This window comes from Antrihabitans cavernicola (assembly GCF_008297975.1).
Lineage (GTDB): Bacteria > Actinomycetota > Actinomycetes > Mycobacteriales > Mycobacteriaceae > Antrihabitans > Antrihabitans cavernicola.
In genome coordinates, this window is record NZ_VLNY01000008.1 from 170,358 (window position 1) to 227,766 (window position 57,409).

Sequence of the window (57,409 nt, forward strand, 5' to 3'; positions counted from 1 at the left end):
AACGATCGAAATCAACTGGAGCTCTTCACCGCTCTGCTGCTGAGCCTGCCCGGGTCACCGATGCTCTACTACGGTGACGAGATCGGGATGGGCGACAACATCTGGCTCGGTGACCGCGATTCGGTCCGCACGCCGATGCAGTGGACGCCGGACCGCAACGCGGGCTTCTCCCGCGCCGATCCGGGACGGATGTACCTGCCGGTCATCATGGATCCGACGTACGGGTACCAGTCGGTGAATGTGGAAGCGCAGATGAATTCCACCAATACTCTGCTGCACTGGACGCGACGAATGATCCAGGTACGCAAGCAACATCCGGCGTTCGGGCTCGGCACGTTCACCGAATTGGGCAGCAGCAACCCGGCCGTTCTGTCCTACCTGCGTGAGCTGGCGCCGTCGAGTGCGGAGCGTAGATACAGCGACGTCATTCTGTGCGTCAACAATCTCTCGCGTTTTCCACAGGCCGTCATCCTCGATCTCGCAGTGTTCGAGGGCCGGATTCCGGTGGAGCTCACGGGGTCCGTGCCGTTCCCCAAGATCGGCGACGACGGATATATGATCACGCTGCCGGGCCACGGGTTCTATTGGTTTGCGCTGCAACCCGATCCGACGGCCGACGGTACCCCGACGGTGCATCCGGTCAGCAGCGAGGCCGAAGCGGCGGTGCAACCATGACACTCCCCGTGTCACCCGATGACGTATTGGCCCAGCAGTTGGTGCAGTGGCTGCCGAGCAGGCGGTGGTACGCGGCGAAGAACTCCGCCGTCGACGGCGTGCGGATTCTGCTGCGCGAGACGCTGTCCGCGGACGATGCGTTGATCGTCGAGCATGTCGTGATCGCCGTCGATTCCGCAGCAACGGATACCCAGCTGTATCAGGTGCCGCTCGGATACCGGCCCGGCCTGCCCGACCACCTGCTCGCGTGGGCGTTGCCCGAAGCGCCGACGCCGACGTTGCCCGCCTACGACGGTCTACGCGATCCCGATGTGATCGCCTGCTACACCAAAGGTTTCGCGGGTACCGCGTCCGCAGGCGCGCTGCAGTTCGACCTGACCGCAGATTACGTCGTCGAACCGGGCCTGCACGCCCGCGTGCTGGAAGCAGAGCAGTCCAACACGTCTGTGGTGTTGGGGGAGAGCCTGCTGCTCAAGGTCTTTCGGCGAATCGAGCCAGGTATCAACCCGGATGTCGAGCTTCATCGCGCGTTGGGTGAGGTGGGATGCGAGTTCGTCGCACCGCTGCGCGGGTGGATCGATGCGGTGGTCGAAGGCAGCCAGACCACGGTGGCGATGTTGCAGGACTACGCCGCGAACTCGGCCGACGGCTGGAGCATGGCGCTGACCAGCGTTCGAGATCTGTTCGCCGAAGCCGACTTACATGCCGACGAACTGGGCACCGACTTCGCGGGCGAGTCCGAACGCCTCGGGATTGCGGTGGCGAAGGTGCATGCGGACCTCGCGCGGCTACCGGGTGCCTCGCTCCGACCGATGGGTTCGGGTGCCGTTGCGGGCATGCTCGAGCGGCTCGACCTTGCGGTCGCGGCGATCCCGGAACTTGCCGCCTATCGAGACGGTGCTCGGGCCCTCTTCGAAGCCGCCACGGACGCGGGACCTACTCCCGTGCAACGAATTCACGGCGACCTGCATCTGGGTCAGGTGTTGCGGACACCGGAGCGCTGGTTGCTGATCGACTTCGAAGGTGAGCCGGTGAAGTCGATTGCCGAACGGCAACAGCCGGACAGTCCGCTCCGCGATGTTGCGGGCATGCTGCGATCCTTCGACTACGCCGGTCATCACGCGTTGGGCGACGCGGGACCGAGCAACACCTCGCAGCGGATGTTTCGAGCTACCGAGTGGACCGAGCGCAATTGCAGCGCCTTCTGCGATGGTTACGGATCCATCGCAGGGTTCGATCCGCGCGATCACGCCGCCGTATTGCTGGCCTACGAGCTCGACAAGGCCGTCTACGAGGCCATCTACGAGGCCCGCCACCGACCGCAGTGGCTGCCGCTGCCGATGCGGGCAATCGCGAGATTGGCGGGGTAGGTCACCAGCGATCGAGACCCTCGTTATGGTCATCGAGAGCGCGCGAGCAGGTATCAGCTCCCAACGAATTCAATCGAGGAGAACCAAGTGAGTAATGACAACGCCAGGGTCGCCGTCGTATCCGGTGCGGCACGCGGCATCGGCGCAGCGATCGCAACCCGGCTCGCCGCAGACGGCTTCAAGGTCGGCGTGCTCGACCTCGACGAAAGTGCTTGTGCCGAAACGGTGGACGCCATCAAGGCAGCAGGCGGCGAGGCTGTCGCGATCGGTGCCGACGTGTCGGACGAGGCCTCGGTCGAGGCGGGTATCGCCAAGTTGGCCGACGCCCTCGGTGGCCCGACGGTCGTCGTCAACAACGCGGGCATCACGCGGGACAACATGCTGTTCAAGATGCCCGTCGCCGAATGGGATGCCGTGATGAACGTGCACCTGCGCGGCGCCTTCCTGCTCACCAAGACGGCGCAGAAGTACATGGTCGAGGCCAAGTGGGGTCGCATCGTCAACATGTCCAGCGTGTCGGCGCTCGGCAACCGCGGCCAGGCCAACTACTCGGCAGCCAAGGCGGGATTGCAGGGATTCACCAAGACTCTCGCGATCGAGTTGGGCAAGTTCGGCGTCACCGCCAACGCCATCGGCCCTGGCTTCATCGTGACCGATATGACCGAAGCCACCGCCGCCCGCGTCGGCGTCCCGTTCGAAGATTTCAAGGCCGCAGCCGCAGCTCAGACCCCGGTGGCCCGCGTCGGCTATCCCGAAGACATTGCGCACACCGTGTCGTTCCTTGCCAGTGAAGGCGCCGGTTTCGTCTCCGGTCAGGTCATCTATGTAGCCGGTGGTCCGCGCGACTGATAGTCCACGGGTGTGGGGAGGTCGGGCTAGGGTTGCCCAATGCGCAAACTCAGCCTGACACTCCTTGCCGCGGCCGCCGCCGCTCTGCTCGCCAGTCCCGCCGTCGCTTCGGCAGACCCGGCACCGGCGGACGGCCCGGGTGTCGCCCAGGTCCGCGCGTATGTGGCGGCCTTGATCAGCCACAACGCAGACGCGGTTCGTTTCGCGCCGGACACCGTCCGCGTCGAGAACGGTGCCACCACGGCGACAACGGGTGCGCAGATCGCCGACGACATTCGCAACAGCCCGGTGTACAAGACCTTCCAGGGCTACCGCGATCTGACGATCACGCAGAACGGCGACAAGGTGACCGGCCGCTGGCTCCTCGACGCCGGCCTCGGCCCCGTCAAGGTCGTGACGGTTGCGGTCAACGAGACCTTCGACGTTCCGGACGGCGTCATCCACCACCTCGACGCGCAGATCAGCCCCGCCGGGTCCTAAATCTTGCTGTGATCGGTCACGGCCGTTCGCGGTCCGAACTTGGGTTTGACGGCCTGACCGCTCACCTCGAGCAGCCTGATCGCTCGATAGCGGTGCGGCCGTAGCGGTTCCAGGTACTCGACCATCGCGTCGTCGTCGAACGGCTCCCCTGCCAGCGTCCAGCCGACGATTGCCGCGAGGTGGTAATCGCCGACCGACAGCGCGTCGGAGTCACCGAGTGCGCGTTGCCCCACTTCGGCGGCGGTCCACTCGCCGATTCCGGGAACCAGGCGGAGACGTTGTTGCGCTTGCTCGCGCGTCATGTCGACAGCTTCTTCCAGCCGATCGGCCATGCGCGCGGCCAAGACGATGGTCTTGGATCGTTGCGGATCGACGTTGGCGCGGTGGAACACCCATGACGGAATGTGGCGCCAGGCGTCCGCTGTCGGCGGTATGTACATGCCTGCCGGTGCGGGCCCGGGTGCGGGTTCGCCGTAGCGCCTGACCAGTTCGCGCCACGATCGCCGCGCCGCGATGCCGTGCACCTTCTGTTCGAGAATCGCGGGAATCAGCGATTCCAGCACCCGACCGGTGCGGAGCATGCGCAAGTCCGGAAAGCGGCGATGGGCTTCGGCGATCTTCGGGTGGTCAGGGCGAAAATCGCTCGAGTCTTCATCGAGGCAGAGCATTCGCGGCAGCTGATCGGCGAACTCCGCAGCGCCGGAACCCCAAGCACGTGAATGTATTTCGTTCCTGCCGTGCTGTGTAAGGCGGTAGGTGACGGCGCCGGAGTCCATGCGAGATGCCCGCCAGAGTGCGCCGTCCGAGGTCCGCTGGTGGCAGGGGTCGCCCCGGCCGCGCTGCAGCGGTCCGAGTGTCAGCGCCAAGTTCACCGGCACTTCGGTGATCAGGCGACGCTGCGCGTTAGCGACTGTTTCGTGAGCAATCTCTGCACTCTAGCCGCGCCAACCGACAGCCTTTGACGCGCGAGCGCCCTTCCGCAATACTTAGGTCTGTGCCTACCTATCGTGTCGAACTCGACGCGCTGCTCCGCGCTCTCGCGGATCCGACGCGTCGAGCCGTCGTCGAGCGGTTGGGGAAATCTCCAGCTGTTGTGTCGGAGTTGGCGGCACCGTTCTCGATGGCATTGCCGTCGTTCTTGCAGCACCTACGCGTGCTCGAAGATGCGGGAATCGTTACGTCATACAAGCTCGGCCGGGTGCGCACTGTGAGCCTGCGGCCAGGCGCCCTCGATGTTCTGCACCTGTGGCTGGGTGAGCAACGCACCCCCGCAGAAGGCCAAGCCGACAGGCTCGGCATCCACCTGTCCCGCACCATCCCGAAGGGAACCTGAAATGACCCAAGTTCGACTCGACATGTTCGTCTCGCTCGACGGTTACAGCTCGACAACCGACCAAACCCCCGACAACCCGATGGGTGAGGATTGGGGTCGCCTGACCGCAGCCTTCGGCGCCACCCGCACGTTCCGCAAGAACGTGTTGGGCGATACCAGCGGTGCGGGCACGACCGGTCTGGACGACGCTCACGCTGCATCGCACTCCGAGGGCATCGGTGCCGAGATCATGGGCGCGACGATGTTCGGGCTGCACGCCTTCCCCGACGATCCGGACTGGAAGGGCTGGTGGGGTGACGAGCCGCCGTTCGGCACCCCGGTCTACGTCCTCACCCACACCGCGCCGCGTCCGCCGATCGAGATGGCGGGTGGCACCACCTTCCACTTCCGTAGTGCCGCAATCGAAGACGTGCTCGCGGAGGCGACCGAGGCGGCAGGTGGCTTGGACGTGCGCGTCGGGGGTGGACTGGGCACGGCGCGTGCATTCCTGCAGGCAGGTCTTGTCGACCGGTTGCACCTGATGATCGCGCCGATCATGCTCGGCCGCGGAACGCGACTGTGGGACGACCTGCCCAGCCTCGACGCCACCCACAAAGTGACCACAGAAGTTGCCGACAGCGGCACCATCCACGTCACCTTCACGCGATAGGACCAGTACATGTCGTTCGAACGCCGTCTTGCGCGCGCCGAGTTCACGCTGACCCGCGACTACCCCGCTCCCGTCGAGCGCGTCTGGGATGCGTTCGCCGACGAGCAGCAGAAGCTTGCCTGGTGGGGCGCTGGCGATGCCATCGAAGCCGGCGAGTGGGTCTTCGACTTCCGCGTCGGCGGGCGCGACGTCGCCGAGGGCAAGTTTCACGACGGGCCGGTCTCCCGGTACGTAGCGACCTACACCGACATCGTCGAACACAACCGCATAGTCACGACGTACGACATGTGGCTCGACGGCTCTCACATGTCGACGTCGGTGGCGTCCTTGGAGTTCGAACCGGTCGATGCGGGCACTCGATTCACGCACACCGAGCATGGTGTTTTCTTCGACCAGTTCTGGGCCGACGGGCAGAACCGCAAGGACGGCACCTCAGGTCTGCTCGACGCGTTGGGTGTTTACGTCGCCTGACGTGTGCACATCGGGTTCACAAACGCCGCAGGCGCTCACCGACCACACGGGTCTGCTCCTGCTTGAAACGACGGCCGCTCGGTTGCACCTCGACTGCCTCCAGGCCGGGAAGTGTGCTGATCGGGCCGCTGGTCACCAGGTGATAGATCGACTCGAGATCGCGGCAGAGCACCGAGCAGATCATGTTCTGCGGGCCGCTGATCGCGGCGGCGAAGCCCACCTCCGGTATGTCCGCCAGCGCATGGCCGGCCTTGTCGACAGCGCCGGCACGGATCGTCAACCAGATCATCGCTCTACCGCGCAGGCCGACGATCTCCGGCAGAATTTCGGTCTCCAGGCGTAGCAGTCTGCTGGCCCTCAGCTCGTCGATGCGGCGGGTGACACGGGCTGGAGACCAGCCGATCTGCGACGCGATAACCGTCGCGGTCGCGCGCCCGTCGGCAACGAGGGCAGCGAGCAACGGTCGATCGTCCGCGCGCAACGTCGTCGCATCGGCAGGCACAGTGAACCGGGGACGCAGCGCAGTCGTCTGCTCGGCCGTGAGCGGATCGGGAAAGTCGTCCCAGTCGGCGCGATCCTCGCTCCAGAATTTGTACAACATCACCTGGGCGGAGAGATCGAGCACTTCACGGGTGCGGGGAAGCCGATCGAGCAGTGCATCCTCACCGGCATCATCGACCGGAATTCGAACGACGCACATCACTTCGGTGCCGCCCGCCATCAGATTCACCCACGACACGTCCGGGCGGGCAGCGAGCGCGTCGGCAACGGCGGTCGCCATCCCCAGTCGGCATTTCAGTCGGACCATCCAGTTGCGCATCGTCTGCAGGTCGGTTCCGACGCCGATGACGTTGATCGCCCCGATGTCACGCAGTCGGCGGAATCGGCGGGCGGCAGTCTGCTCGCTGACGCCGAGTACCTCGGCGACCCGGCTGAACGGCGCACGACCATCGACGACCAACGCATGGAGGATTTGACGATCCAGACGGTCCAAGTCGATGGATAACGGTCCCACGGTTCGGGTCATTGTCGGATTCTAGGTGAATTCTAGCCAGTGCTGGCAGATTTCTGTTCGACGCTAAATTCTCGTAGTGGAACTCACTGCAAACCGAAAGGAGTCTGACGTGCGTAAATGGGCACCCCTCATCGCCATCAGCCTCGGAACACTGATGTTGCTGGTCGACGTCACGATCGTCAACGTCGCCCTACCAGCCATGGCCGACGACCTGAAAGCACCGTTCTCGACGCTGCAGTGGGTCATCGACGTCTACGCTCTTGCGCTCGCCGCTCTGGTTCTTGCCGCGGGCACCGTGGCCGATCGGATCGGTCATCGCACCGCCTACCTGGGCGGGCTCGGCCTGTTCGCCATGGCATCGGCCGCCAGCGGATTGGCCGACACCGCAACGCTGTTGGTGATCGCGCGCGGAGTTCAGGGTCTGGGTGGCGCCATCATGTTCGCCACCACCTTCGCTCTGCTCAACAGCTCCTACACCGGTAAAGACCGTGGCGCCGCGTACGGCGTCTGGGGTGCTGTCAGCGGTATGGCTGCGGCGATCGGTCCGATCGCGGGCGGCCTTCTCGTGGAGCATCTCTCGTGGCGCTGGATCTTCTTCGTCAACCTGCCGATCAGCGTGCTGGCGATCGTCATGGTGGTCGGGTACATCAGCGTGGGTGATCGTCGCGCGGACCAGAGACTCGACGTTGCAGGCATGCTGAGCTTCACACTCAGTGCCTCCGCACTGACCTTCGGTCTGATTCGCGGTGCCGAAGACGGCTGGACATCGTCGACGGTGCTCGCGAGCTTCGTGGTCGCGGCAGCCGCGCTGATTGCGTTCGTGTCGATAGAACTTCGCATCGCCCAGCCGCTGCTCGACCTACGGTTGCTGCGGCACCGCCCGTTCGTCGGGTCGATGCTGGCCGGTGGAATTCTCACACTCACCGCCTTCGCGAACCTTGCCTACGTTGCGATTTGGCTGCAGAACGTGCAAGGCCTCAGCCCCGTCGAAGCCGGCTTGGTCAGCTCACCGCTTGCGGTGGCCGCGTTCGTGGTGAGTGCCGTGACCGGGCGGGTCGTGCATGGTCGGGCGCCGCACCTGGTGATCGGCGGTGGCGTGCTGCTGGTGGGTATCGGTGAGCTGATCGTGTGGCTCCAGCTGGGCGATACCTCGGGTTGGGGTGCTTTGATGGCCGGACTGATCGTGGTCGGCCTCGGTGTGGGCCTGGCAACCCCGATGCTGTCGTCGACGGCGATGGGTGCCGTCGATCCGCGTCGCGGTGGTATGGCTGCCGGTGCCGTCAACACCTCGCGCCAGCTCGGCTTCGCCATCGGAATCGCCGCCCTCGGTGCGGTGTTCACCGCACATGTCGGGCAGCAGCTGCACCAGTATCCGATCACCGATGCGACGAGGGCTGCCGCGGCCGACGGATTGTCGATGACCTTCTTGGTCGCAGGCATCATCGGAGTGGTTGCCGGACTGGCGATCACCGCCTTGATCCGACAACCACTCGCGAAAGAGGCTGAACTGCAACCTGTTCAGGTCTAGTGCCAGTCGCTGATCTTGACGTCTCGCGGATCCGGTGCGCCGGAACCGGTCTCGATCAGCGACTTCAGGCTCATCAGGAACGTGGCCCACTTCGTGCTGCAGTGGTACATGAACTCGACTTCCTCGCGCCAGCCGCGATGCGCGAAGAGAATGATCGCGAAATCGTCGCTCTGCTTGAGCTCCCAAGAGATCTCGGTCCCGATCCATTCCTCGGGGCCGTCGACGACCTCCCAGACCACCTTTTTGCCCGGGTCGAGTTCGGTCACCTTCATATCGAATCCGCCTGGCCCGAAACGGAACTCGATGACCCCGCCTTCGTCGGCGTTGCCCGCGGTGTTGGATGCCCACCAACCGGCAAGGCCGTCGATGGTGGTGAGTGCCGTGTATACCTCGTCGACGGAGGAGATGACGCCGACCCGGTGCAGGATGTCTACCATTCTATTTCCCTTCTCGCTTCTTCTTGTTCTGCTGGATTTGTTCTGCGATGCGTTTGATGCGTTGGAGCCTGCCGTCCCAGGCGTTTCCGACAGCGTTGAGCTGTGCGACGGCGCGTGCGAGCTGGTCGTCGTCGACGCGGTAGAGGCGTTCCCTACCGGCCGGTGTCACGTGAACCAAACCGACACGGTCCAGTACTCCGAGATGTTTTGCGACGGCTTGTCGGGTGACCGGTAGCTGCTCGCTCAGGGTTGTCGCCGTTCCGCCGCCGGTGGCGAGGAGCAGATCGACCATTCGACGTCGGGTTGGGTCGCCGATCGCGGACCACAGATCGTCGTCGACCGGGCTGGTCATCGCCGTGCACTCACTTGTCCCGCGTACTCGACCAGGCGCGGCAGGAACCGGTCCCAGCCCTCGACGTGGGAGTTGTACTGCTCTTCGAGAACTGCTACTTCCCAACCCATTTCGCGGAATCCGGTCTCGGTCATCCGGACCGTTGTACCTTCGCCGGTCGCAGTGAGCTCGAAGACGACGAGCATCGAATTGCCGACGGCAGCGGTCTCGCCAATCGGCTGTGTCCACCGGAAGGAGAACAATCGCGGTGGCTGCGCATCGACGACGGTGATCGCGACTGCCTGGCCGCCGGCATCGCAGTCGCCCCACTTCAGTTCGCCGGACGCGCCGGGAACCGGGGATTCCAGGCCCGCCACGTCGTCGGGCCACCACTCCTTGAGATGTTCGGGGCTGCTGACGACCTCGAAGACCACGTCGGGTGTGGCGTCGACGTACATCGTGCGTTCGATCTTTCCGTACTCCATGTCCGCTCCTTCGTGATGTGCAACGTTTGGTTGCTCATAAAGGTAGCGGCAGATTCCGAGATGCGCAACCTTTGGTTGCGGATTAGTTTTCGGCTAGTCGATCAGGTGCCGGAGGTAGCGATCCGGATCGGCGAGAAAGTCTCTGGTCAGCCGAACCGGTAGGGCGTCGTCGTAGACCACCAGATCGATGGTGCCGTCCTCGAGGATCTCGTAGATCGTTGCGCCTGGCAGCGCCAACAGGATGGGCGAATGTGTGGCGACGAGTATCTGGCAACCGCGCTTCGCGAGATGGGCGAGGTGAGCGATGACGGCCATGCAGCCGTTCGGCGACAGCGCGGCTTCCGGCTCGTCGAGTAGATACAGACCGTTGGGCGAGAACCGATGTTTCAGCAGGTCGACGAACGATTCGCCGTGCGAGCGTTCGTGTGCCGATACCCCGCCGAGCGTGGCCACCTGTTCGGGGCCGAGCCGTTCGGTTTCGGTGGCGACGTTGTAGTAGGACTCCGCGCGCAAGAAGAACCGGCTACGGGGCTTGGTGACGCCCCAGGTGAGCGAAAGGTGTTCGCCGAGTTGCGATTCGGTGGAACGGGTCTCGAATCGATAGTTCTGGCTGCCGCCCTCCGGATTCAATCCGGCAGCAACGGCGATCGCCTCGATCAGCGTCGACTTGCCGCTACCGTTCTCGCCGACCAGAAACGTCACGCCCGGCGGAATCCGAAGGGAACCTGCGCCTTCGACGATGCGACGCACCACCGGTAGGTCGAAGGGGTATTCGTCTGCGTCGGCTCCCTTCCCGAAGCGCACCTCGCGAATGAACTGGGCTCGGGTCGTCATCAGTCGTCGAGAAACCAGCCGCGCCGCATGCCGGGAGGCAGGCCGGGCTCGATGTAGTACTCGCTGCCGAACATCACCGTGAACACCTCGGGCGGCATCGCCATGAACATGCCGATATCGGTCACCTGGCTCGCATGCGCCTGCATGGCCGCGCGGCGTTGCTCGATGAACGCGGAAACGTCCACCTCCCACGTGATCTCGGACTCCAAGCTCCCGATGGGGTTGCCGTCGTCAGCGGGACCGTCGGGATCGAATTCTTCGCGTTGCTCGAACGGTGCGAGGCTGATCATCCGGCGCATGGCATCGCGATTCATCGTCGCCTCCAACACGCGCGGGCGACGATTGGCCTTCTCCGCCGCGCGATGGAGTACCTGGTGCACCTTGATGTGGTCGGGATGGCCGTAGCCGCCGTGCCAGTCGTAGCCGGTGACGATGTCGGCGTCTTCCTCGTCCAGAATCGCGACCAGTCGATCCGCGGCCTCGTCGAGATCGGCGTTGAGGAACGATGCGGGATCCGAATTCTGCTCCCACCCCGTCATGCCGGAGTCGACGTAGTCCAGCCACGCGATGCGATGGGTGCCTAGCGCTTTCGCGGATGCCGCGGCTTCCTTTCGGCGACGATCGACCAGTGTTTCGCCCGGTGCGAGGTCGTCGGGTACCTCGCCGTGATCGCCGTTGGTGCCGTACACCACCACGACGCGGTGGCCCTCCGAGCTGGCACGCGCCATCGAGCCGGAGGTCTGCGAACTCTCGTCGTCGGGATGAGCGTGGAAGAAGACGATGGTGGTCACGGCTCTATCTTGCACCGCCGATACTTGGACTCGAGATCAGGTTCACGTATAAGTAGGCAATGGGGACTGACTGGCAACCGCCTTCGATGGCGAAGAGCGCGCTCCTGCGTGACCCGCCCGTCACCGAGCGCGGCGCGCGCACCCGAGCTGCCCTGGTGACCGCTGCACGCACGGTATTCGAGCGCGACGGCTACCTCGATGCTCGCCTCGTCGACATCACGGCGGAAGCCAGCTGTTCCACCGGGACGTTCTACACCTACTTCGCCAGCAAGGAAGAGATCTTCGCCGCGGTGCTCGAGGTGGCGCAGGAGGACATGCTGCATCCGGGGATGGGGCGCGTCGCCCCCACCGACGATCCGTACGCCGTGGTCGAAGCCAGCAACCGAGCGTATTTCGAGGCCTACCAACGCAATGCGCGCCTGATGGGGTTGCTCGAGCAGGTCGCGAGTATCGATCCCGACTTCCGCGAACTGCGCAGGCTGCGGGGCGCGGCGTTCATCGAGCGCAATGCCCGCGCCATCGCAGATCTGCAGCAACGCGGGCAAGCGGATCCCGAATTGGATCCGCTGCTCGCGTCGCGTGCGTTGTCCAGCATGGTGAGCAGGCTCGGCTACACCATGTTCGTGCTTGGCTTCGGAGACGACGAACCGACACCGATCGACGACGTCGTCTACACCGCAACGCGCCTGTGGGCCAACGCGTTGCGGTTCCCGCTCAGCTGACTTGCAGCACCAGCTTGCCGGTGTTCTTACCTTCGAAGAGCATCAGCAGGGTGTCGCCGAACTTGTCGATACCGCCGGTGGCGACCTGTTCTCGGGCGACCAGTTTGCCGTCGGCAACCCATTCGCCGAGCTTGGCTGCGGCCTCGCCGTAGCGGCCTGCGAAGTCGAAGACGATGAAGCCTGCCATCGATGCGCGATTGATCAGCAGCGAAAGGTAGTTCTGCGGTCCGGGCGTCGGCTCGGTGGCGTTGTATCCGGAGATGGCGCCGCACAACACAACTCGTGCACCGAGGCGGAGGCGGGCGAGGGCGGCGTCGAGAATCTCGCCGCCGACGTTGTCGAAGTAGACGTCGATGCCCTTCGGTGCGTGCTGACGCAGGGCCTTGGCGACCGACTCCGACTTGTAGTCGATCGCGACATCGAAGCCCAGTTCGTCGGTGAGCCACGCGCACTTCTCCGCGCCGCCCGCGATCCCGATCACGGTGCAGCCGTGCTGTTTAGCGATCTGGCCGACCAGGCTGCCCACCGCGCCTGCGGCACCGGAGACGACGACCGTGTCGCCGTCCTTCAGCTTGCCGACATCGAGCAGCCCGAAGTAGGCGGTGAAGCCAGGGAAGCCGAGCGCGCCTAGCCACGTCGGGAGCGGCGCGATCGATTCATCGACACGCACAACGTCTTTGGCGTCGGCAACGGCGTATTCGGTGGCGCCGAAGTTGCCGGAAACCGCGTCGCCGACCGCGAAGTCGGGGCTGTTGGATGCACTCACGTGACCCACCGCGTGCGCGCGCATGACCGCGTCGATCTGGACCGGTGGCACGTAGCTGCGGACGTCGTTGAGCCACCCGCGCATCGCCGGATCGAGCGAGACGTAGGCAACCTTGACGGTCACCTGGCCGTCCGCGGGCTCCGGTACGTCAGCGTCGACGTAGTTCCAGGTGGATGCGTCGGGAAGCCCGACGGGGCGGGCTGCGAGTCGGACCTGACGATTGCGGGTCATGCGGAAGCGCCCTCTGCGACAACGGCGACGGACTCGGCGGCGAGCACGGGCTTGGGTGAGCCTTCACGCTCGAGGACCTGAGCGGTGGTCACCTGGTAGCCGTTTGGCGTCTCGGTCACCGATTTGACGGTGGCGCGCATGCGAAGTCGGGATCCGACCGGGACGGGCGCGGGAAAACGCACCTTGTTGTAGCCGTAGTTCAGCGCATGGGCGAAGCTGCCGAACCCGATCAGCTTGGCCGAGAAGGCCGGACCCAACGACAGTGTGAGCAGGCCGTGGGCAATGGTCGTGCCGAAGGGACCCTTGGCGGCGCGCTCCGGGTCGACGTGGATCCACTGGTGGTCGCCGGTGGCGTCGGCGAAGGCGTCGATGCGTTCCTGGGTGACCTCGAGCCAGTCGGTCGGGCCGAGTTCCTGGTCGATCAGGGCTTTCAGCTCGTCGATCGTCGTCGGGCTTGCGGGTTGTGGTGCAGTCTCGGTCATCGGACCTCTCGAATCTCGGCGATGGTGGGCGTCCTAAGTCATCGATACTTGAAGTTGACGCCGGATTCAAGTATAGCTAGAGCGAGGCGCGGGTCACATTGTTCTCTCTACGAGGAGTTCTTTCATGCAGTTCGAGCACAGCGAGCGCAGCAAGAAGTATCAGGCAGACTTGCTGGCCTTCATGGACGAGCACGTCTACCCGGCGGAAGCCGTGTACGAGCAGCAAATGCGGGACTCCGGCGATCCACATTTTCAGCCGCCGATCCTGGAAGAACTCAAGGTCGAGGCCCGCAAGCGCGGCCTGTGGAATCTGTTCCACCCGCACGCCGAGTGGGGTCCCGGACTGAGCAACTCGGACTACGCGCCGCTCGCCGAGATCATGGGTCGCAGCCACCTGGCGTCCGAGGCGTGCAACTGCAGCGCGCCCGATACCGGCAACATGGAGGTGTTCACCCTCTTCGGTACCGATGAGCACAAGGAGAAGTACCTGAAGCCGTTGCTGGACGGCACAATTCGGTCCGCATTCGCCATGACCGAGCCCGAGGTCGCCAGCTCCGACGCCACCAACGTGCAGCTCCGGATGGACCGTGATGGCGACGAATACGTGCTCAACGGTCGAAAGTGGTTCGCGTCCAACGCGTTGCACAAGAACTGCACGGTTCTCATCGTGATGGGCAAGACCGACTTCGATGCCGCGACGCACCGGCAGCAGTCGATGATGGTGGTACCGATCGATGCGCCCGGCGTCACGGTTGTGCGCGGCCTCCCGGTGTTCGGCTACCAGGACCGAGAAGGCCACGCGGAGATCACGTTCGAGGACGTGCGCGTTCCCGTCAAGGACGTGCTGGCAGGCGAGGGCGAAGGCTTTGCCATCAGCCAGGCGCGGCTGGGGCCGGGTCGAATTCACCATTGCATGCGGGCGATCGGAATGGCCGAGCGCGCACTGGACTTGATGTGTACCCGCGCCATGACCCGGGTGACGTTCGGTAAGCCGATCGCCGAGAACGCCAACATCCAGGACTGGATTGCGGAGGCGCGCATCGACATCGAGATGGTGCGACTGCTGACGCTCAAGGCCGCGTGGATGATGGACACGGTCGGCAACAAGGAGGCGCGAACCGAGATCGCCGCGATCAAGGTTGCCGCGCCGACCATCGCCCTGAAGATCATCGATCGCGCCATTCAGGTGCACGGCGGTGGCGGCGTCACCGACGACTTCCCGCTCGCAATGGCGTACGCGCACATGCGAACCCTGCGACTTGCCGACGGACCGGACGAGGTGCACAAGCGCGCGATCGCGCGGCAGGAGTTGCGCAAGCACAGGTGAGTGGTTTGTTGGTGTAGGGACCAACTAAACGCTCACCTGCGCGAAGCGCTACGTGATGCGGTGCGCGATCTGGTAGGTGTTGCCGAACCGATCGCGCACCATCGCGCGTCGATCGCCGTAGGGCTCGTCGCGCGGATCCTCCAGCGTCTCCGCGCCTGCTTCGACGGCTCGACGGTAAGTGACGTCCGCGTCGTCGACGTAGATGTAAAGCAATGCCGGGAATTGCTCGCGCTCACCGACTTCCGACACCATGATCAGCGAATCGCCGATCCGAACTTCGGCAGGACGACCGGGCACTACGTCGCCGACGGCGTCGAACACTGTGCGAAGAAAGTCGACAGCGACGCCGACGTCGGCGACCACCATGCGTGGTGTTACCGAGTGATACGGCTCGTGCGGCATGTCAGGACACCTTTTCCTGGTAGGCCGCTCGTGCCGCGAGCACGGTGGGCAGGTGTTCCTCGGCATAGACGGTGCGGGTGATCATGCCGTCGCGCTCCATCGCGCGCAGCGTTTCGGTGAGCACCTTCGGCGTCGCACGCAGCGGGACGCGCAATTCGGAGAAGCGACGCGGACCGTCGGCGAGGGACAAGAGCACTCCCGCCGACCATTTGTCGCCGACGCGGATCGGCATGATGCTGCTGGGACACTCGGGAGCGAACATATCCGGCAGCAGCGGTTCGAGTGGTCTCGCAGATGTCATGAGTACCCCTGACGTGCGTCGATACCGTTGAAGTAACCGATAGTTTATCCCTTACCGTCGCAGGTGCGGCTCTGCCGGACGGGTAGACCGACGCACAGGGGAGAGAAGATGCGTGCTGTTCGCTTTCATGAATTCGGTACTGCTGAGGTGCTGGTCGTCGAGGAGATTCCCGAGCCACGTGCAGCGGAAGGCCAAGTCGCGGTTCAGGTATCCGCGGCGGGCGTCAACTTTGCGGACACCATCGTGCGGTCCGGCTGTGTGCCGATTCCGCTGCCGTTCACGGCAGGATTCGAGGTGGTGGGGGAGGCCGACGGGCAGCGCGTGATCGGTTCGACGATGGGCGGCGGCTACGCCGAACACGTGGTGCTGTCTGCTGCGCTTCCGGTGCCCGACGAGCTCGACGACCACACCGCGCTCGCCGTCTTCGGCAACGGTGCCGCCGCGCTGGGTATCGTCGGCGCCGCGCGCGTGCAGTCGGGCGAGACGGTGTTCGTCGATGCGGCCGCCGGTGGTGTCGGCAGTCTCGTGGTGCAGTTGGCGAAGTCGGCGGGAGCAACCGTGATCGCGGGAGTGGGGAGTGCTGGGAAGGTCGAGCAGGTGCGAGCGCTCGGCGCCGATCGGGTGGTCGACTATTTGCAGTCGGGCTGGACGGAAAATGTCGGACCGGTGCATATTGTTCTCGACACCGTCGGCGGATCTGTAGCCACCGCGGCGTTCACGTTGCTGGTTCCCAGCGTCGGCCGCATCGTGCTCGCCGGAACGAGCAGCGGCGAACCACCGAACATCGAACCAGCCGCTGTGTTGAGCAAGAGCGTGTCGGTGATCGGCTACGCCTCTGCGCTGCTGCCACCCGAGCAGCAGGCCGAACTACGTGTCCGAGCTTTGGAACTCGGTCGAGCGGGAGACCTGAAACCCATTCTCGGTCAGGTCTTCCCGCTCGATCGAGCTGCGGACGCACACCGTGCCGTCGAGTCGCGTGCGACCGTGGGCAAGGTGATCCTTCAGTTGTAGCCGAGCTCGCGGAGCTGCTCGCGGTAGAGCTCGACGTTACGCATCTTGACGCCTTCGTAGCCGCGAACAACGTCGGCGAGGTTGGCTACCTGGGTTGCGTGGTCGTAGGTGGTCTCGGTCAACTGCGACGCCAGCTGCCGCATCAGGCCGCTGTACTGAGCGAGCAGCTCGCGCTCCACCTTGCGAACGTGGGCGTAGCCGAACGGATCCAGCTTGGTGCCGCGCAGTTTCTTGCCCTTCGCCAGAACTTTCAGTGCCACATGGGACTTGGGCGTGAGCCCGATCTTCTTCTTGCGCCCCAGCGACCGCAGCATCGGTGGATGCAACTTGTAGGTGAGGTTCTCGCCGCCCGGCACCTGCGACTCGACGTCGGCCAGGAATGCGGGATCGACCAGCATCCGAGCCACTTCGTACTCGTCCTTGTAGGCCGTGAACTTGAACAGCCCGCGTGCGACTGCCTCGCTGAACTCGGTACGACCTGTCACGGAACGCTCTGCAACCCAAACGGATTCGATGCTGTCGATGTAACGCTGAGCGACCTTGACGCTCTGGAACTCGATCAGCTCCGCTGCGCGCAGTTCCACCAGCCGGCGAACCTCACCGGTGAACGTGGTCGCGGCGAACATCGCTGCAGGCGCCACCGCAGGTGCCTTCTTCGCAGGAATCGTCGCGGCGTCGAACGCGGTCCGATCGGCGACGGCGACGCGACCCCAGCGGAACGCATCGATGTTGGCTGCGACGGCCACACCGTTGATGCCGATGGCTTCCTCGATCGCGTCGGCGGGCAACGCGAGTCCACCGGTTTGGTACGCGGCACCGATCAGCAGGAAGTTGGCGGCCGATGTGTTGCCGAACAGCGCCTGCGCTGCGGCAAGAGCATCGAAAGCGTTGAGCGACTTCGATACCGAGCCGAGCCGACTGACCAGCGAGTGCTCGTCGGGGTAGCGCACCGACTTGTCGTAGACCATGTCGCCAGTGGGCGTCTGACTGGTCGACGCCACCGACACGGTGGTCGCGGCGTTGCCGTAGGCCAGGTTCTTGTTGTCCGTCGCCGTCAACAGATCGAAGGCCACGATGCAGTCCGCGCTACCCGGTGTCAGCCGGTTGGACGGCTCCAACGCGTGATCGGAGAACCGCAGATGCGACACGACCGGTCCGGCTTTCTGACTCATGCCGATCTGGTCTAGGCTCTCCACCTGATATCCCGCACGCAGCGCAGCCGTGCCGAGTACCTGGTTCACCGTCACGATGCCGGTACCGCCGATACCCGCGAGGAACACGTTCTGCGTCGTCGTGATTCGCCCGACGGACGGAGCGGAAACCGTAGGCGGCGTGAGCCGTTCGATCTTCTTGGGCTTCTTGCCCGGCACCAGTTCGACAGTGACGAACGACGGGCAATCGCCGTCGAGGCAGCTGTAGTCGGTGTTGCACGACGTTTGATCGATGCGCGTCTTGCGTCCGAACTCGGTCTCGACCGGCTGAACGGACAGGCAGTTGCTCTTCTCGCCGCAGTCGCCGCAGCCTTCGCACACGGCTTCGTTGATGACGACGCGGGTGTTGCGCGTCGGTAGGGTTCCGCGCTTGCGCTGACGGCGCGCATCGGCGGCACAGTGCTGGTCGTAGATGAGGACGGTGACGCCCTCGACGTCGCGCAGCAACTTCTGCGCCTCGTCGAGCCGATCGCGTTCCCACAGATCGACGCCCTTGGCGAGAGCGCGCTTGCGGTACTTCGGGTCGTCGGCGCAGACGATGATTCGCTTGACACCCTGCGTCATCAGATTGTGCGTCAGGTCCGGAACCGTCAGTGCGCCTTCGGCATCCTGCGCGCCGGTCATCGCGACGACCTCGTTGAACAGCAGCTTGTAGGTGATGTTCACGCCTGCGGCGATGCACGCCTGCACCGCCAACTGACCCGAGTGGAAGTAGGTGCCGTCGCCGATGTTCTGGAACAGATGCTTGACGTCGGTGAACGGCGACTGGCCGATCCACTGCGCGCCCTCGCCGCCCATCTGGGTCAGGCCGGTGACCGCGCTGTCCTCACGACCGGAGAGCGTCACCAGCGTGTGGCAGCCGATGCCGCCGCCACCGATGGAACCCTCGGGGATCGCTGTGGAGCGGTTGTGCGGGCAGCCGCTGCAGAAATACGGAGTGCGCTTGGCGGGCAGAACGCTGAGCGAAAGAGCAGGCGGCAGTGCGCGCTTCAACTCCAGATCGTCGCGCAGCACGCGCCTCAGCGGGCCGAGCAGGCGTCCCGCGGTGAGCTCGCCGTCCGATGGCATCAGCGGTCGACCGTTGGCATCCTTCTTGCCCACGATCCGCGGCGCATCTGCTGTGCCGTAGAGGATTTCGCGGATCTGCGACTCGATGAACGCCGTCTTGTCCTCGACCACGATGATGCGGTCGAGACCCGCCGCGAACTCGCGAACACGCTCGGCACCGACGGGATACGGCATGCCGATCCGCAAGAGCCGGATGCCTGCGTTGTGCAGCGCGATGTCGTCGACTCCGAGGTCGAGCAGAGCCTGGCGCACCGAGTCGAAACAGGTTCCGGTGGCGGCGATTCCGATGGTGGCGTGCGTCGGGTTCACCTCGATCACGTCGAGGTTGTTCAGGGTGCTGTAGGCCTGGACCGTCGCCCAGCGCGGACCGTAGAGGTCGGCTTCGGCGACCAGGCTGTCCTGCGGTGCTGCCATTGGACGCTGCTTGTAGACGAACGGCCGTCCTTCCCATTCGATTTCGGGAACGGTGATGGGGAAGTCGGCGACGTTGCCGTCGACCGTCCAGGCGCCGTCTGCAACGTCGGCGACGATCTTCAACGCGACGATGCAACCCGACGCCCGCGACAGAGCGACGCCGTGCATGCCCATCGTGATGATCTCGTTGGCGTTGCGTGGGAACAGAACCGGGATGCCGAGCGCGGCGAGCGACCGTTCGCTGACGGCAGGAACGGTGGACGACTTGGATGCCGGATCGTCGCCGACGTAGATGACGACGCCGCCGTGGGGATTCACGCCGTACATGTTGGCGTGGCGCAGTGCGTCGGTCGCGCGATCGACGCCGGGGCCCTTGCCGTACCAGACGCCGACCACGCCATCGTGGGTCGCGGTTCCTGCTGGCAGGTTCGCCTGGCTGCCCCAGACCGCCGTCGCGGCGAGTTCTTCGTTGAGTCCGGGAACGAAGGCGATGTCGTGTTCTGCGCGCACCGTCGGCATTCCGCTCAGCATCTTGTCGACACCACCGAGTGGGCTGCCCTGGTATCCGGATACGAAGGTCGCGACGCGCTTGCCGGCGCGCATGTCGCGGACGTGCTGCTCCACCAACTGCCGGGCGATGGCCTGCACACCGGTCAGCAGAACCGGGCCCGACCCGGAGCGGTATCGGTCGTCGAGGTCGTAGGCGTGGCGTTGTGCGGTGATCGAGACAGGGCGATCGTCGAGTTCGGTCATTGCAGTCACATCTCCCCTCGGTACCGGATCGCGGCGCCGGGTGTCGAGTCGCTGGTCATTGAGCATTCGGTAACTCAATAGTCCTCGGTGGAGAGCGAAAGCGTCAATCGATCACATCAAGAGTACGCAATCTGACCAATTGTGGCCTGCATCACTGTCGGCGATTCAGCACGATGTGCAGTGCGGTCAGGATCCGCCGGTGATCATCACATCGGTGGATTCACGATGGTCGCCGATATGCGACGAACCGGTGCCACCGATGATCGCCAGAAGTGTGTTGCGAAGCTGCGTGACGTTGTCGCTACCGAGGGCGCGATCCAACAATTCGTCGAACTTTCCGACCACGCCGAGGCCCGCATCTACCACCGCCCAACCTGAGTCCGTGAGATGGACCAGCCGGGCTCGACGGTCGGCCTCGTCGGGTGTCAGTGCGACGTAGCCGTGTTTCTCGAGGTGTCGGACCAGCTCACCCATGGCTTGTTTGGTCATTCCGGTCCGGGCCGCCAGCTCGGTCATCCGGGAGCCGGCGGGGTCGATCACCTGGAAGATCGGAGCGTGCGCGGCACGAAGGTCCGCAAAACCGGCGGCGGCGATGCCGGCATCCAGTTCGGCGGCCAGCGTGCGCGACGCGGCGGCGAGCAGATTGCCCAGCGGCGGCGGTCTGTTTGACAATGGATTGGTAAGGCGCTTGACCATAGTGTGTTCAGTTCCTATCTTTAGTCAGGAACCTTACTAGTCTGAGGATGGGGACGATGACACGACGCCGAACAATTCTCACTGCGGCCGCTTTGCTGCTCGTTGTGCAGGTCGGGTGGATCGCCACCGGCGGTTCGCTCGGTGCCATCAGCGTCGTCACGGTGATCGTCGCGGCAGTTGTCATTGCCACCGGCGGCAGGTGGATCGCGATCGACACGTTGGGCCGCATCTACCTCGGCCTGGTGTTCGCCGGCTCGGTGGCGGACAGGTTCGGGGCGCTCGGTGCGCCCGGCGCGGACGGAGTTTCGTGGGGAAATTACGGCAACTTCGTCGACTACACGCGTGATCTGTTGCCCGGCATGTTGCATTGGGCTGCAACGGGTCTCGCATTGGCCGCGACCGTCGTGGAGGCCGTGCTTGCGTGCGCGCTGATATTGGGAGTGCGATCCAGGCTTGCGGCATCTGCAGGCTGCGCCGTTGTCGCGGTCTTCGGGCTGGCGATGTGGACCTCGGTGGGTTTCGACCAGATGGCGTCGTACGCAGTGCCTGCCGTTGTCGGTGCCCTCGCAATCCTGGGAACGGTGGATGCTGATCGGCACGCATCCGCCGTGATCACGAGCAATGGGTGGCAGATTCTGCGAAATCGTCGATCCGTTGTTCGGTATCGTCAGGCTGCGCGGGTGATCAGGTGATGCTGTAGCCGGCGAATCAGGTCGCGTTGACGCCGGCGCACGTCGTCGGCCGTGATCGGAACCACAAGCCACCCCCGCTCCTGGAGCCACGCGACCCGTGCCTTGTCGCGTCGAACAGCTAACGGGGTGGCGTGAAACTCGTCGCCGTCGTACTCGCCTGCGACCATCGCGTGCTCCCATGCGAAGTCCAGGAAGAACCTCGGCATGCCGAAGTCGTCGAGAACTGGATGCTGCAATGTCGGCGCAGGGAGCCCGGCATCGCGAAATAGCAGCCGGCATTCGGATTCCATCGGGGACTGCGCGGCGCCGTCGGCAACGGCGATCAATGAGCGCACGTGAACAATGCCACGCCGGCCGACCTGTGCGTCCGCAGCTGCCGTCAGGTCGCTCGGCCCGCAGACGCCGAGAGCGAGGGCCGCGTCGAGGGTGGCCCATGCGCGCGGCTTGGCGAGCGATCGAGCCAATTCGACGGCAGTCCATGCTGCTGTCGTGACGAGTTGGCCGTTCAACGACGTCAGCGGTGCGCCGAGGCGTTGATGGGCAACGACGCCACGGTAGCCGTGGACGTGCTTCGCGCCGGGGTCGTGAATGTGCAGCCCTTGGGTGACTTCGGTGCCGAAACCGAACAATTCGGCGGCCGTTCCCAAGCATGCGGTGATGCGATGCCCGTACGCAGTTTCGAGCGCACGCAGCCGCGTTGCGGTGGTCGGTGGACTGGTCGCGTAGATGCCGTGGGCCGCTGGAAATATCGAGGGTGCTTCACGATCGTGCGCAATGTTGCACGTGAGACGACCGAACGAATCTGTGCGGTCGTGAGTATTCCGCCGTGCTCGGCGAACAATGCGGTCAGTTCTGGGTTCACATGTCGCATGATGAACCGCCGGTGCAGGCGGGCTTCTGCGAAAGCCCAGGTCGGAAATTGCCCTGTGGATGAAGGGTTAGTGGATAGGGCCGTGAAAATGTCGCGAACCCGGACACGTTGAGGTCTCGTCGCGAGTTGACGAAGAAAGACGGGATCTTGAGTCTCAATTTCCGTACCCGTGTGCTACTTGGCTGCCAGCCGGGACCGCACCGTCAAACTATATGCTGGCAAGGGTGCTTTCGCCGACGGGAAACAGATATCAAGAATTCGTTCAGGCGTGTCGCGCCTTCAGGCCGAGCGAGCTGATTCCAGCGCTCGCACGGCTATCGGCCGCGATCGGAGAACCTCCCTACCCAGACCGGTTGAAGTTTCAGCAGCCCCCGTGGGGCTTGGCTGCTGCTGCGCGTGAATCGCTATTGCACGGGAATGAACACCGAGACGCCGGAAAGGTGTCCGAGAAAGCTCTCAATGCGTTGATGAGTAAGTTTTTCAACTCCGAGGCGACGCCGCACCTCATCCCTGGTGACCGAGGGTTCCTCCTCTCGATCGTTACCCCGATACTGTATGAGCAGTTTCCTTGGCAGGAATCGATATTCGAAGAGCTCTCCCGATCACACGCGTTGCTGCTAGACGGGCTCGACCAAGTGGACACGTCGGTGATCTCAGCTGCCTCCATGACGGAGCTGCTGGGCGGAATGTCGCTCGGGGACGCTATTGGTGCGACGTTCTTTCTCCAGGTCGGCGCCAACATGAACGGAGGTGTTTTTGACCCCGACTGGCTCAATCAGCCAAATTTCGAGGAAGTGCTGCATTTGTTCCCGCGCTCCAATATCGAGGCAATGGCCGAGCGCTTAACCGCCACCCGAGATGAGTTCAAGCAGGACTTCAAGGCACAGTCACTGGGTGTAAAACGCCTCGCGCGTTACGACTACAACCCACTTGTTCGGACTCCCTTCGTCAAACTCGACCAGGGCCTCCCGGTAGCTCCCGCGCCGCGCCTCATACTTCGCACCGTCACTCCCGGAGGGTTGTTCTATTCCGGAGTTTCCAAGTACGGCAAGGCTTTTGCAGATGACCTTGGTGCGCTGTTCGAGAACTACATCGGTCGGAATCTCCGCCTGATAGACGGTGCCGACGTCCATCCCGAAATTGTCTACGGTGCGAGGGGCGACAAGAAGAGTATCGACTGGTTTGTGGTCATGCCAGGCCTCGTGTTACTCGTGGAGTGCAAGATGAAGCGGCTCGCACTGGGATCTCGCGCGGGCGACCCGCAGTTGTTCGAGGACTTGCAGAAATCCCTAGAGAAGGCCCGCACGCAGCTGACTCGGACGGTGCAAAATCTCGCGGCCCGTACGCCTGAGTTTCGCCATATTCCCACGGATCGGCCGATGCTCGGGCTGATTGTCTCAGCCGAGCCGATCTACTCAGGATCGGCGTATCTCATCGATCACGACACCTCGGTAATCCCTGGCGGGCGGCTTCCTGACGTGCCGGTCGCCGCAGTGAGCGCTCGGGTGGTCGAAATGCTTGTCACACACGGTGCCGACACAGAGAATGTCCTACTCGAGCTCATCACAAGACACGTCGGCGTCGCGATCTCGCTTAGTGAAATACGTCCTCATGCCGACCACGACAATGCAATTCTGACGAGGGCATGGCAGTCTTACCCATTTTCCGCAGGCCGGGACAGACTTACCTGCGCAGGCAATCTAAGTGTGAACAATACGTCCTCCTTGGATTAGCCTTGTTGGTATGGCACTCCTAACGCCTCAAATCAGAATCCTACCTTTGTGTTAGACGCTCCGAGCCGACACGGACCTCAATGCATCGCACTGCGTAAGTGCCCCCTCCATCAGCGCGCCAGTGCCGCTCTACAGCTTGCAGAGGCGAATTATAGACGGCCGCATCCAGGGAGAGCTAGAAGACCCGCACTGGTAGTCACCGCGCCAAACGGCTGCTCTTGCACTATCGCGTTTTTCGACCAACGACACTAACAGGCCTGGATATCGAAATTTCGGAGATGCACGACCGACGCCAAACTCAACGCGAAACCGTCAGGCGTCGCTCGCGCAGTCGGATGCTTGGGTGAGATAGCGCTGGCGCATTCGGCTAAATAGACCTCATCAGCCGGACCGTACGCCCACCGAGCATCGCTTACGGAAACAGCTTGTGCTGCATTTGGTGGTGAGAGTTATCCGTCTTCTTTGTGCGTATCTCGTCCTTCCTCCGGCACGGCCAAGCAGCCATTCACACGCACGCGTCCGGGTTCGCGACATTTTCACGTCCACTAACCCGCCCTGTGGATGAAGCAAGTCCTGTGGATAACCCGCGACACCGAACAACGGGTCGAGGAAATCGCGAAATCTGCCACCTTTTGCTCGTGATCACGGCGGACGGCGCCACCCTTTGCTCGTGATCACTGCGGACGGCGGTCAGCCCCGGGGCTTGAGCGGAACGCTGGGCAAAGTCGGGGCAGGAATCCAGTCACCGACATAGCCGACGACGTCACCGAATTGCGGATCGTCGCGTCCCGGCGCAGCCACCTCGGACTGCCACTGCTCGCGAAATGCGCGGATCTCGTCGTTGCTTCGACCGACGAAGTTCCACCACATCAAGATCTGCTCACCGAACGGGGTGCCGCCCAGCACCACGATCCGCGCGTCCTCGGTGCCGGGATTGTGCAGCCGCAACAGCGACCGACCCGGTGGGACGTAGCCCAGTTCGGCGCGCGCCAGTACGGTGCCTTCGAAATCGATGCTGCCCTGATCGAGGATTGCGCCGTGCTCGAACCTCGGATCGACGTCCAGCTCGACCGTCGCACCCGGCTCCACGACCACCTCAACGCCCAGCAGCGGACTGAACGTGACCACCGGCGACGTCTGCCCTGCCGTCGAGCCCAGAAAGACGCTGACACGCCCACCGTTCACCGCCACGGCCTCGGGCGCGTAGTGCTCGAACGCCGGCGGACTGTGGCGCGCATCCTCCGGCAGGGCCACCCACAGCTGCATGCCATGCAGGACCGTCGTCGCCGCGGTGGACACCTCGGAGTGCGCGATGCCCTTGCCGCCGGTCATGAGATTCAGCTCACCCGGCCGAACCATCGCGTGCGAACCGATGCTGTCGCGGTGCTCGATCTCGCCGGCAAACAACCAGCTCACAGTCTGCAAGCCGGTGTGCGGATGCGGTGCGACGCTCATGCCACCCGTCTCCGACACCAGGTCGGGGCCGTAATGATCGGCGAAACACCATGCGCCGATCAGCGATCGTTGCCGCTGCGGCAGCGTGCGTCGGACGGGCATGGCACGCAGGCCGCCCAACGGAACCTCGCGAGGAGTGAGCACCTCCACCGGCGCGGCATTGGTGGCATTTGCGACTTTCTCCTGGCAGACCACCACATCTGTTTGTGCATCGAGATTGCTCATACGGCTATTCTCCTCGGGTAGCTAGATGTGCCGCACAAATAACGGCTGGACCGGTGATTTGTAACGCGAAGCCCCTCAAAGGCGACGTCTGAGCTGATCAGGAACGTCATCCGTCGAAAGGTCTGCCATGCCGATCACCAATTTCTTCAACTTCCTTCTCGGTTTCCTTCCCGCGGGTAGCAGCGGCTACACGGTCCCCCCGCAGCTCTCCGGAAGCTGATTCACAACGGTTGTCGCCCGTCCGCACCGCTGGTGTAGGCGGGCGTTTGCCGTTTCAAGGGGCCGAGCGTCCGCGCAGTAGCTGCGCCAGATGCAGTCCGTTTGTATGCGCAAGCTGCTGGGCCTGGGTGCGGCACGAGAATCCGTCGGCCAGCAGCACCGCGTCGGCATCGGCGGAGCGGAGTGCGGGCAGGATCCCGTTCTCGGCAACCGCGACCGAAACGTCGTAGTGCCCTTGCTCCATGCCGAAGTTGCCAGCCAATCCACAGCAACCGCTGATGGTCGTCGTCTGCACACCGCAGCGGTCGAGCACTCGTTTGTCTGCGTCGAAGCCCATCACCGCGTGCTGATGGCAGTGCGGTTGCACCACCGCGCGAACGCCGTCGAGTTGGGGCGGGGTCCAGTCGGGATCGACGTCCAAGAACTCCGCCAGGGTGCGGGTGGCTGCGGCGAGGCTGTGCGCGCGTGGATCGTCCGGCAGCAGTTCGACGACGTCCGATCGCAGCACCGCGGTGCACGACGGTTCCAACCCGACGACCACGCCACCGGATTGCACATGCGCATCGAGAGCGTCGACTGTCGCGCGGAGCCGCTTCTTGGCTCCGTCGAGCTGACCGGTGCTGATCCAGGTGAGGCCGCAGCACACCGGCTTGTCGGGGATTTCGACGCTGTAGCCGGCAGCCTCGAATAGCTCGACGGCCGCAACGGCGACGTCGGGTGAGAACGCGTCGGTGAACGTATCGATCCACAGCATGACGTGGCGGCTGCCGACGGTCGGTGGTCGCTGCTTCCACCATTGTCGAAAAGTCTTGGGCGCCAGCGTCGGTACGTCGCGACGCGGATCGATCCCCGCACGCCGCATGCCGATCTTCCGCAAGGGGCCGACAGAACTCAAGAGATTGACCATCCCCGGTGCGCGTTGGGCGAGTCGGACCCAACGCGGTAGCTGACCTAGAACGTAGTGCCCGACGGGTCTGCGTCGGCCCTTGTAGCGCCGGTAGAGCGCCTCCGATTTGTAGGTCGCCATGTCGACACCCGCCGGGCAGTCGGAGCCACATGCCTTGCAGGACAGGCACAGATCGAGCGAATCGGCGAGCTCGGGTGACTCCCATCCTCCCGTCAGCGCGGAGCCGTTGATCACTTCCTGCAGCACCCGCGCGCGACCGCGGGTGCTGTCCTTCTCGTCGCGGGTGGCGAGATACGACGGACACATGAAGCCGCCCGACGCCGAATTGTCGGCACGGCATTTGCCGACGCCGACGCATCGATGAGCGGCGGTGGCGATGTCGCCCTGGTCGTGCAGGAGGGAAAAGCCCTTGGCCGAAGCAATTTTGGTGATGCCCGACAATCGTAGGTCGGCGCCGACAGGCATCGGGTCGACCAGCACGCCGGGATTCAGCAGATTTCGCGGATCGAACAGCGCCTTGAAACCGCCGAATGCCGCGATGGCCGCAGGCGAGTACATGATCGGCAACAGTTCCGAGCGTGCTCGACCGTCGCCGTGCTCACCGGACAGCGAGCCGCCGTGCTGCGCGACCAGGGTGGCGGCGTCGACGAGGAATTTCCGAAAGCGTTGCGGCGCATCGGTGATCGGCAGGTCGAGGCGGACGTGGATGCACCCGTCGCCGAAATGGCCGTACAGCAGGCCGTCGACCCGATGCTCCGCGGTGAGGTCGGCGAAGTCACGCAGGTAGGCGCCGAGCTGATCCTGCGGCACCGCGGCATCTTCCCAACCCGGCCAGGCCGGTTCGCCACTCGGCGTACGACCTGCCAGTCCTGCGCCGTCCGCACGAATCCGCCACAGTGCCGCAGCCTCGGCGGAATCGGTGACGATCCGAGAGTCGAGAGCATCCGAATTTCGACACAGTAGTGCTGCCTTCGCTGTTGCCTGAGCGGCGGTATCGGCGGCGAGTTCGACGAAAAGCCACCCAGCGCCGCGCGGCAGATCGGGCACCGGCCGATTGTGTGCGCGCACCACGTCGACGAGCCGTGAGTCGATACCCTCCACCGCGGTGGGATCGTGCTGCAGCAACGACTTGCAGTCGTCGGCGGCAACGGAAAGGTCGGGGTAGCCGAGCACGACCAACACCGTCGCGGTCGGAATGGGCACCAAATCGATTGTGGCGTCGAGGATCACGCCGCAGGTCCCTTCGGTGCCGACGAATGCCTTTGCTGGGTTTGCGCCACGCTCCGGCAGTAGGTGCTCGAGCGAATACCCGGATGCCTGCCGATCGAACCGACCCAACTCGGTGCGAATCACGCCCAGGTTGTCGCGGGTGAAGTCGGCAAGTCCGGGCACCGCGCTCAGGTCGGTGGCCAGGGCGCGTTCTGTTCCCGTGCCATCGAGAATGCGCAGCGATGCCACGTTGTCGACGGTGCGCCCCCACGCGACGGCGCGCGGGCCACACGCGTTGTTACCAATCATCCCGCCGAGTGTGCAGCGGGTCTGGGTGGACGGGTCCGGACCGAACCGGAGGCCGAACGGTGCTGCGGCACGCTGTAATTCACTGAGAACGACGCCAGGTTGCACCGTCGCGATCCTGGTCTCGGGGTCGATCCGCACCAGCGAGTTCATGTGCCGACTGAAGTCCAGCACCAATCCAGGGCCGATGGCGTTGCCTGCCACCGAGGTCCCGCCGCCGCGCGACGTGATCGGCACGCCGGAGTGCTGTGCGAACTCGACGGTGGCAGCTACGTCGTCGTCGCACCGTGGAAAGACCACGGCCTTCGGGAGCACGCGATAGTTCGATGCGTCCGAGGAATACTCGGCCCGGCGACGCAACGCGTCGTCGACCTCGCCAACGACGCGTCCGCGCAATCCGTCGAGCCAGTCAGCCATGCCTCCCACGGTAGGCGACGACGTCGCCCTACCTGGCGCAGTTCGCGTAGGCAGTGATCAGCCAACGGTCGTCCTGCTTCACCAATACCCAGGTTGCACGGGCCTTGCGTGCGTCTGCCAGGTCGGATGCGTCGGCGGCCACGATGTCGGAATCGCTGACGACTATCGCCATATTGCCGACGACGCGCACACTCAGTGGGGTGTCGATGGCCCTCGTGCCCTTCATCGGTCCTGCGAATGCCGCTGCCATGTAGGAGTGGATCGCATCGCGGTCGGCGTGGAACGTGCCGGGCATGACTGCCGTCGCATCGGTCGTGTAGTGGCTGGTGAATGCGTCCGCGTCGTTGTCGGCCCAGGCTTGATAGACCTCAGCGAGAACGTCGAGAACGGCGGTATCTTCGGTTATGGCGTTGGAGGCCATGGTCTTTCCTTTCGTCGTGGTGGTCGTTCGCGAATACATACCGAGCACGCCGCCTGGATTCATCGGTCGCGGCACAAAAAGTTTGGAGCGGATTTTCATGACGACGATCGACGCGGATTTCGAACTGCAGACCGCACCGTTTCGGCGCGAGTTGCTTGCCCACTGCTACCGCATGCTCGGATCGGTGCACGACGCCGAGGATCTGGTGCAGGAAACCCTGCTGCGTGCGTGGCGTTCGTTCGACAAGTACGACGCGAATCGCGCGTCGATGCGCACCTGGCTGTATCGGATTGCAACCAATGCCTGCATCACCGCATTGGATACTCGGTCCCGACGTCCGTTGCCGTCGGGTTTCGTCGGTGCGAGCGACGACCCGGGTGCGCCCATGGTCGCGCGAACGGAAGTGCCGTGGCTGCAACCGTTTCCGGATGTCAAGCTGCGTACCGACCCGAACGATCCGGCGTCGGTGATCGATTCGCGCGGCAGTATGCGGCTCGCGTTCGTCGCCGCGATGCAGTTCCTCCCCGCGAAACAGCGTGCGGTGCTGATCCTGCGCGACGTGCTCGACTGGTCGGCTGCGGAAGTTGCCGAGGCGCTCGACACGACTCCCACAGCGGTCAACTCCGCATTGCAGCGGGCGCGCATCGGCATGGCCGACGTGCGCGACACGGACGTCGACGAACCGGATCCCGCGCGTAGCAAGCTGCTCGAGCGATATGTCGCGGCCTTCGAGAACGCCGACCTCGATGCGTTGACCAAGTTGTTGACCGATGACGTCGTCCTCGAGATGCCGCCGGTGCTCAATTGGTACGTGGGCCGCGACGGCTACCGCGGATTCATTGCCCGCGTCTTCGAAATGCGTGGTTCGGATTGGAAGATGGTGCCGATCGCCGCGAACGGTCAGCCCGCGGTCGCGGCGTACGTTGCGCAGGACGGCGGCTACCGGCTGCATACCCTGCAGGTATTCACCACTACCGCTGCGGGCATCGCGCACACGGTGGTGTTCCAGGACGACGACGTGTTCGCCGCCTTCGACCTGCCGACGAGCTTAACGGTTTGACCTCGACCTAACTCGAGGTTCTACTGTCGGAGTCGAGTGCTGTGCTTGGTACTCGGAACTGAGGGTGGAGAAGCAACGATGAGCATGGAATCCGTCGCGTGGAATCAGCTGTACCGATCGATGAACGCGCCGAACGATCAGCGGCCGTTCACCATGGTCACGGTTCGTCGGATCGCGCGATTCGCGACACCGCACCGCAAGCAACTGCTGGGCTTTCTGCTGCTCAGCGTGGCGACGGCCGCGCTCGCGGTGGCTACCCCGGTGCTGGCAGGCCGGGTGGTCAACGCGATCATCGGCGGCGATCAGGTGCGGGTGGTTGTCGATTTGGCACTGCTGATCGCGCTGATCGCGGTCCTGGATGCGGGGCTCGGGTTGGCGACGCGGTGGCTGTCGGCCCGCATCGGTGAAGGGCTGATCCTCGATCTACGCACCGCAGTCTTCGATCACGTGCAGAAGATGCCGATCGCGTTCTTCACCCGTACGCGAACCGGCGCGCTGGTCAGCAGGCTGAACAACGACGTCATCGGTGCGCAGCGCGCGTTCTCGGACACGCTGTCCGGCGTGGTGTCCAACCTGGTGACACTGCTGCTGACGTTGGTGGTGATGATCGGCATCTCCTGGGAGGTCACCTTGCTGGCGCTGGTGTTGCTGCCGGTGTTCGTCATCCCCGCTCGCCGCATGGGTAATCGCCTCGCCGACATTCAGCGTGAAGGCGCCGATCACAACGCCGCGATGAGCACCCAGATGACCGAGCGGTTCTCCGCTCCGGGCGCGACGCTGGTGAAGCTGTTCGGCAGGCCGGACCAAGAATCCGAGGAGTTCGCCGCCCGTGCAAGCCGGGTCCGCGACATCGGCGTCCGCACGGCCATGGTGCAGACCGTGTTCGTCACGTCCCTGACCTTGGTGTCCGCGCTGGCGGTCGCCGTGGTTTACGGTCTGGGCGGCTTCTATGCGCTGCGCGGTCAGCTCGACGCCGGTGCGGTGGTAGCGCTGTCGCTGCTGCTCACGCGCCTGTACGCCCCGCTCACCGCGCTCGCCAGCGCACGGCTGGAGGTGATGAGCGCGCTGGTCAGTTTCGAGCGCGTCTTCGAGGTGTTGGACCTGAAGCCGCTGATCGAGGACAAGGCCGATGCGCGACGCGTGCCCGACGGTCCGGTGTCCATCGAGCTCGACGACGTCCACTTCGCCTACCCGTCTGCCGACAAGGTGTCGCTCGCGTCGCTGGAAGAGGTTGCGAACCTCGATACTCGCGGCGGTGTCGATGTGCTGCACGGTGTGTCGCTCACTGCCGAACCAGGGCAGGTCGTAGCGCTGGTCGGCTCGTCGGGTGCGGGAAAATCGACTATTGCGCAATTGGTTTCGCGACTCTACGACGTCGATGGCGGCGCCGTTCGCTTGGCCGGTGTCGACGTGCGCGACCTGTCGGCCGAGTCGATCCGCGCCACCGTCGGAATGGTGACCCAGGACGGGCACCTCTTCCACGAGACCATCCGTTCCAACCTGCTGCTCGCGCGACCGGAAGCAACCGACGCGGATCTGTGGGACGCGGTGAACAGGGCCCGGCTGGGCGATCTGATCAGGTCGTTGTCCGATGGATTGGAGACCGTGGTCGGCGAACGCGGCTATCGCCTCTCCGGTGGCGAGCGGCAGCGCCTCACCATCGCCCGGCTGCTGCTCAAGCGGCCGCGCGTGGTGATTCTCGACGAGGCGACGGCATCGCTCGACTCGACCAACGAGGCCGCCGTTCAGGAAGCGCTCGACGAAGCCCTCGACGGCCGCACCGCGCTGGTGATCGCGCACCGGCTGTCGACGATCCGCGCCGCCGACCTGATTCTGGTGATGGAGGACGGGCGAATAGTCGAACGCGGCACCCATGCGCAGCTGCTGGCGGCGGGAGGACGCTACGACGAGCTGTATCGGACCCAGTTCGATTCCGGGGTAACGGACGCCGTTGTTGGTTAGAACACGGTCGGCTAGAACCCGCCGTCCACCTTCACCACTGCACGGCCGGTGAACTGCCCGGCACGCACCTGATCGAGCACCGTCGTCACATCGCTGATCGGAACCTCGGTGGTAAACGCCGAAAGATGTTGCGGCCGAAGCTCACCGGAGATCCGCTCCCACAGTGCGCGACGGTGCTCGATCCCGAGCTGCACCGAGTCGATGCCGAGGAGGGCAACGCCGCGAAGGATGAACGGCAGCACAGTCGTCGGCAACGACGACCCGCCGGTCAGACCACTTGCTGCGACGGCTCCGCCGTACTTCACGGTGCTCAGCACGTACGCCAACGTGTTGCCGCCGACGCAATCCACGGCGCCTGCCCACTGCGCTTTGCCGAGCGGGCGGATCTTGGCCTCCGGATCCTCGGGCAGCCGGCCGATCACCGACGACGCACCCAGCGACGTCAGCAGTTCAGCGGCCTCGGGTTTGCCACTGGACGCGACCACCTCGAAGCCCGCGGCGGCGAGCAGGTCGACGCTGGTGCTGCCGACGCCGCCGCTGGCGCCGGTCACCAAGATCGGACCGTCGTCGGGTGTGATTCCTCGATTCAGCAGGGCCTCGACGCTGAGCGCAGCGGTGAAACCTGCTGTACCGATGGTGGCGGCGTCGCGGGCCGACAGGTCACCGAGACGCACCACCCATTCGGCGGGCACGCGCGCGAGTTCGGCGTAGCCGCCGTGGCGGGCGGTACCGATGTCGTAGCCATGCGCTACGACGCGGTCGCCCACCTCGAAATCCGCGGATTCGGAAGCGACGACCTCGCCGGCCAGGTCGATACCCGGAATGATCGGATAGTCGCGGACCACACCGCCTTTGGGCGTAACGGCTAGTGCGTCCTTGAAGTTCACACTGGAGTACGCGACCTTGATGGTCACGTCCCCCTCGGGCAGGAAACTCTCGTCGACAGACTCCTGGGCGAGCGTGACCGCCCCGTCGTTCTCCCGGGCCACCAACGCTGCGAATTGTTTGCTCACCCAACCGACCCTAGTGGTGATCCTCTTCGCCGATCCTGTGGACGTGGATCATGTTCGTCGATCCGACGGAGCCGGGAGGCGATCCCGCGACGATGACCACGAGGTCGCCACGCTGGTAACGGCTCAAGGCCAGGAGCGAGCGGTCGACCTGACGGATCATTTCGTCAGTCGAATCGACCTGGTCGACCAGGAACGTCTCGGTGCCCCAGGTCAGCGAAAGCTGATTGCGCACCAGCGGCACCGGTGTGAACGCGAGCAAGGCCAACGGGGTGTGCAAACGGGCGAGCCTGCGGACGGTGTCCCCGGACTGTGTGAAGGCGACCAAGGCCTTCGCGCCGAGTCGCTCGCCGATATCGCGTGCGGCGTAGGACAACACACCGCCCTTGGTGCGGGGCACGTGCTTGAGCGGCGGAACCACGGTGGTCTTTTCTTCCACCGCGCTGATGATGCGAGCCATGGTGCGCACCGTCTCCATCACGTGCTTGCCGACGGAGGTCTCTCCGGACAGCATCACGGCGTCGGCGCCGTCGAGGACGGCGTTGGCGACGTCGGAGGCTTCGGCCCTGGTCGGTCGCGAATTCTCGATCATCGACTCCAGCATCTGGGTGGCGACGATCACCGGTTTCGCATTTTCGCGTGCGACCTCGATGGCACGTTTTTGTGCGAGCGGCACTTCTTCGAGGGGAAGCTCGACGCCGAGATCGCCGCGAGCCACCATCACCGCGTCGAAGGCGCGGACGATGGCTTCGAGATTGTCGATGGCCTCGGGCTTCTCCAGCTTGGCGATCACGGGAACTCGGCGGCCGACGCGATCCATCACGGCGTGCACCAGATCGATGTCCGCCGCGGAGCGGACGAAGGAGAGCGCAACCAGGTCGACGCCCAGTTGCAGAGCGAACTCGAGGTCCTCGATGTCCTTCTGCGACATCGCGGGCACCGAGACGTTCATCCCGGGCAGCGAGACACCCTTGTTGTTGCTGACGGGTCCACCCTCGGTCACCCGGCAGACCACGTCGTTGCCGTCCACCTCGGTCACGACCAGCCCGATCTTGCCGTCGTCGACGAGCAGGCGATCGCCAGGCTGGGCGTCTTCGGCCAACTGCTTGTAGGTGGTCGACACGCGATCATGCGTGCCGTCGCACTCCTCGACGGTGATGCGCACGCTCTCGCCGTCGGCCCACACGGTGCTGCCCTCGGCGAAGCGACCGAGCCTGATCTTCGGGCCCTGCAGGTCGGCGAGAATTCCGACCGCCCGACCGGTCTGCTCGGATGCAGTACGTACCCGGTCGTAATTGGCTTCGTGATCGGCATGCTCACCGTGGCTGAAATTAAGCCGGGCGATGTTCATGCCGCTGTCGACGAGTTCGCGAATACGATCGCCGGTGGCCGTTGCCGGCCCGAGCGTGCAGACGATTCTCGCGCGCCTGCCCGTCGTGAGCAACGCTGCCGCGGTGGTTGGTGCTGTCTGCTTGTAGTCGGAAACTGTTGCGGTCATCTGTGTTTCACGCTCTCTGTAGTCGGTTGCGCGATTTATGCACTGCCCGTGTCGGCATACGACACGGCGGCGGCATTGACGTCGGTGATGCCGTACTTCGCGGCCGCCTCGGCGGCCTTGCTGCGATCGAGTGTGCCTGCTCGTGCTAAAGCGGAAAGCACTGCGACCGTAATGGATTGGGCGTCGACGTTGAACACTCGCCGGGCTGCTGCGCGGGTGTCGGAGAAGCCGAAGCCGTCGGTGCCGAGGGTGGTGTAGTCGCCGGGCACCCACTGGCGGATCTGATCCGGCACTGCACGCATCCAGTCGGAGGCGGCGACGAACGGACCTTCGGCCCCCGCAAGGGCGGCTGTGAGGTACGGCGTCGGAGCATCGGTGCCCGGGTCGCGCAGCGCCTGCTTCTCCACCTCGATGCCGTCGCGGCGCAGTTCGTTCCACGACGTCACCGACCACACGTCGGCGCGGACTCCCCATTCGTCGGCGAGCAGTTCCTGCGCCTTCATGCCGTCGGGAACTGTGACGCCCGAGACCAGGATCTGGGCGGTGGGAGCGGAGCCTGCGGAGTGACCCGAAGATCCGGCTCCGTCCACCGCAGGCGCGTCGGCGAACTTGTAGATGCCCTTCAAAAGACCGGTCACATCGAGGTTTTCCGGTGCGGCAGGCTGCTGATACGGCTCGTTGTAGAGGGTGATGTAGTAGAAGATATTCTCGCCACCAAAGCCCTCCACGCCGTCGGTGCCGCCGTACATCCGACGCAGGCCGTCCTTGATGATGTGCGCGACCTCGTAGCCGAACGCCGGATCATAAGTCACCGCAGCGGGATTGGTGGACGCCAACAACAACGAGTGTCCGTCGGCATGCTGCAGGCCTTCGCCGGTCAGCGTGGTGCGGCCCGCGGTGGCACCGAGGACGAAACCGCGTGCCATCTGATCGGCTGCCGCCCACAGTCCGTCGCCGGTGCGTTGGAAACCGAACATCGAATAGAAGATGTAGAGCGGGATCATCGGTTCGCCATGCGTCGAGTACGACGAGCCGACCGCCGTGAACGTCGATGTGGAGCCGGCCTCGTTGATACCCTCGTGCAAGATCTGCCCGATCGGACTTTCCTTGTACGCCAGCATCAACTCGGCGTCGACGGAGGTGTAGAGCTGGCCATTGCGGTTGTAGATCTTCAGCGACGGGAACCAGGAATCCATGCCGAAGGTACGGGCCTCGTCGGGAATGATCGGAACAATACGGCGACCGATCCCAGTGTTTTCAGCGTCACGCAACAGCTCTTTCATCACGCGAACCAACGCCATCGTCGTGGCAACTTCTTGCTTGCCCGAACCCTTCATGACGGTTGCATACGTCTTGTCGTCAGGCAGAGCGAGAGGCTTTGCCCCGGTTCGCCTTTGGGGCAGAAATCCGCCGAGTGCCTTGCGTCGGTCCAGTAGGTATTGGATCTCGGGCGCGTCCTTGCCCGGGTGGTAGTACGGCGGCAGCTTCGGATCGTTCTCCAGCTGCGCATCTGTGATGGGGATCCGCTGCATGTCGCGGAAATCCTTCAGGTCGTCCAGCGTCAGCTTCTTCATCTGGTGCGTGGCGTTGCGCGCTTCGAAATGCTTACCGAGGGTGTAGCCCTTGATGGTCTTCGCCAGAATCACCGTCGGCTGGCCCTTGTGCTCCATTGCAGCGGCGTAGGCGGCGTGCACCTTTCGGTAATCGTGGCCGCCGCGCTTGAGGTTCCAGATCTCGTCGTCGGACAAGTCCTGCACAAGAGCTTTCGTGCGCGGATCGCGGCCGAAGAAATGGTCGCGGACAAACGCGCCGTCGTTGGCCTTGTAGGTCTGGTAGTCGCCGTCGGGCGTGCTGTTCATCAGGTTGACCAACGCGCCGTCGCGATCCTTCTGCAGCAGCGCGTCCCACTCGCGGCCCCACACGACCTTGATGACGTTCCAGCCTGCACCCCGGAAGAACGATTCGAGTTCTTGAATGATCTTGCCGTTGCCGCGAACCGGTCCGTCGAGTCGTTGCAGGTTGCAGTTGATGACGAAGGTCAGGTTGTCGAGGCCCTCGGTCGCGGCGACGTGCGTCAGGCCGCGTGATTCGGGTTCGTCCATTTCGCCGTCGCCGAGGAAGGCCCAGACGTGTTGGTCTGAGGTGTCTTTGATGCCGCGGTCGTGGAGGTAGTGGTTGAACCGGGCTTGGTAGATGGCGTTCATCGGGCCGAGGCCCATGGATACCGTGGGGAACTCCCAGAAATCCTGCATCAACCGCGGATGGGGATACGACGACAACGTGCCGCCCTTGTCCTGGTGACTGTGCTCTTGGCGGAAGCCGTCCATCCGATGTTCGTCGATGCGGCCTTCGAGGAAGGCGCGGGCGTAGATACCGGGGGAGGCGTGGCCCTGGATGTAGATCTGGTCGCCGCCACCGGGATGGTCTTTGCCGCGGAAGAAGTGGTTGAAGCCGACCTCGTACAGCGCGGCCGACGACGCGTACGTCGAAATATGGCCGCCCACACCGACTCCCGGACGCTGCGCGCGATGCACCATGATCGCGGCATTCCACCGCATCCATGCCCGGTAACGACGCTCGACGGCCTCGTCGCCCGGGAACCAGGGCTCGTTCTCGGTCGGGATGGTGTTGACGTAGTCCGTCGACGTCAACGCCGGGATGGAGACGCGCTTCTCGCCTGCCCGCTCCAACATCCGCAGCATCAGATACCGCGCACGGCCGGGTCCCGACCGGTCGAGCAGGCCGTCGAACGATTCCAACCACTCGTCGGTCTCGTCGACGTCGATGTCCGGGAGATAGGACGCGACACCCTCACGGATGACGCGCACGGCCTTCGGGTTGGAGCGGGTTGTCGGTGTGCCGACTTTTTCGAACATGGGCGTGCTCCTTCTCGAGGGCGCGTGTGTAGTGAGCTTGGATTGGGTGGCTGTTACGCCATGCCTCGGCTGAGCAGGCGGCCGCGCGGATCTTCCTCGAGGTCGATGCGCTTGCCCGCGAGCCAGGTGCTGCGCACGACGCCGGCGAGTGCCCGCTGGTCGTATGCCGACACCGGGTTCTTGTGGTGCAGCTTGGCGACGTCGACGACGAAGGCCGAGTCGGGGGCGAAGACCGCGAAGTCCGCCGCGTAGCCGAGTGCGATGTGGCCCTTGGTGTTCAGGCCGACCTGCTTCGCCGGGTTCTCGGCCATCCACCGGACCACGTCGATCAGGCTGTGGCCGCGACGCTTCGCCTCGGACCAGATGGCGGGGAGCGAAATCTGCAGTGACGCAATGCCACCCCAAGCGACGCCGAAGTCGCCGATGTCGAACCTCTTGAGGTCGACGGTGCACGGCGAGTGGTCGGTGACGATGCAATCGATGATGCCGTCGGCGAGGCCCTGCCACAGCAACTCTCGGTTGCCCGCCTCACGAATCGGCGGGCAGCACTTGAATTGTGTTGCGCCGGCGGGCACTTCCTCCGAGGTGAAGGACAAGTAGTGCGGGCAGGTCTCGACAGTCAGCTTCACACCGTCCCTGCGTGCCGACTCGATCATCGGCAGCGCGTCGGAACTGGACAGGTGCAGGATGTGCACCCGGCAGCCGGTCCAGCGGGCCAGCTCGATGACCTCGGCGATGGCGAGATTCTCGGCACCGCGAGGACGTGATGCCAGGAAGTCGGCGTAGTTCTCACCGCCCGGTGAGGCGGCGTGATCGATGGCGTGCGCGTCTTCGGCGTGCACGATCATCATGGCGCCGAACGACGCGATCTCCTTCAGCGCCAGCTCGAGCTCGTCGGGATCGAGCGGCGGAAACTCGTCGACACCGGAGTGCAGCAGGAAGCACTTGAAACCGAACACACCGGCGTCGTGCAGCGAGCGCAGATCCGGGACGTTCCCCGGAACCGCACCGCCCCAGAACCCCACGTCCACATAGGCCTGATCGGAGGCGACCTTGCGTTTCACGGCCAGCGCATCGGCATTCACTGTCGGCGGGATGCTGTTGAGCGGCATGTCGACGATGGTGGTGACACCGCCCGCCGCGGCTGCGCGAGTCGCGCTGGCGAAGCCCTCCCAGTCGGTGCGACCGGGCTCGTTGACGTGGACGTGGGTGTCCACCAGTCCGGGCAGCAGCACCTCGTCGTCGCCGAGTTGGATCACCTGGTCGGCCTCGAGGTCGGCCTCGAGCGGCTCGATGACGACGATCCGGCCGTCACGCACTCCGACGGAACGCGCGACCTCTCCTGCCGCTGTGATCACACGTGGCGCGCGAAACAGCAGATCCAACTTCTCCGACATCGGGCTGACCTCTCTAGTTGTGCGGTTCGACTACCGGGGTGCCTGGTCGGCGACGACGGCTTGATGGCTCTGGGGGAGGGCGTCCCACCACGTGCGACGAGCGTCGGTAGCGGACTTGTCGTCGAGTGCGCCGAACAGCCGCAGTCGAGACAAGCCACCATCGGGGTAGACGTCGAGGCGCAGGTGTGTTGCCGGAGCCGACGCGTCGAGAACGAAGCGGTGCCGAGTGTCCGGCTGCACAGCGGTGCGAGGCAGCAGATCCACCCAAGCGCTCGCGTCGGCGATATCGGCCGTGCGGGCGTCGACGGTGCTCAGGCTGACCCAACCGGGTGCGTTGCCGACGTAGTAACTCGTGTCGACCTCCACATGCTTGGGCACGCCGGCAGCGGCGAGGGAGAACACGGCGAAGTCGTTGCCGCCGCCGCGTCGACGCGAGTTCTCCCAGCCCTCACCCATGTTGCGAGCGCGGCCCGGCAGGATGATGTTGGCGGGCGACGCGTAGAAGGCGTCGGAGCAGTCGACCAGTCGGCCGCCGTTCTCCGCGGCGAGCAAATCCACTGTGCCGCCGAGGAATCGGGGATCAGGCACAACTTCGCCGTGCACCCGCAACCGGGCGATGCCGCCATCCGGGTACATGCACAGGCGCACGTGCGTCCAGCGGTGCTTGTCGGTGACCTCGTAGGCGTTGGCGGTGTGACCCTCGGCCGGGGACTTGGCGACGATGGTCTGCCAATCGGCCTTGAGGATTTCTTCGGGTGAGGGGTAGCCCTCGATGGACGCGGCCTCGACGGAGACGAAGGGCGGGTAGTTGCCCTTGAAGTACGCGGTGTCGACGATCACGCCATGGATGACGCCTGCTGCGCCGAGTCGGACGATGGCGTAGTCGTGGCCCTCGTCGCGACGGCGGCGGGTCTCCCAGCCGTCGTAGACCTTGCCCTTGTGGCCGAACTCGTTGGGATCGAAGTACGGGGCCGTTGCCTTGATGAGGTTCTCGCGCTCGGCGAACAGCTCGTCGTTGGCTGCGGATACGCTGCCACCGAGCGCACGGGACGCGAGGTCGGGCAGGGCGGCGAAGTCGGGCAAATTGGTGAGATCGGTAGTAGACATCATTCTCCTTGTGCGCTGAGTGTGGCGAGTTCGGACGCGGATACCGCGCGTCCGATCGTGCGAAGTAGTTCCGCCGCGTTGGCGATGGATCGATGGAGGTCGGGCTCCAGATCCGCGAGGGCGTAGATGGCGGAAATTCCGGCGCCCTCCATGTGATGTGCATCGAGTTGGTTGCGTCCGCACACCGCGAGTACCGGGATGCCTGCGCTGCGCGCTGCATTGGCGACACCGATGGGTGCCTTGCCGTGCAGGCTCTGCTCGTCCAGCGAGCCCTCGCCGATGATGACGAGGTCCGCACCGTCGAGACGACGCTGGAAGTCGATCAGTTCCAGGACGGTCTCGATGCCCGGTCGGACGGTGGCGCCGAGCACCGACATTGCACCGAAGGCCGTTCCGCCTGCGGCGCCTGCGCCCGGGGTGCGGCTGTCGTCGCGACCGGTAGCGGCTCGTACCACCTGTGCCCACTGAGTCATCGCATCCTCCAACGCCACCAAGTCTGCTCCGGTGGCGCCCTTCTGTGGGCCGTACACCGCGGTTGCACCGTGCGGTCCGAGAAGGGAGTTGTCGACGTCGCACGCGAGGACGAACTGGGTCTCGCGTACCGCTGGATGCAGCCCGCTCAGGTCCACGCTTCGTGCCGAGCGAAGTGGACCCCCTCCGAGGGCGACGACGTCGCCCCCGGAGTCGAGGATTCTGACACCGAGAGCCTGCAGTAGACCTGCCGCGCCGTCGGTGGATGCACTGCCGCCCAGGCCGACGATGATCTCGCGGGCTCCGTGGTCGAGAGCGTGCCCGATCACGGTGCCGAGGCCGAACGTGCTGGCGCCCAATGGATTCAGTTCGTCACCCAGGATGGTCAAACCGACCGCGGAGGCGAGCTCCACGACGGCGGCCGAACCGCGCACCGCGTAGGTGGTGGTGACCGGCTGACCGGTCGGCCCTGTGGTGTCCACCGTGATCTCGGACCAGCCGGCGGCGACGGCGGCGGCAACCGTTCCGTCGCCACCGTCTGCCACCGGTGCACACGTGACGTCCCACTCGGGGTTGCCGGAGGTCAGGCCGTCGGCAATGGCCGTCGCGACCTCGGCGGCCGTGAGCGAACCCTTGAACTTGTCTGGTGCTACCAACACGTGTGTCATGTCTCTAGTCCAGCAGCATGAGAGCGGTCGGTGCGTGCTCCCAGGTTTCGGCCAGGTCTTCGAACTCGGCGACGTTGTCGATCTCGGTACCCATCGAGATGTTGGTGACGCGCTCGAGGATGACCTCGACCACCACGGGCACCTTGTGCTCGGTTGCCAGCTGGCGAGCCTTCTCCAGTGCGCCTGCGATCTCGTCGGGTTCGGTGACGCGCAATGCCTTGCAGCCGAGACCCTCGACGACCTTCACGTGATCGACGCCGTAGCCCTTGGGGGCGGCGGGCAGCGTCTCGTGAGCAACAGTCTCTTCGCTGTTGATGTTGTCGAAGCCCAGTTGGACGCAGAAGTCCATGTCGAACGCGCGCTGCGCCTGCCGGATCAGTCCGAGGTACGAGTTGTTCACCAGCACATGGACATACGGCAGATTGAACTGCGCACCGACGGCCAGCTCTTCGATCATGAACTGGAAGTCGTAGTCGCCGGACAGTGCAACCACCTGCGTATTGGGTTCTGCTGCAACCACTCCCAACGTCGCGGGGATGGTCCAGCCCAGTGGGCCCGCCTGACCGCAGTTGATCCAGTTGCGTTCCTTGTACACGTGCAGGAACTGGCCGCCCGCGATCTGCGAAAGTCCGATGGTGGAAACGTAGCGGGTGTCGCGACCGAAGACCTTGTTCATCTCCTCGTACACGCGCTGCGGCTTGACCGGAACGTTGTCGAAGTGGGTCTTGCGCTGCATGGTGCGCTTGCGGGTAGCACAGTCTTCGACCCACGTTGCGCGATCCGGAAGGGTGCCTGCGGCCTTGCGCTCCTTGGCGATCGCGACGAACTGCTCCAATGCGGCCTTCGCGTCGGACACGATGCCGTAGTCGGGTGCGAAGACGCGGCCGATCTGGGTGGGCTCGATGTCGACGTGCACGAACTTGCGGCCCTTGGTGTAGGTGTCCAGTCCGCCGGTGTGGCGGTTGGCCCACCGGTTGCCGATGCCGAGGACGAAGTCCGATGCCAGCATCGACGCGTTGCCGTAGCGGTGCGCAGTCTGCAGACCGACCATGCCCGCTGCCAACCGGTGGTCGTCGGGGATGATGCCCCAACCCATCAGCGTCGGGATGACAGGCACATCCAGCAGCTCGGCCAGCTCGACCAGCAGATCGGATGCGTCGGCGTTGATGATGCCGCCGCCGGCCACGATCAGCGGGCGCTCGGAGGCGGAGAGCATGTCGAGTGCCTTCTCGGCCTGCGCACGCGAGGCGGCGGGCTTGTAGACCGGCAGCGACTGGTAGGTGTCGGGATCGAACTCGATCTCGGCAAGCTGGACGTCGATCGGCAGGTCGATCAGGACGGGACCGGGCCGACCGGAGCGCATCAGGTGGAAGGCCTGGGCAAACGCGCCGGGCACCTGGGCCGGCTCCAGCACGGTCATGGCCATCTTGGTGACAGGACCCGCGATCGCGGCGATGTCGACAGCCTGGAAGTCTTCCTTGTGGAGGCGGGCCACCGGCGCCTGGCCGGTGATCGCCAGGATCGGAATCGAGTCCGCCATAGCCGAATACAGTCCGGTAATCATGTCGGTGCCTGCCGGGCCGGAGGTGCCGATGCACACACCGATGTTGCCTGCCTTGGCGCGGGTGAAGCCCTCCGCCATGTGCGAGGCACCCTCGACGTGGCGGGCGAGCACGTGCTTGATGCCGCCGTGCTTGCGCATCGCTGCGTAGAACGGGTTGATCGCCGCACCGGGCAGACCGAAGGCCTGTGTTGCGCCTTCCAGTTCCAGAATCTTCACCGCTGCGTCAGCGGCCTTCATGCGTGGCATGTCATGTCTCTTTTCGGTACAAAGTTCGCGAGTCGATTATTCGGACGTGCGGCCGGAGAGCCGTTCCACACCGCGGAACAGACCCGAATGGTCCAGTCCACCATCACCATTGGCGCGAGCCGAGGCCATCAGCTGCGCGAGCACTGCGCCGAGCGGAATCACGACGCCGGCTTCGCGGGCCGCGGACGTGACGATCCCGAGGTCCTTGTGGTGCAGGTCGATACGGAATCCGGGATCGAAGGATCGGTCCAGCATCTTCTGGGCCTTCTGGTTCAGCACAGCCGATCCGGCCAAGCCGCCACCGAGTACCTCCACGGCTGCCGCAGTGTCGACGCCGTATGCCTCCAGGAAGACGATTGCTTCCGCGAGGACCTGGATGTTGGCTGCCACGATCAGCTGATTCGCTGCCTTGACCGTCTGGCCGGAGCCGTTCGGGCCAACGTGCACAACGGTTTTGCCGACGGCGTCGAGGATCGGCTTGGCCGCCTCGAAGTCTTCCGCGGTGCCGCCGACCATGATCGACAGCGCGGCGTTCTTCGCGCCGGCCTCGCCACCCGAGACGGGGGCGTCGATCATGCGGAATCCCTTGTCGGTGGCTTGCTCGGCCAGCGTGGTGGTGACGTCCGGCCGGATGCTGGAGAAGTCGATGATCAGCGTGCCTGCCGCTGCCGTGTCGAACACGCCACCCTCGTCGGTCAGTACAGACGTCACGTCGGGTGAGTCCGGAACCATGATTGCGACGACGTCGGCTGCGGCGATAGCCTCGGCAGCGGAGTCTGCTGCGGTGCCGCCTGCTGCGACGAGATCGGCTGTGCGATCGGGCGTGTGGTTGTAGCCGATCACCTTGTGGCCGGCGTTCTGGAGATGGACTGCCATGGGGCTGCCCATGATGCCCAGTCCGATGAATGCGATTGTGCTCATTGGTTTTCCTCGAATCGTGTTGTGGGGCTGGTTTATTTGCTCGAGCGCTGCTCGCGCGGCAGCCAGTCGAAGGTGTCGGGGCGGGTGGCCTTGTACTCGAGGCCGATGTAGCCGGTGTAGCCGTGGCCCGCGATCTGCTTCAGGTAGCCGGGGATGTCGAGCGTTCCGGTACCCGGCTCGCCACGGCCCGGTGCGTCCGCGATCTGGACGTGGCCGATCAGGCCTGCGTAGTTGTCGATCGCCGCGGCGACATCGTCGCCGTTGACCTGGAGGTGGAAGAGGTCCGCGAGCAGGCGAAGGGAATCGACGCTGTGCTCCGTCTTGACCCGCTCGATGACGGCGACGGCGTCGGCGGCCAGCTTCAGTGGGTAGGCCGGCGTGCCGCTGACCGGCTCGATGAGTACGACAGCGCCGATGCGGTCGGCCGCCTTGCCTGCCAGTGCGAGGTTCTCGGTTGCCGTTGCGTCCTGCTCGTCGGCCGATACGCCGTCGATGCGGTTTCCGTAGAGAGCATTGAATGCCTTGGTGCCCAAGCGTTCTCCGATGCCGACGGCAATGTCGATGTTGTCGCGGAAGGCCGCGACCTGTGCGGGATCCGACAGCAGACCGCGGTCGCCTGCCGGCATGTTGCCCGCAGCGAAGTTGAGCCCTGTCAGCTGCACGCCCGCGCTCTCTACCGCGGCGACGAAGGCGTCGACATCCGCGTCCTTCGGTGTTGCGGTGTCGAACGGCCACCAGAACTCGACGGCGTCGAAGCCGGCGTCCCGTGCGGCCTGCGGGCGCTCCAACAGCGGAATGTCGGTGAGCAGAATCGAGCAGTTCAAGGTGTACGGGTTGGCGTTCATCGACGTCTTCCTTCGGATTCTCGAGGCGGTTGGTACTGCGGCGCGATCAGGAGACGGCTGCGTCGTCGGGCTGCGACAGTCCGCGGTACTTTCGCCAGCCGCCCTGATCGGTGATCTCGGTGAGCTGGTCGGCGATGCCGTCGACCAAGCCGGGACGAAGGCCGACGGCGAGAACGGAGCGACCGTCTTCGAGCTGGATGACAGTGAGCTCGAGTTCTGCGGGCTCTTCGGGGAGGAAGTCGGTACGGATGTCCTGCATCGGGACGTCGTAGAGCTCGCCTTCGATAGCAGCGCCGCCGGACTCGGTCAGCAGCAGTGCCGGGAACTCGTCACGCACAGAGAAGAAGCGGTAGATGGGTGCGGTGCGTACCTGGCCGACAAAGGGATGTGCCGAGACGTTGTGGTGGAGGTTTCCGCCTCGCATCGCTCCGCCGTTGCAAAAAAGTTCTGCCATTTGTCGACTCCTTCTTCAGTCAGATTCCGAGGCCGAATCTTCGGCGGCTCGTGTTCTCAATATTTCGTATTGCGGAAGATCTATTCCGTTGTGTGAACAAAGTTAGCGGTATCACACCGTCGATGTCAAGGGCGTGGACCCCAAAGCGCACGAACCGCTCTCGTTTTGCGAAATTATTATTTCGTTCAGCGGAAAAATGAGACGTGGTTCGCAGGGATCCACGGTAGGCGATTATCGCCTCCTCGAAGAGCTCGCTGAGTACTCTGAACTGCAACGATAACCCCGTCCCGATGTGGTTGGGGGGGCCGATTGCCTTGCTGATTCGAGGTTCTCGAGGATGGCCGCCGTTGCCGTGCGAAGCCGCAACCGGCCCGCCGACGTCGATCTGGGACTTGACGTGACCCGGAACACAGCGCACACTTTCGCTAAACGAGAAACTACTTCCACAATACGGAATTAACGCCGACAGAGAGTAGTTGATCGCACAGTCGAACACCCGAACACAGCCAGTCCACTTCGAGGAGCACGAGATGCAGTTGTCAGACCAAGCCGCACCGGGAGTCGAGTCCAGCCCTCCGCCGGACCACCAGTCGATTCGGCATCAGGTGCCCGCAAACGTGGAGGCAGGCGCAAGCATGCTTTCGGTCAGTGAGCGGCTCTACAACCTCGACCTGGCGCCGGCCAAGATCGAAGGCCGCCGCTGGACCGCGTACAGCATCTTCACGCTGTGGGCCAACGACGTACACAGCCTCGGCAACTACGGATTTGCCCTCGGCCTGTTCGCTCTCGGGCTCGGTGGCTGGCAGATCCTGCTTGCGCTGGGCATCGGTGCAGCCTTCCTCTTCGTGCTCCTGACCTTCTCCGGGTTCATGGGCCACAAGACGGGCGTTCCGTTCCCCGTCATGAGTCGCATCTCGTTCGGCGTACGCGGAGCACAGATTCCGGCCCTCATCCGCGGCGGCGTCGCCGTCGTCTGGTTCGGAATCCAGACCTACCTCGCCTCGCTGGTCCTCCGCGTCCTGCTGATCGCGCTCTTCCCCGGTTTGCAGAACATAGACAACAACTCGATCCTCGGACTGTCGACCCTCGGCTGGTTGACCTTTGCCGCCCTGTGGGTTGTGCAGACCTACATCGTCCAGCACGGCATGGACATGATTCGTAAGTACGAGGCCTTCGCCGGACCGGTCATCCTCATCACCATGCTCTCGCTGGCGATCTGGACGGTCACCAAGGCCGGCGGTTCGATCGCCTGGTCCACCGACCACCAGCTCCAGGGTGGCGCGATGTGGCGCGAGATCTTTGCCGGTGGCGCGCTCTGGGTTTCGGTCTATGCGACATTCGTTCTCAACTTCTGCGACTTCACCCGCGGCTCGAAGAGTCGTAAGTCGATCATCAAGGGCAACTTCTGGGGCATCCCGATCAACACGCTCTTCTTCGGCGTCATCGTCGTGGCGATGGCCGGTGGCCAGTTCAAGATCGACGGCACCGTGATCGGCAGCCCCGCCGACATCGTCAAGGCGGTTCCGAACACGTTCCTGCTGGTGATCGCATCGCTGGCCCTGCTGCTGCTGACCGTCGCTGTCAACCTGATGGCCAACTTCGTCGCCCCTATCTACGCGCTCACCAACCTGTTCCCCAAGAAGCTCAACTTCGCTCGTGCAGGCCTGATCAGCGCCGTCATCGGCTTCGTCATCCTCCCGTGGAACCTCTACAACAACCCGAACGTGATCGTGTACTTCCTGGGTGGCCTCGGCGCCCTGCTCGGACCGCTGTTCGGCGTCATCATCATCGACTACTGGCTCCTGCGCCACAGCAAGATCGACGTCCCCGCGCTCTACACCGAGGACCCGACCGGCTGCTACTACTACAAGAACGGCATCAACCCGCGCGCCATCGCAGCGTTCATCCCGGCTGCTGCTCTGTCGCTGCTCATCGCGTTCCTTCCCGCGCTCAACTCGGTGTCGTCCTTCTCCTGGTTCTTCGGAGCAGGTATCGCCGCCTTGGTCTACTACGTCATCGGCGACCGCAGCGCCGCCTTCGAAGACGTGTCGGGTGAGCCCATCGCGGTCGAGAGCGTGCACTGATGCGCATCCTCGTCGTCAATGTGAACACCACCCAGTCCATGACCGACTCGATAGGACGCCAGGCCTCGGCCGTAGCGTCTCCCGGTACCGAGATCGTCGCGCTGACACCGCTTTTCGGAGCGGACTCGTGTGAAGGCAACTACGAGAGCTACCTCGCGGCCATCGCCGTCATGGAGACCGTTCGCGCCTACACCGAACCGTTCGACGCGGTGATCCAAGCCGGTTACGGCGAGCACGGCCGTGAGGGACTCCAGGAATTGCTGGACGTTCCGGTGGTCGACATAACCGATGCTGCGGCCAGCACCGCGATGTTCCTCGGCCACAAGTACTCGGTGGTGACCACCCTGGATCGGGCGGTTCCGCTGATCGAGGACCGGCTCGAGCTGGGCGGACTGGACGCGCGTTGTGCGTCCGTTCGGGCAAGCGGCCTCGGGGTGCTCGAGCTCGAAGAGGACCCCGCTCGTGCGGTCGCCGCCATCGTCGATCAGGCCGAGCAGGCTGTGACGCAGGACAAGGCCGAGGTGATCGTGCTCGGGTGCGGTGGCATGGCCGGCCTGGACGCGGCGGTGCGAGAACGGGCAGGCGTCCCCGTAGTGGACGGCGTCGCGGCAGCCGTCACGATCGCCGAAGGGCTGGTCAGGCAGGGTTTGACCACGTCGAAGGTGCGCACGTACGCAACCCCGCGACCGAAGAAATTCAAGAACTGGCCGCCGGCCTGATCGGACAACTTTATCGGCTTACGATCCAAAGTTTCCGCTTTGTGGAATAGTGCTTGGTAGTACCGCGAGAACGGTCGAGTCGGAAAGTAGGGGAATCCCATGGCAGAGGCGCCAGCAGGAAACGGTGGAGTGCAATCGGTGGAGCGTGCGTTCGACGTACTCGAAATCATGGCCACCGCGGGCAACTCCATCGCGCTCAGCCAGCTGGCGGAACTGTCGGGACTGCCCCTGCCGACGATCCACCGGCTCACCAGAACCCTGGTGAGCCTCGGGTATGTGCGGCAGCTGCCGTCGCGGCAGTATTCGTTGGGGCCCAAGCTGATTCGACTGGGCGAGAGCGCGACGCGACTGATGGGTTCGTGGTCACGGCCGCTGCTCGCAGATCTGGTCAAGTCGACCGGTGAGACCGCGAACATGGCGCTGCTGGACGACACCATGGCGGTCTACATCGCCCAGGTGCCCTCGGAGCATTCGATGCGCATGTTCACCGAAGTCGGCCGTCGCGTCTTCCCGCACTGCACCGGAGTCGGCAAGGCGCTGCTCAGCCAGCTCGACGACGAAACCGTTCGCAACATCGTCAGCCGGACCGGCATGCCTGCGCAGACGCCCTTCACCATGACCGACCCGGACACCCTCCTCGCCGACCTGGAACTCAGCAGGCACCGCGGCTATTCGGTGGACGAGGGGGAACAGGAAATCGGTGTGCGGTGCTTCTCGGTTCCGGTACACGGTGCGCCGACCCCCACCGCGATCTCGGTGTCTGGGCCCGCGGCGCGGGTCACCTTGGACTCCGCCGATCACATCGTCCCCCTGCTCAAGCGAGTCGCCAAGGAACTGACCGCACAGTTCGACGATCGCGCGGCGTTGCAGGTGTAGGTCGTCGGGCGGCTACCGCGACGACGATCGAGTCAGCGTGCGGCCCATGAAGAAGTCCGGGCTGCGCAGCCGCCTGACGACCATCAGTACGGCACCGAGCAGCAGGACGCCGAACCCCATGTAGAACACCAATCCGACGCCGCCGATCGACGCGCCACTGCCGTTGTCCGGGTTCATGCTTTCGCGTACCGACACCACGAACACGGCGGCAAGCATGATTCCGCCCAATAGCGGGAACAAGAATCTGAACGCGAAGTTGTGGGCGTTGGTGAACAGCTCGTTGCGGAAGTACCAGATACAGGCGAATGCGGTGATTCCGTAGTACCAGCAGATCATGATGCCCAGTGCCGCAATGGTATCCAGCAGCGTTCGCTCCGAAAGCAAGCTGACGACGGTGTAGAACGTAGCTGTCGCGATGCCGGCGACGACGGTGCTGAACGAGGGGACGAGAAACTTCGGATGCACCTCGGCGAACTTCTTCGGGAACGCACCATACGCACCCATCGCCAACATGGTTCGGGCGGCAGGAAGGAACGTCGTCTGCAAGCTCGCGATCGACGACGCCAGCACGGCGAGGTACAGCAGCGGTCCGGCCCATTTGCCGAGGACCGGGTCGGCAAGTGCGCCGAACACGTTCTCCGCGTTGTCGGGATTGCCCAGCCCGAGACCTTGCTCACCGACGCCCGCGTACATCATCACGGCAACCGCAACCAGCAGGTAGGTCAACAGAATCGAGATGACGCAGAGCAATCCCGCCCGACCCGGCACCTTGGTCGGATCCTTCGATTCCTCCCCGAGCGTCAGGCAGGTGTCCCAGCCCCAGAACGCAAAAATGGAACCGGTCACACCGATGGTGAACGCGCTGATGGTCAAGCCGGTGAACGGGTTGAACCAGTCGAAATCGAAGCTCAGGTTGGCAGGCGAACCGTGTTTCGCGACGTGGACCAGCGCCGCAATTGCGAACGCCAGCAACACGATCATCTGAAAGCCCACCAACGCGTACTGCAGCCGCTCACTGGTGGTGATGCCTCGGCTGGCAATCAGTGTCGCCAACGCGATGAAGACCAACGTCGTCGCAATGTTGATGAGTTTGTTGTTCGCGAGGTCGGCAATGTTTGGGCTGTCGGCGATCTGCGCGATGAACAGATAGAAAAACTCGACGGCGATCGCAGCGAGATTCGACAGCACGATGATGGTCGCCGCCACCATCCCCCACCCGCAGATCCAGCCGACATACGAGCCGAATGCCTTGGTGGACCAAGTGAACGACGCTCCGCAGTCGGGCGCCTTGGCATTCAACTCGCGATAGGCATAGGCGGTCAGAAACATCGGGATGAACCCTGCGATGAAGATCGCGGGCATCTTCAAGCCGACCGCGGCAACGATCAGCCCGATGCTCGCCGTGAGCGTGTAACCCGGTGCCACACAGGAAATGCCGAGAACCGCGCCGGCGAACGTGCCTACCTTGCCCTCTGCGAGCCCCTTGGACACGCGTCCGTCGGCGGGCGGCTCGGCCGTGACGGTATCCCCGTTATCGATCGTGCTCATGACAGGCTTCTTCCTTGGGAACGTGCTCGGCATGGCACGCCTTGGACGGCGTCGGTGCCACATCGATCGACGGGTTGCGGTCGAAGAAGCCGACAGGTTTCAACCAGAAATTGACGGTGTCGACGGGCATGATGGGCCAGTCTTCTGGGCGGGTGATGTGGTGAATTCCGAAGACGTACCACAGCACAACGTCGGTGTTCTCGATCGAGCGGTTGGCCTGCGTCCATTCGGGTAGGCCGTGATCGTCCTTGCTCTGATTGACGAATTCGCCTGCGGGCCAGCGCTCGTCGGGGTTGTTCGGGGTCACCCACAGCGTGTGCCCGATGGCCTTGCAGCGGGCGAAGATGGGCGACGCCGGGTCGAACATCGAGGGGATGGCCGCACCGGGAACCAGCTTGTAGGCCGGTGCGGTGCCGAGACCGTTGCGGGTGTTGTCGTTGACCACCTTCCATGCGCGTTGGGATTGCCAGTCGAAGTCCTGCTTGCCTTCCTCCTCGGTGCGCAAGGGAGTGTTTTTCTGCCGCAACGACAATCCGTAGGGATTGTCCGGGCCCATCGGGACGATCTCGGTTTCGGTGGCGTAGACGGTGTTGTCGGTGCCGTCGACGTCGAGGTCCATTCGGGCGACCAGGAAATGCTGATGGAACGGGGCGTAGGTGCGCTGATCCACCAGGCTCCCGTGCGGGTGAGCCGCGCCCTCGGCGAAGTGGCTGACGACCATGATGCCCGTTGCGCGGACTTCACATTCGATGTTGCCGTCCTGGTAGAAGCGCCAGTAGACCAAGTACTCGTAGTTGGCGACGGTCACGTGGAACGACACGGTCAGTCGTCGCATCCGGCGGGTCTCAGCGCCGCCGTTGTGGTCGACATGCTTCCACAGCACCGCGTTGTCTTCTTCGTGGATACAGATGGCGTTGGTGATGGTGAACGGCTCGCCCTTGCTGTTGTGCAGCGTGGCGTCCAGGTAGCGGATCTCGCCCAGACAATCGCAGCCGAGTTCCAACGACGTTGTCATGAAACCGATTCCCCACTCGCCGATGTCGAAGGCCGTGCGGCGGTAGTGGTCGTCGCAATGGTCGCGGTAGGGCACCATCATCTCGGCGAACGAGAGTCGACTGGCGATCGGGCGGACGCGCCCATTGTCGTTGTAGGTGATCGCATGCAGCGTCATGCCCTCGCGATAGTTGAATCCTACGCGCAGCGACCAGTTCTGCCATTCCAGCTTGTTTCCGACCAGTGTGAACGACGGACCGTCGGGTTGGATGATCTCCAGTGGTTGTATCGGCGGCCGGCTGCTGGCGTTGCGAATTCGCTCGGGAATATGTTGCGGCACATATTCGCCCATGATCTTCGGTGTGTCGACTGTGAAGGTCTCTTCGATCTCGAGCAGTTCCATCGTGTTCATGTCGATCACACAGTGGAAGCCGTTGACCGGTCCCGCATAGGGATTCGCCCCGTCAGTGGTTCGTACCCAGGTGTCCGACCAACCGAGGCGACGATCCTTGTACTTCTCCGGCATCACCACATCGCCGTAGGTCCAGGTGTCCATGAACACCAAGCCCATGTCGGTGATGCCACGCTTCGCGAGTGCGGCGATCACGTCCGGATGCGTACGCAACGCTTCGTCGGCCTCTTCCCACTCGTCGACGGTGAAGTTGGCTTGCACGCCGGGAAGGTACTCCCACGACACCACCGCGCCGTCGGTCAGCGACACCACCGCCTTGTATGTCTTGTTCTGCGCGCACTCCAAGCAAACGACCAGTGCCCGACGCTCGGGAACCGTTGCGGCCGAGTCGAATGCGGATACCTCGGCCTTCGACGGCTCGGCCAACTCGATCGAGCAGTAGCGCCAACCCGCACCCACGTCATGTGTGGCGGCGAGGAGTTCGGCGATGCGGTTGAACTCGACGGCGGACAGCGGATCGAGCGGGTGGAAAGTGTCGGACACGTGGGCTCCTGTGCGAATCGATGCGTTAATCGTGCGAACTCATGACGTGCTTGATGCGCGTGTAGTCCTCGACGCCGTACGCGGAGAGGTCCTTGCCGTAGCCGGAGTACTTGAAGCCTCCGTGCGGCATCTCCGCGACCAGCGGAATGTGGCAGTTCACCCACACGGCGCCGAAATCCAGTGCCCGGGTGAGTCGTTCGACAGTCCCGTGGTCCTTGGTCCAGACGCTGGACGCGAGGCCGAAGCGAACGTCGTTTGCGTAGTCGATGGCTTCCGATTCGTCGGTGAAGGACTGCACCGTGAGCACCGGTCCGAAGATTTCCTCCTGAACGATCGGATCGTGTTGTTCGACGCCGGTGATGATGGTCGGTTCGAAGAAGAATCCCCTGTCGCCCAATCGTTTTCCGCCGGTGACGATAGTGGCGTGCGCCGGGATGGCACCCACCTTCTTGGTCACCTCGGTGAAGTGGTTGATGTTGTTGAGCGGCCCGTAGAACGTGTCCGGGTCGTCGGGTAGGCCGACCTTCAGCGTCTTCGCCTTCGCGACGAGTGCGTCGACCAGTGCGTCGTGAATCGACTCGTGCACCACTACGCGCGTTGCGGCTGTGCAGTCCTGGCCGCCGTTGAAGAAAGCTGCCTCGGCGATTCCGCTCGCGGTCTTCTCGATGTCGGCGTCGGCGAACACGACGGCGGGGGCTTTGCCGCCGAGTTCGAGGTGTGCGCGCTTGAGTTGCTGCGCAGCGGACGCGGCCACCGCGATGCCTGCCCGCACCGAACCGGTGATCGAGACCAGACCCAGCGCCGGGTGTCCGACCAGCGCCGCTCCCGTCCCGCCGTTACCGAGGACGACGTTGAAAACCCCATCGGGGAGAATGTCTTTGGTGATTTTCGCCAGGACCAGAGTGCTCTCCGGCGTGGTGTCGCTTGGTTTGAGGACGATCGTGTTGCCTGCCGCGAGCGCAGGCCCGATCTTCCAGATCGCCATCATGAACGGGTAGTTCCACGGCGTCACCTGGCCGACGACTCCGATCGGCTCCCGCCGCACATACGACGTGAAGCCGTCCATGTATTCGCCCGCGGATTTGCCTTCCAGCATGCGAGCGGCACCTGCGAAGAAGCGAACCTGATCCGCGCTGACCGCGATCTCTTCGGCCGCGATCACCGCCTTGGGTTGGCCGGTGTTGCGGCACTGCGCCTCGACAAGTTCGTCGCTGTGGGCTTCGATCGCGTCGGCCAATTTCAACAGCGCGGTCTGTCGCACGCTGGGGGTGGTCTTGCCCCACGACTCGAAGGCGCTTTCGGCCGCGGCAACCGCGGCGTTCACGTCGTCCTGATTGGAAATCGGTGCCCGACCGACGACCGTCTCGTCCACCGGATTTATCAGATCCAGGGTGTCGGTAGCGGTGGAGTCGACGAACGCGCCGTCGATGTAGTTCTGCAGTACGTCGCTGGCCATGGCGCTCATTGTGCGCCGTCGTTGTGTGGTGCGTATGTCGAATTTGACCGGATATTTTCCGGTCTTGGCGTGGATGCGAAGAAGAGGCCGTTCGGTCTCGAACGGCCCCTTCTGTGCGGTGCGTTATGCGGCGGTGACCACGGCACTCTCGGACGATGCCGGCTCGATTGCCGCGGCCACGATGGCTGCGACATCGGTCATCGGGCGCACGTCCAGCGCGGCGAGGACCTCGGCGGGCACGTCGTCGAGATCGGGCTCGTTGCGGGCCGGGATGAAGACGGTCTTCAACCCTGCGCGCTGCGCGGCGAGCAGCTTCTGCTTCACGCCGCCGATCGGCAGCACCCGGCCGTTCAGCGTGACCTCACCGGTCATGCCGACATCCGAGCGCACCGGTCGACCCAACGCCAACGACGTCAACGCTGTCACCATCGTGACGCCCGCCGACGGCCCGTCCTTCGGGACGGCACCGGCAGGAACGTGCAGGTGGATGTTGCGGTCGAGCGCTTTCGGGTCGATGCCCAGCTCGGTCGCATGCGACCGCACGTAGGTAAGTGCGATCTGCGCCGACTCCTTCATCACGTCACCCAGCTGGCCGGTCAAGGTCAGTGACCGCTCGCCGTCCGATGCACTGGCTTCGATGAACAGCACGTCGCCGCCCATGCCCGTCACTGCGAGTCCGGTCGAAACACCCGGTACCGCAGTGCGTTCCGCGGATTCGGGAGTGAAGCGTGGTCGGCCGAGGAAGTCCTTCAACGACGGTTCGTCGATGACGATCGCCGCATCCTGCCCGCCGGCCAGCTTGGTTGCAGCCTTCCGAAGTGCCTTCGCAACAAGGCGTTCCATCTGTCGCACGCCGGCTTCACGGGTGTAGTTGGCGGCGATCTCACGTAGCGCGTCTTCGGTGATCGTCACCTCGTCCGCCGTCAATGCGGCGCGCTCGAGCTGACGCGGCACCAGGAAGTCGCGTGCGATGGCGACCTTGTCGTCCTCGGTGTAGCCGTCGACGGTGATGATCTCCATGCGGTCCAACAGTGCGGACGGGATGGTGTCCATGACGTTGGCGGTCGCGATGAACAACACGTCCGACAGGTCCAGGTCGAGGTCCAGGTAGTGGTCGCGGAACGTGTGGTTCTGCGCCGGGTCCAGCACCTCGAGCAGCGCTGCCGCGGGATCGCCGCGGTAGTCGGCGCCGACCTTGTCGATTTCGTCCAGCAGGACAACAGGATTCATCGATCCTGCTTCCTTGATCGCGCGCACGATTCGGCCGGGCAATGCGCCGACGTAGGTGCGACGGTGGCCACGGATCTCGGCTTCGTCGCGCACGCCGCCGAGGGCGACGCGCACGAACTTGCGATCCAACGCACGGGCGACGCTTTCGCCGAGCGAGGTCTTACCAACTCCGGGCGGACCTGCCAGCACCATCACGGCACCGGACCCACGGCCGCCGACTACTTCGAGTCCACGCGAGGCGCGGCGAGACCGGACAGCTAAGTATTCGACCATGCGATCCTTGACCTCGTCGAGGCCGTGGTGATCTGCATCCAGCACTGCGCGTGCGGCTTTCACGTCGGTGTTGTCGGTGGTGCGCGTTTTCCAGGGCAGTTCCAGAACGGTGTCGAGCCAGGTGCGGATCCACCCGGTCTCGGGGCTCTGGTCGCTGGAGCGTTCCAGTCGGCCGACCTCGCGCATCGCGGCTTCGCGAATGTCGTCGGGCAGATCGGCCTCTTCGACGCGGGCACGGTAGTCGTCGGCGCCGTCGGGCTCGCCTTCGCCGAGCTCCTTGCGGATCGCGGCCAACTGCTGTTGCAAAAGGAATCTTCGCTGTGTCTCCGCTAGGCCGTCGCGGACGTCCTCCGAGATCTTCTCTGTCACTTCGGCTTCCGCGATATGATCCTTGGTCCAGCCGATCAGCACCGTCAAACGCTCTGTCACGTCAGGGGTTTCGAGGAGCTGACGCTTCTGCTCGTCGGTGAGGTACGGCGCGTAGCCTGCGGTGTCGGCGATGGCAGACGGGTCGTTGAGCTTGTTGACCGCGTCGATGATCTGCCAGGCCTCGCGGCGTTGCAGAACAGCGACGACGAGCTTTTTGTATTCGTTGGCCAACTCGGTGGTGCGACCGTCGGCCGCAACGGACTCGACCGGCTCGGCCTCGACCCACAGCGCAGCGCCGGGTCCGGTCACGCCGTGTCCGATCCGTGCGCGCCGATCGGCCTTCAGGACGGCGGCGGGTGAGCCACCGCGCATGCGTCCGACCTGCTCGATCGAGGCAATCACGCCGTACGACGCGTACCCCTCGTCGAGTCGAGGGGCGATGAGCACCTGGCTGTCGCTACCGGCCTGAGCAGCATCGACCGCGGCCTGAGCGGCCTCGTCGAGTTCGATGGGGACGACCATGCCCGGGAGCACGATCGGATCGGTGAGGAACAGCACCGGCAGTTTCAGAGGTGAAGTCATTCCAGAGCCTTCCTAGACGCCTGACAAAGTTGAGCGATACCTACTCAACCCATGGGCTTTGGAAGTTGTTCCACGCTGCTCAGGTGTTCGCTGTGGGCGGATGATGTAGGATCCGCGATATCTTGTCTCAGTTCCATTTATTTGTCATCGTCGTGTCCTGGTTCCATTTATCTGTCTCGGGGCGGATGATGGTGTGGTGGCCGTTCGTGGCTTGTTGGAGACTGAGGCGCGATTTGTCAGTGCCGAGGGTGAGGTCGTTTCCACGCAGGTTCGGCATGTCGATGGTGATCGCGCGGTCCATGGTTTGCCGGTTCGACGGATCCGATCGTTCGCGGGTCAGCGCAACTATTCGGGCTTGTTCTGGTCTGTGACAACCGGTGGACATGTCTGGTACGAGAGTCTGCTCGAGCTGGATCGGTTGTGGTTGGCCGATTTCGATCCTGAGGTGGTGTGGATCGCGAGCCAGCCGGTGTATTTGACCGGAATGGACGTTGCGGTGCGGCGTCGGCACACGCCTGATCTGCTGTTGAAGCGGCGCGACGGTGGTTTCCTCGTCGTCGATGTCAAGCCGGAGAAGTTCGCACGTCTGCGCGAGGTCGCAGAGGTGTTCGATTGGACTGGGCGGGTCTGCTCGGCGCGGGGTTGGCGCTACGAGGTGTGGTGTGGTGCGTCGGCCACGTTGTTGGCCAATGTGCGGTGGATCAGTTCGGCGCGACGGACCGAGCTCATCGATCGGGCGGCGCTGGACGCGGTAACGAGCGTCGGCGAGGCTGGGATGACGATCGCGGAGATATGGCGTGCCGCGAGTTCGGTGGTTGCGGAGCCGTTGGTGAAACCGGCGGTGATGCATTTGCTGTGGACACACTCGTGGGAGACCGAGCTGAGTGTGCCGCTCTCGGGGCAATCACGGATCACGTCGGTAACAGGTGCGCCATGAGCAGGAGTGTCGAGCTGGCCGTCGGAACCCAAGTGTGGTTCGACGGGTCGGTCTGGTCGGTGCAAAAATTGACCGCGAACACGGTGACGTTGTGCAGCGGCGAGAGATTGCGGGCGGTGGCTATTGCGGTCCTGGCCTCGCAGGCGGTGGTGATGAGTGATGCCGAGGCGGCGAACGAGGACGATGAGCTGGTCGCGGTCATCCTCGGCAACCTGAGCCCG

Annotated in this window: 50 protein-coding genes and 1 pseudogene (1 of these 51 running past the window's edge); 20 read left to right on the plus strand and 31 right to left on the minus strand. The window is 64.2% G+C overall.

The genetic code is table 11. The annotated features are described in order from the left end of the window. The 4 genes from treS to FOY51_RS17860 form a co-directional block, all read left to right on the plus strand. Window positions 1-675, plus strand: the final stretch of a protein-coding gene (gene treS, locus FOY51_RS17845; protein WP_149431609.1) for a maltose alpha-D-glucosyltransferase. The gene continues 1,197 nt to the left of window position 1, outside the view; only the last 675 of its 1,872 coding nucleotides appear in the window; its start codon lies beyond the left edge, outside the window; its stop codon occupies window positions 673-675. Further along, a complete protein-coding gene (locus tag FOY51_RS17850) occupies window positions 672-2,045 on the plus strand; it encodes a maltokinase N-terminal cap-like domain-containing protein (protein ID WP_149431610.1) in 1,374 nt (457 codons plus the stop codon). Before treS ends, FOY51_RS17850 begins: the two co-directional genes overlap by 4 nt. 87 nt (window positions 2,046-2,132) lie before the next feature. Next, window positions 2,133-2,894 (plus strand): 3-oxoacyl-ACP reductase FabG, encoded by a 762-nt coding sequence (gene fabG, locus FOY51_RS17855; protein ID WP_149431611.1) that lies wholly within the window; start codon window positions 2,133-2,135, stop codon window positions 2,892-2,894. A gap of 39 nt (window positions 2,895-2,933) precedes the next feature. Continuing rightward, window positions 2,934-3,374, plus strand: coding sequence for a nuclear transport factor 2 family protein (locus FOY51_RS17860; RefSeq protein WP_149431612.1), 441 nt, complete (start codon window positions 2,934-2,936; stop codon window positions 3,372-3,374). Here FOY51_RS17860 and FOY51_RS17865 read toward each other — a convergent pair. Next, on the minus strand, window positions 3,371-4,252 hold the full coding sequence (locus FOY51_RS17865; protein ID WP_371830459.1) for a DNA-3-methyladenine glycosylase family protein: 882 nt from the start codon (window positions 4,250-4,252) through the stop codon (window positions 3,371-3,373). The genes FOY51_RS17860 and FOY51_RS17865 overlap by 4 nt on opposite strands. A gap of 116 nt (window positions 4,253-4,368) precedes the next feature. Between FOY51_RS17865 and FOY51_RS17870 the strand changes: the two genes are divergently transcribed. The 3 genes from FOY51_RS17870 to FOY51_RS17880 are packed head-to-tail and all read left to right on the plus strand — an operon-like array spanning window position 4,369 to window position 5,827. Continuing rightward, on the plus strand, window positions 4,369-4,707 hold the full coding sequence (locus FOY51_RS17870) for an ArsR/SmtB family transcription factor (RefSeq protein ID WP_149431614.1): 339 nt from the start codon (window positions 4,369-4,371) through the stop codon (window positions 4,705-4,707). A gap of 1 nt (window position 4,708) precedes the next feature. Beyond that, window positions 4,709-5,356 (plus strand): dihydrofolate reductase family protein, encoded by a 648-nt coding sequence (locus FOY51_RS17875; protein WP_149431615.1) that lies wholly within the window; start codon window positions 4,709-4,711, stop codon window positions 5,354-5,356. Between the two features lie 9 nt (window positions 5,357-5,365). After that, the gene (locus tag FOY51_RS17880) at window positions 5,366-5,827 is read left to right on the plus strand and encodes an SRPBCC domain-containing protein (RefSeq protein ID WP_149431616.1); all 462 of its coding nucleotides are present in this window, start codon (window positions 5,366-5,368) and stop codon (window positions 5,825-5,827) included. A gap of 16 nt (window positions 5,828-5,843) precedes the next feature. On the opposite strand, the gene FOY51_RS17885 is transcribed toward FOY51_RS17880, so the two are convergent. Then, the gene (locus FOY51_RS17885) at window positions 5,844-6,854 is read right to left on the minus strand and encodes an Lrp/AsnC family transcriptional regulator (RefSeq protein WP_149431617.1); all 1,011 of its coding nucleotides are present in this window, start codon (window positions 6,852-6,854) and stop codon (window positions 5,844-5,846) included. Between the two features lie 97 nt (window positions 6,855-6,951). Here FOY51_RS17885 and FOY51_RS17890 point away from each other — a divergent pair, with 97 nt between their 5' ends. After that, window positions 6,952-8,370 (plus strand): MFS transporter, encoded by a 1,419-nt coding sequence (locus tag FOY51_RS17890; protein WP_149431618.1) that lies wholly within the window; start codon window positions 6,952-6,954, stop codon window positions 8,368-8,370. Here FOY51_RS17890 and FOY51_RS17895 read toward each other — a convergent pair. The 5 genes from FOY51_RS17895 to FOY51_RS17915 all read right to left on the minus strand — a co-directional run bounded on the left by FOY51_RS17895 (window position 8,367) and on the right by FOY51_RS17915 (window position 11,248). After that, window positions 8,367-8,807, minus strand: coding sequence for an SRPBCC family protein (locus tag FOY51_RS17895; RefSeq protein WP_149431619.1), 441 nt, complete (start codon window positions 8,805-8,807; stop codon window positions 8,367-8,369). The two genes, FOY51_RS17890 and FOY51_RS17895, sit on opposite strands and share 4 nt — an antisense overlap. A gap of 1 nt (window position 8,808) precedes the next feature. After that, window positions 8,809-9,159: an ArsR/SmtB family transcription factor gene (locus tag FOY51_RS17900; RefSeq protein ID WP_149431620.1), complete on the minus strand. Its 351-nt coding sequence runs from the start codon at window positions 9,157-9,159 to the stop codon at window positions 8,809-8,811. Continuing rightward, a complete protein-coding gene (locus FOY51_RS17905) occupies window positions 9,156-9,623 on the minus strand; it encodes an SRPBCC domain-containing protein (RefSeq protein WP_149431621.1) in 468 nt (155 codons plus the stop codon). Before FOY51_RS17905 ends, FOY51_RS17900 begins: the two co-directional genes overlap by 4 nt. Before the next feature lie 93 nt (window positions 9,624-9,716). Beyond that, a complete protein-coding gene (locus tag FOY51_RS17910; protein WP_149431622.1) occupies window positions 9,717-10,457 on the minus strand; it encodes an AAA family ATPase in 741 nt (246 codons plus the stop codon). Further along, window positions 10,457-11,248, minus strand: a complete 792-nt coding sequence (locus FOY51_RS17915; protein ID WP_149431623.1) for a PIG-L family deacetylase — start codon at window positions 11,246-11,248, stop codon at window positions 10,457-10,459. Before FOY51_RS17915 ends, FOY51_RS17910 begins: the two co-directional genes overlap by 1 nt. A 59-nt stretch (window positions 11,249-11,307) precedes the next feature. Here FOY51_RS17915 and FOY51_RS17920 point away from each other — a divergent pair, with 59 nt between their 5' ends. After that, the gene (locus FOY51_RS17920; RefSeq protein ID WP_235916453.1) at window positions 11,308-11,970 is read left to right on the plus strand and encodes a TetR/AcrR family transcriptional regulator; all 663 of its coding nucleotides are present in this window, start codon (window positions 11,308-11,310) and stop codon (window positions 11,968-11,970) included. Here FOY51_RS17920 and FOY51_RS17925 read toward each other — a convergent pair. Both FOY51_RS17925 and FOY51_RS17930 read right to left on the minus strand, forming a co-directional pair. Next, window positions 11,963-12,967: an NADP-dependent oxidoreductase gene (locus FOY51_RS17925; RefSeq protein ID WP_149431624.1), complete on the minus strand. Its 1,005-nt coding sequence runs from the start codon at window positions 12,965-12,967 to the stop codon at window positions 11,963-11,965. The genes FOY51_RS17920 and FOY51_RS17925 overlap by 8 nt on opposite strands. After that, a complete protein-coding gene (locus tag FOY51_RS17930; protein ID WP_149431625.1) occupies window positions 12,964-13,449 on the minus strand; it encodes a MaoC family dehydratase in 486 nt (161 codons plus the stop codon). The genes FOY51_RS17925 and FOY51_RS17930 overlap by 4 nt, the downstream gene beginning before the upstream one ends. A 124-nt stretch (window positions 13,450-13,573) precedes the next feature. Between FOY51_RS17930 and FOY51_RS17935 the strand changes: the two genes are divergently transcribed. Further along, complete coding sequence (locus FOY51_RS17935; protein WP_149431626.1) at window positions 13,574-14,776, plus strand: acyl-CoA dehydrogenase family protein; 1,203 nt, start codon at window positions 13,574-13,576, stop codon at window positions 14,774-14,776. 48 nt (window positions 14,777-14,824) lie between these two features. Here FOY51_RS17935 and FOY51_RS17940 read toward each other — a convergent pair whose 3' ends face one another. After that, a complete protein-coding gene (locus FOY51_RS17940) occupies window positions 14,825-15,178 on the minus strand; it encodes a VOC family protein (protein ID WP_235916455.1) in 354 nt (117 codons plus the stop codon). Between the two features lies 1 nt (window position 15,179). Continuing rightward, the gene (locus FOY51_RS17945) at window positions 15,180-15,479 is read right to left on the minus strand and encodes a winged helix-turn-helix transcriptional regulator (protein WP_187776379.1); all 300 of its coding nucleotides are present in this window, start codon (window positions 15,477-15,479) and stop codon (window positions 15,180-15,182) included. Window positions 15,480-15,587: 108 nt separating this feature from the next. On the opposite strand from FOY51_RS17945, the gene FOY51_RS17950 reads away from it, so the two are divergent. Continuing rightward, window positions 15,588-16,490, plus strand: coding sequence for a quinone oxidoreductase family protein (locus FOY51_RS17950; RefSeq protein ID WP_149431627.1), 903 nt, complete (start codon window positions 15,588-15,590; stop codon window positions 16,488-16,490). Here the strand turns inward: FOY51_RS17950 and FOY51_RS17955 are convergent. Beyond that, window positions 16,481-19,936 carry an indolepyruvate ferredoxin oxidoreductase family protein gene (locus FOY51_RS17955; RefSeq protein ID WP_149431628.1) on the minus strand — a complete coding sequence of 1,152 codons (3,456 nt, stop codon included), beginning with the start codon at window positions 19,934-19,936 and terminating at the stop codon, window positions 16,481-16,483. The genes FOY51_RS17950 and FOY51_RS17955 overlap by 10 nt on opposite strands. A 186-nt stretch (window positions 19,937-20,122) precedes the next feature. Continuing rightward, entirely contained in the window at window positions 20,123-20,632 is a 510-nt protein-coding gene (locus tag FOY51_RS17960) for a MarR family winged helix-turn-helix transcriptional regulator (protein ID WP_149431629.1), read from the minus strand. 56 nt (window positions 20,633-20,688) lie between these two features. On the opposite strand from FOY51_RS17960, the gene FOY51_RS17965 reads away from it, so the two are divergent. Next, complete coding sequence (locus tag FOY51_RS17965) at window positions 20,689-21,324, plus strand: hypothetical protein (RefSeq protein ID WP_149431630.1); 636 nt, start codon at window positions 20,689-20,691, stop codon at window positions 21,322-21,324. Here the strand turns inward: FOY51_RS17965 and FOY51_RS17970 are convergent. Continuing rightward, on the minus strand, window positions 21,300-21,971 hold the full coding sequence (locus tag FOY51_RS17970; protein ID WP_235916457.1) for an endonuclease domain-containing protein: 672 nt from the start codon (window positions 21,969-21,971) through the stop codon (window positions 21,300-21,302). The two genes, FOY51_RS17965 and FOY51_RS17970, sit on opposite strands and share 25 nt — an antisense overlap. Before the next feature lie 577 nt (window positions 21,972-22,548). Here FOY51_RS17970 and FOY51_RS17975 point away from each other — a divergent pair. Further along, window positions 22,549-23,928 (plus strand): hypothetical protein, encoded by a 1,380-nt coding sequence (locus tag FOY51_RS17975; RefSeq protein WP_149431631.1) that lies wholly within the window; start codon window positions 22,549-22,551, stop codon window positions 23,926-23,928. 690 nt (window positions 23,929-24,618) lie between these two features. On the opposite strand, the gene FOY51_RS17980 is transcribed toward FOY51_RS17975, so the two are convergent. The 3 genes from FOY51_RS17980 to FOY51_RS17990 all read right to left on the minus strand — a co-directional run bounded on the left by FOY51_RS17980 (window position 24,619) and on the right by FOY51_RS17990 (window position 29,087). Next, window positions 24,619-25,608 carry a pirin family protein gene (locus FOY51_RS17980; RefSeq protein ID WP_149431632.1) on the minus strand — a complete coding sequence of 330 codons (990 nt, stop codon included), beginning with the start codon at window positions 25,606-25,608 and terminating at the stop codon, window positions 24,619-24,621. 274 nt (window positions 25,609-25,882) lie between these two features. Further along, window positions 25,883-28,666 carry an FAD-binding and (Fe-S)-binding domain-containing protein gene (locus tag FOY51_RS17985; protein ID WP_149431633.1) on the minus strand — a complete coding sequence of 928 codons (2,784 nt, stop codon included), beginning with the start codon at window positions 28,664-28,666 and terminating at the stop codon, window positions 25,883-25,885. A gap of 28 nt (window positions 28,667-28,694) precedes the next feature. After that, window positions 28,695-29,087, minus strand: coding sequence for an SgcJ/EcaC family oxidoreductase (locus tag FOY51_RS17990; RefSeq protein WP_187776380.1), 393 nt, complete (start codon window positions 29,085-29,087; stop codon window positions 28,695-28,697). A 97-nt stretch (window positions 29,088-29,184) separates the two neighbouring features. Here FOY51_RS17990 and FOY51_RS17995 point away from each other — a divergent pair, with 97 nt between their 5' ends. Both FOY51_RS17995 and FOY51_RS18000 read left to right on the plus strand, forming a co-directional pair. Further along, a complete protein-coding gene (locus FOY51_RS17995) occupies window positions 29,185-30,147 on the plus strand; it encodes a sigma-70 family RNA polymerase sigma factor (protein WP_149431635.1) in 963 nt (320 codons plus the stop codon). A gap of 78 nt (window positions 30,148-30,225) precedes the next feature. Further along, window positions 30,226-32,109: an ABC transporter ATP-binding protein gene (locus FOY51_RS18000; RefSeq protein WP_149431636.1), complete on the plus strand. Its 1,884-nt coding sequence runs from the start codon at window positions 30,226-30,228 to the stop codon at window positions 32,107-32,109. Between the two features lie 11 nt (window positions 32,110-32,120). On the opposite strand, the gene FOY51_RS18005 is transcribed toward FOY51_RS18000, so the two are convergent. The 10 genes from FOY51_RS18005 to FOY51_RS18050 are packed head-to-tail and all read right to left on the minus strand — an operon-like array spanning window position 32,121 to window position 45,166. Beyond that, window positions 32,121-33,122 (minus strand): oxidoreductase, encoded by a 1,002-nt coding sequence (locus FOY51_RS18005; protein WP_149431637.1) that lies wholly within the window; start codon window positions 33,120-33,122, stop codon window positions 32,121-32,123. A gap of 10 nt (window positions 33,123-33,132) precedes the next feature. Further along, complete coding sequence (pyk, locus tag FOY51_RS18010; protein WP_235916461.1) at window positions 33,133-34,617, minus strand: pyruvate kinase; 1,485 nt, start codon at window positions 34,615-34,617, stop codon at window positions 33,133-33,135. A gap of 35 nt (window positions 34,618-34,652) precedes the next feature. After that, entirely contained in the window at window positions 34,653-37,493 is a 2,841-nt protein-coding gene (gene aceE, locus FOY51_RS18015) for a pyruvate dehydrogenase (acetyl-transferring), homodimeric type (protein WP_149431638.1), read from the minus strand. A 53-nt stretch (window positions 37,494-37,546) separates the two neighbouring features. Next, on the minus strand, window positions 37,547-38,890 hold the full coding sequence (allB, locus tag FOY51_RS18020) for an allantoinase AllB (protein WP_149431639.1): 1,344 nt from the start codon (window positions 38,888-38,890) through the stop codon (window positions 37,547-37,549). A gap of 30 nt (window positions 38,891-38,920) precedes the next feature. Continuing rightward, window positions 38,921-39,997: an allantoicase gene (alc, locus tag FOY51_RS18025; RefSeq protein WP_149431640.1), complete on the minus strand. Its 1,077-nt coding sequence runs from the start codon at window positions 39,995-39,997 to the stop codon at window positions 38,921-38,923. Beyond that, window positions 39,997-41,136 carry a glycerate kinase gene (locus tag FOY51_RS18030; RefSeq protein ID WP_149431641.1) on the minus strand — a complete coding sequence of 380 codons (1,140 nt, stop codon included), beginning with the start codon at window positions 41,134-41,136 and terminating at the stop codon, window positions 39,997-39,999. Before FOY51_RS18030 ends, alc begins: the two co-directional genes overlap by 1 nt. A gap of 4 nt (window positions 41,137-41,140) precedes the next feature. Next, on the minus strand, window positions 41,141-42,946 hold the full coding sequence (gene gcl / locus FOY51_RS18035; RefSeq protein ID WP_149431642.1) for a glyoxylate carboligase: 1,806 nt from the start codon (window positions 42,944-42,946) through the stop codon (window positions 41,141-41,143). Between the two features lie 36 nt (window positions 42,947-42,982). After that, window positions 42,983-43,903, minus strand: coding sequence for a 2-hydroxy-3-oxopropionate reductase (locus FOY51_RS18040; RefSeq protein ID WP_290367903.1), 921 nt, complete (start codon window positions 43,901-43,903; stop codon window positions 42,983-42,985). After that, window positions 43,900-44,712 (minus strand): hydroxypyruvate isomerase family protein, encoded by an 813-nt coding sequence (locus FOY51_RS18045; RefSeq protein ID WP_149431644.1) that lies wholly within the window; start codon window positions 44,710-44,712, stop codon window positions 43,900-43,902. Before FOY51_RS18045 ends, FOY51_RS18040 begins: the two co-directional genes overlap by 4 nt. A 46-nt stretch (window positions 44,713-44,758) precedes the next feature. Then, on the minus strand, window positions 44,759-45,166 hold the full coding sequence (locus tag FOY51_RS18050; RefSeq protein WP_149431645.1) for an allophanate hydrolase-related protein: 408 nt from the start codon (window positions 45,164-45,166) through the stop codon (window positions 44,759-44,761). 635 nt (window positions 45,167-45,801) lie between these two features. Here FOY51_RS18050 and FOY51_RS18055 point away from each other — a divergent pair. The 3 genes from FOY51_RS18055 to FOY51_RS18065 all read left to right on the plus strand — a co-directional run bounded on the left by FOY51_RS18055 (window position 45,802) and on the right by FOY51_RS18065 (window position 48,845). Further along, window positions 45,802-47,250, plus strand: coding sequence for an NCS1 family nucleobase:cation symporter-1 (locus FOY51_RS18055; protein ID WP_235916469.1), 1,449 nt, complete (start codon window positions 45,802-45,804; stop codon window positions 47,248-47,250). Next, the gene (locus FOY51_RS18060; protein WP_149431647.1) at window positions 47,250-47,969 is read left to right on the plus strand and encodes an aspartate/glutamate racemase family protein; all 720 of its coding nucleotides are present in this window, start codon (window positions 47,250-47,252) and stop codon (window positions 47,967-47,969) included. The genes FOY51_RS18055 and FOY51_RS18060 overlap by 1 nt, the downstream gene beginning before the upstream one ends. Before the next feature lie 99 nt (window positions 47,970-48,068). After that, window positions 48,069-48,845, plus strand: coding sequence for an IclR family transcriptional regulator (locus tag FOY51_RS18065; RefSeq protein ID WP_149431648.1), 777 nt, complete (start codon window positions 48,069-48,071; stop codon window positions 48,843-48,845). Window positions 48,846-48,857: 12 nt separating this feature from the next. On the opposite strand, the gene FOY51_RS18070 is transcribed toward FOY51_RS18065, so the two are convergent. The 4 genes from FOY51_RS18070 to lon form a co-directional block, all read right to left on the minus strand. Then, entirely contained in the window at window positions 48,858-50,393 is a 1,536-nt protein-coding gene (locus FOY51_RS18070) for an APC family permease (RefSeq protein WP_149431649.1), read from the minus strand. Further along, complete coding sequence (locus tag FOY51_RS18075) at window positions 50,377-52,341, minus strand: primary-amine oxidase (RefSeq protein ID WP_149431650.1); 1,965 nt, start codon at window positions 52,339-52,341, stop codon at window positions 50,377-50,379. The genes FOY51_RS18070 and FOY51_RS18075 overlap by 17 nt, the downstream gene beginning before the upstream one ends. Window positions 52,342-52,366: 25 nt before the next feature. Continuing rightward, window positions 52,367-53,797, minus strand: coding sequence for a gamma-aminobutyraldehyde dehydrogenase (locus FOY51_RS18080; protein WP_149431651.1), 1,431 nt, complete (start codon window positions 53,795-53,797; stop codon window positions 52,367-52,369). A 123-nt stretch (window positions 53,798-53,920) separates the two neighbouring features. After that, window positions 53,921-56,251 (minus strand): endopeptidase La, encoded by a 2,331-nt coding sequence (gene lon, locus FOY51_RS18085; protein WP_149431652.1) that lies wholly within the window; start codon window positions 56,249-56,251, stop codon window positions 53,921-53,923. Window positions 56,252-56,447: 196 nt separating this feature from the next. Here lon and FOY51_RS18090 point away from each other — a divergent pair, with 196 nt between their 5' ends. Together FOY51_RS18090 and FOY51_RS18095 are read left to right on the plus strand one after the other, a co-directional pair. Then, complete coding sequence (locus tag FOY51_RS18090; RefSeq protein WP_149431653.1) at window positions 56,448-57,188, plus strand: TnsA-like heteromeric transposase endonuclease subunit; 741 nt, start codon at window positions 56,448-56,450, stop codon at window positions 57,186-57,188. Continuing rightward, window positions 57,185-57,409: pseudogene (locus tag FOY51_RS18095) on the plus strand (integrase); the annotation flags it as partial. The gene FOY51_RS18090 and the pseudogene FOY51_RS18095, both read left to right, overlap by 4 nt.

Excerpts from the sequence above, each read along its gene's own strand:
- FOY51_RS17850 (WP_149431610.1), top strand. The coding sequence starts at position 672 with ATGACACTCCCCGTGTCACCCGATGACGTATTGGCCCAGCAGTTGGTG.
- FOY51_RS17860 (WP_149431612.1), top strand. The coding sequence starts at position 2,934 with ATGCGCAAACTCAGCCTGACACTCCTTGCCGCGGCCGCCGCCGCTCTG.
- FOY51_RS17875 (WP_149431615.1), top strand. The coding sequence starts at position 4,709 with ATGACCCAAGTTCGACTCGACATGTTCGTCTCGCTCGACGGTTACAGC.
- FOY51_RS17880 (WP_149431616.1), top strand. The coding sequence starts at position 5,366 with ATGTCGTTCGAACGCCGTCTTGCGCGCGCCGAGTTCACGCTGACCCGC.
- FOY51_RS17885 (WP_149431617.1), bottom strand. The coding sequence starts at position 6,854 with ATGACCCGAACCGTGGGACCGTTATCCATCGACTTGGACCGTCTGGAT.
- FOY51_RS17895 (WP_149431619.1), bottom strand. The coding sequence starts at position 8,807 with ATGGTAGACATCCTGCACCGGGTCGGCGTCATCTCCTCCGTCGACGAG.
- FOY51_RS17900 (WP_149431620.1), bottom strand. The coding sequence starts at position 9,159 with ATGACCAGCCCGGTCGACGACGATCTGTGGTCCGCGATCGGCGACCCA.
- FOY51_RS17905 (WP_149431621.1), bottom strand. The coding sequence starts at position 9,623 with ATGGAGTACGGAAAGATCGAACGCACGATGTACGTCGACGCCACACCC.
- FOY51_RS17910 (WP_149431622.1), bottom strand. The coding sequence starts at position 10,457 with ATGACGACCCGAGCCCAGTTCATTCGCGAGGTGCGCTTCGGGAAGGGA.
- FOY51_RS17920 (WP_235916453.1), top strand. The coding sequence starts at position 11,308 with ATGGGGACTGACTGGCAACCGCCTTCGATGGCGAAGAGCGCGCTCCTG.
- FOY51_RS17925 (WP_149431624.1), bottom strand. The coding sequence starts at position 12,967 with ATGACCCGCAATCGTCAGGTCCGACTCGCAGCCCGCCCCGTCGGGCTT.
- FOY51_RS17930 (WP_149431625.1), bottom strand. The coding sequence starts at position 13,449 with ATGACCGAGACTGCACCACAACCCGCAAGCCCGACGACGATCGACGAG.
- FOY51_RS17935 (WP_149431626.1), top strand. The coding sequence starts at position 13,574 with ATGCAGTTCGAGCACAGCGAGCGCAGCAAGAAGTATCAGGCAGACTTG.
- FOY51_RS17940 (WP_235916455.1), bottom strand. The coding sequence starts at position 15,178 with ATGCCGCACGAGCCGTATCACTCGGTAACACCACGCATGGTGGTCGCC.
- FOY51_RS17945 (WP_187776379.1), bottom strand. The coding sequence starts at position 15,479 with ATGACATCTGCGAGACCACTCGAACCGCTGCTGCCGGATATGTTCGCT.
- FOY51_RS17950 (WP_149431627.1), top strand. The coding sequence starts at position 15,588 with ATGCGTGCTGTTCGCTTTCATGAATTCGGTACTGCTGAGGTGCTGGTC.
- FOY51_RS17955 (WP_149431628.1), bottom strand. The coding sequence starts at position 19,936 with ATGACCGAACTCGACGATCGCCCTGTCTCGATCACCGCACAACGCCAC.
- FOY51_RS17960 (WP_149431629.1), bottom strand. The coding sequence starts at position 20,632 with ATGGTCAAGCGCCTTACCAATCCATTGTCAAACAGACCGCCGCCGCTG.
- FOY51_RS17965 (WP_149431630.1), top strand. The coding sequence starts at position 20,689 with ATGACACGACGCCGAACAATTCTCACTGCGGCCGCTTTGCTGCTCGTT.
- FOY51_RS17980 (WP_149431632.1), bottom strand. The coding sequence starts at position 25,608 with ATGAGCAATCTCGATGCACAAACAGATGTGGTGGTCTGCCAGGAGAAA.
- FOY51_RS17985 (WP_149431633.1), bottom strand. The coding sequence starts at position 28,666 with ATGGCTGACTGGCTCGACGGATTGCGCGGACGCGTCGTTGGCGAGGTC.
- FOY51_RS17990 (WP_187776380.1), bottom strand. The coding sequence starts at position 29,087 with ATGGCCTCCAACGCCATAACCGAAGATACCGCCGTTCTCGACGTTCTC.
- FOY51_RS17995 (WP_149431635.1), top strand. The coding sequence starts at position 29,185 with ATGACGACGATCGACGCGGATTTCGAACTGCAGACCGCACCGTTTCGG.
- FOY51_RS18000 (WP_149431636.1), top strand. The coding sequence starts at position 30,226 with ATGAGCATGGAATCCGTCGCGTGGAATCAGCTGTACCGATCGATGAAC.
- pyk (WP_235916461.1), bottom strand. The coding sequence starts at position 34,617 with ATGACCGCAACAGTTTCCGACTACAAGCAGACAGCACCAACCACCGCG.
- aceE (WP_149431638.1), bottom strand. The coding sequence starts at position 37,493 with ATGTTCGAAAAAGTCGGCACACCGACAACCCGCTCCAACCCGAAGGCC.
- allB (WP_149431639.1), bottom strand. The coding sequence starts at position 38,890 with ATGTCGGAGAAGTTGGATCTGCTGTTTCGCGCGCCACGTGTGATCACA.
- alc (WP_149431640.1), bottom strand. The coding sequence starts at position 39,997 with ATGTCTACTACCGATCTCACCAATTTGCCCGACTTCGCCGCCCTGCCC.
- FOY51_RS18030 (WP_149431641.1), bottom strand. The coding sequence starts at position 41,136 with ATGACACACGTGTTGGTAGCACCAGACAAGTTCAAGGGTTCGCTCACG.
- gcl (WP_149431642.1), bottom strand. The coding sequence starts at position 42,946 with ATGCCACGCATGAAGGCCGCTGACGCAGCGGTGAAGATTCTGGAACTG.
- FOY51_RS18045 (WP_149431644.1), bottom strand. The coding sequence starts at position 44,712 with ATGAACGCCAACCCGTACACCTTGAACTGCTCGATTCTGCTCACCGAC.
- FOY51_RS18050 (WP_149431645.1), bottom strand. The coding sequence starts at position 45,166 with ATGGCAGAACTTTTTTGCAACGGCGGAGCGATGCGAGGCGGAAACCTC.
- FOY51_RS18055 (WP_235916469.1), top strand. The coding sequence starts at position 45,802 with ATGCTTTCGGTCAGTGAGCGGCTCTACAACCTCGACCTGGCGCCGGCC.
- FOY51_RS18060 (WP_149431647.1), top strand. The coding sequence starts at position 47,250 with ATGCGCATCCTCGTCGTCAATGTGAACACCACCCAGTCCATGACCGAC.
- FOY51_RS18065 (WP_149431648.1), top strand. The coding sequence starts at position 48,069 with ATGGCAGAGGCGCCAGCAGGAAACGGTGGAGTGCAATCGGTGGAGCGT.
- FOY51_RS18070 (WP_149431649.1), bottom strand. The coding sequence starts at position 50,393 with ATGAGCACGATCGATAACGGGGATACCGTCACGGCCGAGCCGCCCGCC.
- FOY51_RS18080 (WP_149431651.1), bottom strand. The coding sequence starts at position 53,797 with ATGGCCAGCGACGTACTGCAGAACTACATCGACGGCGCGTTCGTCGAC.
- lon (WP_149431652.1), bottom strand. The coding sequence starts at position 56,251 with ATGACTTCACCTCTGAAACTGCCGGTGCTGTTCCTCACCGATCCGATC.